We start from the raw sequence: 57,671 nt of genomic DNA, 5'->3' as shown, positions 1-57,671 counted from the left end.
CTCGCGGCGCTCTCCTTCTTGCCCGTGATGGCGGAGCAGTTGGAGTTCGCGGCGCGGCTGCGCGAGGTCTCGACGTAGTCGCTGAGGCACGTCAGGCTCGAGGTGCTGCGGCAGCTCGGATCCTTCGCCTTGAAGAAGGCCTTGATCGCCGAGGCGGACATCGTCGAGTCGTCGAAGAACACGTCGTCGCTGATGATGAAGCCCGGGTCGAAGCCCGAGTTGTCGACCGCCTGCGCGGACGGTGCGGCGGGCGTCGGCACGACGGCGAGCAGCAGTCCGCCGAGCAGCGCGGCGAGCACGGCGCCGACGAGCGGCACCCGTCCGATGCTCCGGCGTCGGCCCTCGCGTCTCAGGTCGATCCCCATGGCTGCGTCCCCCTTCATCAGCACCGTGCGCGCGCGGCTGAGCGCCTCCCGTCGGCGCACGGATGTCCCCAGTGTACGAAAAAGGTGTCAGTTCGCCGGGGATTCGCCGAGATCCGCGTCGACCATGGCGGCGACGGTCTCGTCGAAGCTGCGCGTCGGCGCCCAGCCGAGCACCTCGCGGGCCCGGCTCGCGTCGCCCACGAGCGCCGCGGCGTCGGCGGGTCGGGCGAAGGCGGGATCGAGGTGCACGAGGGGATGCCACGCCGGGATGCCGGCGGCGCGGAAGGCCGCGTCGACGAAGTCGCGCACGGTGTGCGCCTCGCCCGTCGCGACGACGAAGTCGCCCGGCGTGTCCGTCTCCGCGGCGCGCCGGAGCGCATCCGCGTAGTCGGGCGCCCAGCCCCAGTCGCGCACCGCGTCGAGGTTGCCGAGCGAGAGCGACTCCTGCTCGCCGCGCGCGATGCGGGCGGCGCCCGCCGTGATCTTGCGCGTCACGAAGGCCTCCGGACGACGCGGCGACTCGTGGTTGTAGAGGATGCACGCGGAGGCCGCGAGGCCGCGACCCCGGTACACCCCGACGAGGTGGTGCGCGAAGGCCTTCGCGGCGCCGTAGGGGTTGACCGGCCGCACGGGCGTCGACTCGCGCTGCGGCACCTCGGCCGCGTCGCCGAAGATCTCCGCGCTCGAGGCCTGCACGACCGCGACGCGGCGGCCGAGGCGGTCCTGGAGGGCGAGACCCGCATCCAGGATCGCGGCGACGCCGAGCCCCGTGATGCGCGCCGTCTCCTCCGGGTGCGCCCAGGAGTAGGCGACCGAGCTGATGCCGCCGAGGTTGAAGACCGCATCCGGCTCGGTCTCGTCGACGATCGCCCGCATGCGCGCCCCGTCGCCGAGGTCGCCCGAGTGCAGGAGGGCCTGCGGCGAGCGCGCGGCGAGCGAGGGCGCCGCCTCGTCGGCGTCGCGGACGACGCCGTGCACCGTCCAGCCCGCGCCGATCAGCTGCTCGGCGAGGTAGCCCCCGGTCTGCCCGGTGATGCCGGTGAGGAGCGCGACGGGCACGACGCGCGGGCTACTTCGTCTGCTCGCGCACGCGTGCGACGTCCGCGTCGACCATCATGCGCACGAGCTCGGGGAAGCTGACCTTCGGCTCCCAGCCGAGCTGCTCGCGAGCCTTCGTGGAGTCGCCGATGAGGAGGTCGACCTCCGCGGGGCGGAAGAACTGCGGGTCCTGGTAGACGTGCCGCTCCCAGTCCTCGATGCCGACGTGCGAGAAGGCGATGTCGAGGTACTCGCGCACCGAGTGCGTCTCGTTCGTCGACACGACGTAGTCGTCGCCCTCGGGCTGCTGCAGCATCCGCCACATGGCGTCGACGTAGTCGCCCGCGAAGCCCCAGTCGCGCTTCGCGTCGAGGTTGCCGAGCGAGATCTGATCCTGCAGGCCCGCCGCGATGCGGGCGACCGCGAGGCTGATCTTGCGGGTCACGAACTCCGGCCCGCGCATGGGCGACTCGTGGTTGAACAGGATGCCGCTCGAGGCGTGCATGCCGTAGGACTCGCGGTAGTTGATCGTCATGTAGTGCCCGAAGACCTTCGCGACGCCGTAGGGCGATCGGGGCCAGAGGAGGGTCTCCTCCGACTGGGGCACCTGCTGGACCTTGCCGAACATCTCGGAGCTCGACGCCTGGTAGAACTTCACCTTCGCGACGTCGTCGCCCGCGTGGAGGCGGACGGCCTCGAGCGCGTTGAGCACGCCCTTGCCCGTGACATCGCTCGTGAGCGAGGCGTTCTCCCACGAGTACGCGACGAAGCTGATGGCGCCGAGGTTGTAGAACTCGTCGGGCTGCGCGGCGCCGAGGGCGCGGATGAGGCTCGAGGTGTCGAGCAGGTCGCCCGTGAGGATCCTCACCTCGGGCAGCTCCCGCTTGAGGAACTCGATCTTGGGGTTGTTCTGGCCGCGCACGAGGCCGTACACCTCGTAGCCCTTCTCGAGCAGCAGCTTGCTGAGGTAGTAGCCGTCCTGGCCGGTGACACCGGTGATGAGCGCGCGAGTCATGATCTCCCTGACGTGGGTGGCGTGGTCCGCAGACGATTCTAGGGGGCCGCCGCGGTGCGGCCGCCCGCGAGGCCCAGGACCGCGCCCGCGTCGCCCGCGAGCGCGAGCCATGCGGCGGAGGAGCCGGGGGCGGTGATGCTGCCCGCGACACCCGCGGCGTCGGCGGGGAGGGCGAAGCCGTGGAGCTCGGGCCCGGGGCGGCCGACGGCGGAGAGCATCCGGCGCCAGCCCTCGTACTCGCGGGTGTCGCCGTCGCCGAGGACGACGAGCCGCTCGAGCGAGCGCTGCGCGGCGAGGTGCCAGGAGAAGCGCGCCTCGCCCTTCTGCGGGGGGTGCTCCTCCGCCCGCAGCAGCGGGCCGAGGCCGTAGCCGACCGAGCCGCTGCGGTTCGCGCTCGACTCGCCGAGTGCGATGATCCGCTCGGCGGAGCGGGGCAGCTGCACGGCTCCCACGAGCAGGTAGGCGGCGCGGTGCGGCACGAGCGCCGTCTCGGTCGCGCCGAGCAGGCGGCCGGCCGGCGCGGCGAGCCCGATGGCGCGCCGCTCCTCGTCCTCGAGCTCGCGGAGCCGCCGCCGCGAGCCGCCCCAGGCGACCGGCAGGATGCCGGCCTCGCGGCTCCAGGCGCGCGCGAGCTGGCGGGCGGCGCCGAGGCCGGGGGCGACGGAGTCGCCGGGGAGGAGGCCGGTGACGTCCATGAGGACGACGTCGCTGACGACGCGGACGGGGACGGGCGCACCGCGCTCGCCGCGGCGCCGCGGCGCGTCCTCGAGCAGCTGGTCGAGCGCGCCCCAGCCGCCGTCGAGCTCGCGCGAGCGGCGCAGGCGGCGCACCTGGCTCGGGGTCGGCAGCTCGGCGTGCAGCACCGCGAGCGCGAGCCAGAGCTCGGACTCGTCGAGCGCCTCGAGCGCCGAGAGCAGCGCGCCGAGGGCGGGTCGGCTCACGGGGCGGCCGACCGCCTCGAGCAGGAGCCGGCTGCGGGCGCCGAGCGCGCGGCGACGGCGGGGCGTCAGCGCCGCGAGCCGGGCGCGGGCGGGGAGCTCACGCGACATCCGGCACCAGCGCCCTCCAGAGCTCGTCGGCGTACTGCTCCCAGGTGCGCACCTCGATGCGGGAGGCCTCCGCGGAGAGGCGGCCGAGCTCCTCGTCGTCGAGGAGGAGGCGGCGCATGGCGTCGTGCAGCTCGTCATCCGAGCGCGGGTCGACGAGCAGGCAGCCGCCGCGCTCGGCGATCTCGCGGGTCGAGCCGTAGTCGGTGGTGATGACGGGGGTGCCGAAGGCGAGCGACTCGGCGACGGGCAGGCCGTAGCCCTCGTGGAGCGAGGGGAAGACCGTGAAGCGGGCGTCGCGGAGGGCCTCCCACAGGATGCGGTCCGAGACGGCGCGCTCGACGCGCACCCGCCGCCCGCGCTTCTTCGCGCGATCCACGAGCTCGTCGAAGTCGGTGCCCCAGCCGTGGCCGCCGAAGAACCAGAGCTCGAAGTCGGCCCCCTCGCGCCAGAGCCGCTCGGCCGCGTGGAGCACGGCGCCGTGGTTCTTGCGCGGCTCGTGGCTGCCGACGCAGAGCACGACGGCGGCCTCGGTGCGGGCCGCCTCCTCCGTCGGGGCGGCCGCCGGCAGCGCGGCCGGCAGCTCGCAGGTCACCAGCTCGGGGCCGTCCTCCGCACCGAGCGCGTCGACGTAGCCCGCGAACTCCTCGGTCGCGGAGCGGCTGATGCCCGCGATGGCGCTCGCACCGCGGACGACGCCGAGGTAGTCGAGGAAGTCGCGGCCCGTCTCGCGCGGCAGCAGCTCGGGGCTCGTGAGCGGGATGACGTCGTAGCCGATCATCGCGACGCGGGTGCCGGAGTAGCGGGCGAGCGCCTCGAGGCGCGAGGACTGCCGCGAGTCGGCGACCTCGGGCAGCACGAGGGTCGTGCGCCACGGCACGACGAGCTTGAGCCCCTCGTCGGCGCGCTCGTCGAGGTGGCTCGAGCCCCCTCCCCCGCCCGCCCACTCGAGGACGCGCTCGGTCTCCGCCTCGCGCAGCTCGCGGTAGATGCCCGAGCGCACCGTCCAGGCGACGAGCTCGACGCCGTGATCGCGCGACCAGAGCGGCAGCGTCTCGCGCTCGACGCGCTGGATGCCGGTGTGCCGATCCGAGCGGGCGCAGCTGTTCACGTCGACGAGCACGCGATCGGCGACGACCGAGAGCTCGCTGAAGGCCGTGCCGCCCCAGGTCGCGGGGAGCGCGCTCGCGGCGATGAACCAGTCGAAGAACTCGTCGCGCGACATGCGATCGCGCATGCGGATCGCGGCCTCCATGTCGCCGACGCCGGGGAAGCCGCCCGACATCGCGGCGAAGAGCAGCCAGAGGTGGGCGTCGTCGCGCTCCTCGCTCACCGCCGCGGCGAGCGGGCCGAGAGCCGCGATCGAGCGGTCGCGCGCGTCGCCGAGCCCGGGATCGACGTCGACGCCGATCGCGCCGGCCGCCGTCGCGAGTCGCTGCGCCTGGGCCGTGAGCAGCCGCTCGCGCTCGGCGAGGCGATCCGCGGTCGGCTCGCCGACGACGGACTCCATCGTCGCGCTCACGAGCGCAGCTGCCGCGTCCGCACCACCCGCAGGGGCGCCGTCACCCGCCAGGAGACGGTCGCGCGCATCGCCATGACCTCGTTCGACAGGTTCTGCGCCTCGAGGACGGCGTCCGCCCAGCGGCTCAGCTCGGTGCGGTGGTATTCGTGGATCCGCGTCTCGAGCTCCGCCACGCGTGCGGCGAGCTCCTCTGACGAGGGCTCCTGATCCTTCTCGGTCACGCCCGACATCCTAGGCCCGTCGTCACCGACCGCCCTGAGCGTCCTCCCGGCCCGTCGCCTCGAGCCGCTCGAGCAGCGGCCCCGGCAGCACCCAGAGGCCCGTGTCGAAGACGCCCTCGTCGAGGTCGATGCGCACGGCGCCGAGCCGCTCGCCCTCCGGCCACGTCTCGCGCGCGAGCACGAGCTCCGCGGGCGGCGGCGCCTCGGAGGAGTCGAAGACCTCGACGGCGCGCGGCGCGAGCAGCACCTGGAAGGCGTTCCGGCTCGCGCTGTCGCGCTCCTCGCGGAGGCCCTCCGTGTCGAAGGCGAGCGCCTGCCCCTCGAGCCGCGGGTCGTCGAGGATGCGCTGCGCGAGCGAGTAGGAGCCGTTCCAGCCCGAGAAGAAGGGGCGCACGATCCGCAGCTCCGCGATCGCGGTGGAGGCGAGCATGACCGCCATGAGCATCGCGAGCAGCACGGCCGGCCGGCGGCGGAGCAGGAGCACGACGACGAGCGCCGCGAGCACGGCCGCGCTCATGTAGAGCCAGGGCGCGGCCGGCAGCCAGGTCGTGCCGCGCCAGGGGAACTGCAGGGTCCCCATGATGTTGATCGGGAACCAGTGCTGGTTGCCGGTGCTCGGCAGCTGCGGCCAGACGAGCGCGAACCAGGCGAGCGCCGTGGCGGCCGTCGCGACGATCGCCGCCGCGATCCGCCGCCGGCTCGCGCCGCGGAGCACCAGCACGAGCCCGAGGAGCGCGAGCGGCACGACGACGGGGTCGAGGTAGCGGCCGTAGCTGTAGATGTCGATCCGCCCGACATCGCGGCGGATCGCATCGGCGATGTAGGTGACCGAGACGACCGCCGTCCCGAGCAGCGCGAGCGCGCCCCAGACCGCGATCCCCGGGCGCCGGACCGCGAGCTCCCGGCGCAGGCGGGCGAGGAGCGGGATCGCGCCGAGCACCGTGAGGCCGATCCAGGCGAACACGAGGTACCAGAGCTGGCCGAGGCCCGAGAGCAGCACGGCGTGGGGGTCGGCGCCGAGCAGGCGCGCGATGCCCGAGTCCTCGCGCGAGCTCGCCGAGACGTAGAGCTGGGCGACGACGGCGCGATACAGCGCGAACCCCGCGGCCGCGAGGCCGATCGAGCTCGCGAGCCCCGCCAGCGCGGCGCGAGGATGCCGGCGCAGCTCCCACAGCATCCAGAGCGCGGTCGCGATGAGCAGCGGCACCGCGCGGCCGTGCACGACGAAGGCGGCGGCGGCGAGCGCCCCGAGCAGCGCCGCACGGCCCGCGCTCGGCCGCGCCCGGTAGCGCAGCCCCGCGAGCAGCAGGAGCGCGACGAGGAGCGTGAGCAGGTTCTCGGGCGTCGCGAAGTCGGAGGCGATCGTGCGGGCGGGGGCGAGCGCGATCGCCGCGGCGGCCGGCACGGCCCACGGCCGCCGGAGGCCGAGCCGTCTGGCGATCGCGGCGAGCGGCAGCACCGTGAGCACCCCGCAGGCGGTCGAGACGGCGATCGCGCCGAGGTAGACCTCGCGGCCGGAGTCGACGATCCACCACAGCGGCGCGATGAGGAGCGCGAAGCCGATCGAGTACGGGCGGCCGCTCAGGCTCGGCGCCTCGCCGACGCCCGCGAGCACCTGCGAGGCGCCGAGGTAGCCGGCCTCGTCCTGCCAGTAGAGGGGGACGACCGCGCCCCAGGCGGTGAAGACGTTCGCGGCGACGACGAGCAGGACGGCGCCGAGCTCGAGGAGCGGCAGCCGCCTCGCGCGGATCACTCGAGCTCGCCCGCGGCCTCGAGCTCGTCCTGGAGGTCGCCCGGCATCACCCAGAGGGTGTTGTCGAACATCCCCGTGTCGCGCGCGACCACGCGCGCCCCGAGCTCCTCGCCGAGCGGCCAGTCGCCGCGGCTGATCACGAGCTCCGACTCGGGCGCCTCGTCGTCGCTGTCGAAGACGGGGAGTGCTCGGGGCGAGAGGAAGAACTGGTACGCGTTGCGGCTCACGGTGTCGACCCCGCCGAGCGTGTCGGAGAGGTTCCGCCGGTCGAAGCTGAGGCTCGCGTCGGGATGCGCCTCGAGCGTTCGCTCGACGTCGTGCCGGAGCGTGAAGGAGGTGTACCAGGGGTCGAAGCTCGGCCGGATCGTGCGGACCTCGGCCGCGATCCCGCTCGCGAGCATGACGAGCAGCATCCCGCTCGCGACGACCGCCGCACGGCGGCGCGCCGGCAGCAGGAGCCAGGAGAGGGCGATGAGCAGCACGGCGGCGAGCCCCGCGAGGCTCGCGACGATCCACGGCGGCTCCGACGCCCCATGGATGTTGGGCCAGCTCCACTGGATCAGGCCCGGCACGCTGTTGGGGCCCCACCAGCCCTCGCGCGGCACCTGCGGCCGCACCACGAGGAGGAACAGGGCCGTGATGCCGAGCGCGGCGGCGCCGAAGGCGAGCGCGGTCGCCCGCCGCGCCGAGCGGACGGCCGCGGCGATGCCCACCATGGCGAGCACCGCGAGCGCGACGTCGAGGTAGCGGCCGTAGGCGTAGAGGTCGAAGCGCGGGTCGTCGCGCGCGATCGGCGTCGCGACCCAGATCACGCTGAAGGCGAGCACCCCCGCGAAGGCGGCGAGCCCCCACGTCGCCGGCCCGATCCGCGGCCCGCGCCGACCGCGCCACTCCCCGATCGCGAGCGCGACGACCACGACGAGGCCGAGCAGACCCACGGCGTACCATGCCGCGAAGACGTACCAGCTCTGGCCGACGAACGCCGTGAGGGCCCCGAGCGGGTCGAGCTGCAGCAGACGGGTCAGCCCGCGCTCCTCGCGGTTGCTCGCGGCGCTGTACATCTGCGGCACGAGCGCGTTGTAGGCGAGGAAGCCCGGGACGGCGACGGCGGCGGCCGCCGCGACGCCCGCGAGCGACACCCGCCAGCGCCGCCGCGCCACGACGACGATCCAGAGCACCGTCACGAGGACGACGGGAGCGGTCCTCGCGTGCGTCACGACGAGGTAGGCGCCGGTGGCCGCGAGGAGCGCCGCCCGGATGGCGCTCGGCGACTCGGCGAAGCGGACGGCCAGGATCGCGGCCGTCGCCACGAGCAGGGTGATGAAGTTCTCCGCGAGGCCGAAGTTCGACATGACGAGGTGACCCGGCGCGACCGAGACCGCGGCCGCCGCGACGATCGCCCAGGGCATGGCCATCCCGAGGCGGCGGCCGAGTGCGGCGAGCGGCCAGATGACGAGCACGCCGCACGCCACGGAGCCGGCGACGGCGGCACGGTAGACGTGCTCGGGGTCCTGGAGGATCCACCAGAACGGGACGAGCAGCACCGACCAGCCGAGGTAGTACGAGCTCGCCGAGAAGTCGCGCGGGGCGCCGATGCCCGAGAGCAGCTGCGCGTTGGCGACGTAGCCGACCTCGTCCGTGTAGAACACGGGGATCGTCGATCCCCACGCCACCCAGATGTTGGCGGCCGTCGCGACGACGACGGCGACCGCCGCCGCCGCCCAGGCGGCACGGGTCGCGGGCGCGCCGCCCGTGATGCGCGTCGCGCGCACCGGCTCAGCCGAGACGGCCACGGGCATCCAGCTCGTCCTGGAGGGCGCCGGGCATGACCCAGAGCGCGTTGTCGAAGAGGCCCGTGTCGTCCGCGAGCTTGCGGGCGCCGGCGGCCTCGCCGTTCGCCCACTCCTTGCGGGCGATCACGAGCTCGACGTCGGGGATGCCCTCGTCGCTGTCGAAGACCTCCGAGGCGCGCGGCGAGGTCCAGTACTGGTAGGCGTTGCGACTGACCGCGTCGCGCACCATGCCCGGCTCGTTCATGCCGTCCGTGTCGAACGCGACGGTGTGGTCCACGAGCTCGTGCAGCTCCTCGCGCAGCCCGAAGGAGGCGCGGAAGCCGGCGAAGTAGGGGTCGAGCGTGCGGACGCCCGCGACGACCGAGCTCGCGGCGAAGAAGATCGCGGCGACCGCGACGACGATCTGGGGCCGCTTGCGCAGCAGCACGGTCGCCACGATGGCGGCCATCGCGAACCCGCCCGCCCACGGCCAGGGCGGCACGAGCCGGCTCGAGGTGTTCGGCCAGGGATACTGCAGCAGGCCGGGCACGCTCGTGGCGCCCCAGAACAGGATGCCGTCGAGCGGCGCCTGCGGCGCGATGAAGAGGAAGAAGACCGCCGAGATGACGACCGAGGCGGCGATCGCCGTGATGCCGGCACGCCAGGAGATCCCCTTCACGAGCAGGATGAGGCCGAAGAGCGCGAGCAGCACGCCGTAGGACTCGAGGTAGCGGCCGTAGCTGTAGATGTCGAGGCGGTCGCGCCCCGCCGCGACGACGCGCGAGACCCAGGTCGCGCTCACGACGAAGACGCCGATGAGGGCGACCGCGCTCACGATGGAGACCCCGACCTCGCGTGCCCGGAGCTCGCGGATCACCCCGCGGCCGAGCAGGATGCCGCCGAGCACGCAGAGCCCGCCCCAGGCCGCGAACTCGTACCAGACCTGGCCCGTGCCGCTCGTCACGACGGCGGCGGGCGGCGAGAAGAAGATGCGGTCGATGCCGGTGGCCTCGCGGTCCGCGCTCGGCGGGTAGAGGAAGGAGATCGTCCAGCGGTAGAGCAGGAAGCCGCCCGCGCTCATCGCCGCGAGCACGACGCCGCCCGCGAGCGCCGCCCGCCAGTGGCGCCGCAGCTCCCAGAGGAGCCAGAGGCCCACGGCGATCGCGATCGGCACGGCGCGGCCGTGCGTCACGAAGACGGCGGCGGCCGCCGCACCGAGCAGGACGCCGTCGCGCAGACTGCGGCTCGCGCCGAAGCGCATGGCCGCGAGCACCGTGAAGGCGATGAGCAGCGTGAGCAGGTTCTCGGCGAGGGCGAAGCTCGACATCGAGGTGCGCGCCGGCGCGAGCGAGACGACCGCGGCGAGCGCGACGCTCCAGCGCCAGCCGAGCCCCATGCGGCGCGCGATGAGCGCGGAGGGCAGCATGACCGCGATGCCGAGCACCGCCGAGATCCCGACCGCGATGCGGTACAGCAGCTCGAGATCGTTGGTGATCCACCAGAGCGGCACGAGCAGCAGCGCCCACCCCACGTAGTAGCCGCGCCCGGCGAGGTCGCGCGGCTCGCCGACCCCCGAGAGGATCTGCGCGTTCGCGAGGTAGCCGAGCTCGTCGGTCCACAGCACGGGGATGGACGCCGTCGACGCCATCCAGAGGTGGATCGCGGTCGCGGCGATCGCGAGGACCGCGGCGGCGGCGGTTCCGAGCCGCAGCGCGGTCCTGGAGGGTGTCGGCGTCTTTGAGTTCTCGGGCGCTGGCACCCGATAATGGTAGCCGTTCGGAAATCCAGGGAACTCGAGGCGCCGCGTTGACGAAAGCAGTCCGAGTCCTGCTCGACGCCACGGCGATCCCTCGCGATCTGGGCGGGGTGGGGCGGTACGTGCATCAGCTCGCGGGCGAGCTCGACGCGCGAGACGATGTCGAGCTCGTGATCGTGGGCCAGTCGCACGACCGCGAGCGGCTCCGGGCGGCGGCGCCCGCCTCCCGGATCCTCGCGCTCCGAGCCCGCTGGTCGGCCCGACCGCTGCGCCTGCTCTGGGAGCAGCTCGGCCTCCCCGGCCTCGCGCGCCGCGTCGGCGCCGAGGTCATCCACTCGCCGCACTACACGCTGCCGCTGCGCTCCCCCGTGCCCGTCGTCGTCACCCTGCACGACGCGACCTTCTTCTCCCACCCCGAGCTGCACTCGCCGCTCAAGCGGCGCTTCTTCCGGTCCTGGATTCGGCTCGCGGTGCGCCGCGCGGCCGTCGCGGTCGCACCGAGCGCCGCGACCGCCGAGGAGGTCGCCCGCCACGTCGGGCGCCGCCCCGCGCACGAGGTCGTCGCCTTCCACGGCGTCGACCTCGAGCGGTTCCGCCGGCCGAGCGCCGCCGAGACGGCCGCGCTGCGCGAGTCGCTCGGGCTCCCCGAGCGGTGGATCGCCTTCCTCGGCACGGTCGAGCCGCGCAAGAACGTCGCGGCCCTCGTGCGGGCGGTCGCCGCGCTGCCGGCGGCGCTGCGCCCCGCGCTCGTCATCGCGGGCGCGCCCGGCTGGGACGAGGAGACGGGGGCGCTCGTCGCCGCCCTGCCGGCCGACGTCGACGTCCGACTCCTCGGCTACCTGCCGATCGAGCAGCTGCCCCCGCTGCTCGGCGGCGCCACGGTGTTCGCCTACCCGAGCCTCGGCGAGGGCTTCGGCCTCCCCGTGCTCGAGGCCATGGCCTGCGGCGCCCCCGTGCTCACGACGCGCGAGCTCGCCCTCCCGGAGGTCGGCGGCGACGCGGTCGAGTACACGGGCACGGGGTCCGCGCAGATCGAGGGGGCACTGCGCCGTCTGCTCGAGGACCCCGCGCTGCGCGAGCGCCTCGCCGCCGCCGGGCCGCCGCGGGCCGCGGAGTTCACCTGGGCCGCGAGCGCGGAGGCGCACGCACGCGCCTTCCGGCTCGCGGCGGAGGGGGCGCGATGAGCGGGCGCGGCGAGGTGCTCGTCGTCACCGTCAGCTACTCCTCGGGCGACGTGCTCCCTGGCCTGCTGGCCGGCATCCCCGAGGCCGGGGCGGGCCCCGTGCGCGTCGTCGTCTCGGACAACGGCTCGACCGACGGCTCGATCGAGCGCACGCGCGCCGACTTCCCCGAGGTCGTGGTGCAGGAGAACGGCGCGAACCTCGGCTACGGCGGCGCCGTCAACGCGGCGGTCGCGGCGCACGCGGGCGACGCCGCCTGGATCATGGTCGTCAATCCCGACAGCCGCTTCGGCCCCGGCAGCCTCGACCGGCTGGTCGACGCCGCCGAGGCGGGCGAGCGGGTCGGCTCGGCCGGCCCGCTCATCGTCGACGAGGCCGGCACGCCCTACCCCTCGGCGCGCGAGCTGCCCTCCTTCCGCACCGGCATCGGCCATGCCCTCTTCGCCAACCTCTGGCGGGGCAACCCCTGGACGGCCCGCTACCGGCAGGACGACGTCGTCGCCCGCGGCGAGCAGGTGCCGACCGGCTGGCTCTCGGGCGCCTGCCTCCTCATCCGGCGCGAGGCCTACGACGCCGTCGGCGGGTTCGACGACAGCTACTTCATGTACTTCGAGGATGTGGATCTCGGTCGCAAGCTCGGCGAGGCCGGCTGGGTGAACCTCTACGTGCCCTCGGCGCGGGTCGTCCACATCGGCGCGACGACGGCGCGCAAGAGCCCCGGCCGCACGCTGCGCGCGCACCACGAGAGCGCCTACCGCTACATCGCGCGCAAGCATCCCGAATGGTGGCTCGCGCCCGTGCGGCTCGCGATCAGGGCCGGCCTGCGCCTGCGGCTCGCCTGGGAGCTGCGCGGCCGCCGCCGCCACGACCGCGGCCCGCTCTAGGCGAGCCGCCGGTCGCGACGGGCGGACGAGGAGCTCAGAGGCGGGACCTCACGAGCTCCGCGATCAGGTCGGCCTGCGCGAGCGAGCGGGCCTTGACCTCGGGCAGGTGCGCCGCGAGCTTCGCCGCATCCGCCTCCCGCTCGGCCGCGAGCTCCTCGAAGCGCTCGAGGAGGTAGGCCGGCTCGAGCTTGTCGTGGCCGAAGGCGCGGTCCTCGAGCTCGAACATCTCCAGGACCTCCTTGTACTTGTGGCTCCAGCCGATCACGAGGGTCGGCACCGACATGGCGAGCGAGGAGACCATGGCGTGGAAGCGGCTCGCGACGAAGAGGTCGCAGCGGCCGATGAGATAGCGCAGCACCTGCGAGTCGAGCTCGCGGTCGAGGAAGAGCACCTGGCTCTTGTCGGCGGCGCGGCGGAAGATCTCGCGGCAGAGCGGGAGGTCGTTGTTGTGCGTCTTGTCGGTGCCGGTGCGCACGCTGTGCGGCACGAGGAGCACCTTGCGGCCGGCCGCCGTCATGGCGTCGATGAAGGCGACCATCTGGCCGGTGTAGTCGCCGCCGCGCTCGTCGACCTTCTTCTGCAGGACGACGCTCGGCGACAGGCCGACGACGTCCTCCTCGCCCTCGAAGAAGCCCAGCTCGAAGTGCTTCGCCGCGGCCGCCTCCTCGGTGCCGTCGAGCTCGAGCGAGAAGGCGTAGTCGGCGCCGGCGTAGAGGTTCTTGAGCCCCAGCTTCTCCGCGAAGCCGTGCGTGATGCTGCCGCGCGTCACGAGCGTCGAGGCCTTCGGGAGGAAGGCCTTCGCCGCCCGGCGGTTGACGGGGTTCGTGAACGGCCCGACCGCCTGGGCGCACTTGAAGACGGGCGTGCCGACGTTGATCGCGGGCAGGATCGAGGCGACGTTGTAGAGCAGGAACTTCTCGCGGCCGTCCGTGAAGGTGATGCCGCCCTGGTCGAGCAGCGCCTGGCTCGAGGCGAGCGCCCTGATCGCCTTCGAGCTGCGGCGCAGCAGGGGGCGAAGCGGCGGCAGGATGCGGTAGAGCAGCGCGAGCGAGTTGATCGTGATGCCGAGCTGCTTCGGGTTCGCCGCGACGATCTCCAGGTTGGGGTACCTGTTCTGCTTGCGGTCCTCGCCCGGGTACATGCTCAGCAGCGTGAAGCGGACGCCGGGGAGGCGCTCGCCGAGCGTCTGGATGGAGCTCTCGAGCATCGCCGAGGCTCCCTTGTTGCCCGACAGGGCGGAGCCGATCACGGTGATGTGCGGGGTCTTGGTCATGCGGGTGCCTTCTCCTCGAGCGGATCTCTGGGCATGGTGTGGCGGAGCGCGACGTAGACGAGCGCGACGACGGCGTCCGCGATGGTGGACAGCAGGCGGGCGAGCAGCGAGGCGACGATCGCCTGGGCGAGCGGCATGTACTGCGCCGCGAAGAGCACGATGACGGCCTCGCGGACCCCGAGCCCGCTCGGCACGAGGATCGCGAGGATCCCAGCCGCGCCGGCGAGCATGTAGGCGGCCGCGAGCGGGATCCAGGCGCCCGGCTCGACGTCCGTGATCGAGGCGACGACGAGGACGAAGCCGAGGCCGTTGAGCAGGCGGGGTCCGACGAAGAGCAGCTGGTACCGGAGGGTCTGCGGGGTCGTGAGGAAGTACTCCGGCGGCAGCTCCTGCTTGAAGGCTCGGCGCGCGACGGGCGCGAGGAGGCGGCGGAACACCCAGCGGTTCGAGATGAGCAGCAGCGGCACGATCGCGACGAGCGGCAGGATGAGCGTGCCGATGTTCGCCCCGATGATCTCGGCGCCGAGGCTCACCATGAGGATCACGACGCTCGGCACGATCGCCGCGAGCACCATGAAGACGTTCTCGTAGATGAAGGTGATGCCGACGAGCGTGCGGCCGAGCCCCTTGCGCTGCCCCCAGAGCACCTTGTTGACGAGCGAGCCGACCTGGCCGGGGATGTACTTCAGCAGCCAGGAGGCGCAGTGCACCGCGATCGATTCGCCGACGTGCGCGCGGGGGCCGGGCGAGAGCCGGTTCACGATCGAGCCCCAGAGCAGGCCCGAGAGCGGCACCGCGACCGCGAAGGCGAGCACGGCGAGCACCATGAGCCAGGAGAAGCGGAGGCGCGCCTCCTGCACCTGCGCCCAGTTCTCGGCGAGCGCGCGGCCGAAGAGGATCCCGACCACCACGATGACGATCGCGGTCACGGAGTACCGCAGGACCTTGCGGGCGCGGGGCGAGAGTCGCTTCAAGTCGTCGGTGCTCCAGGTGGCGGGAGGACCGGAATGCCGGCCCTGGGGATTCTATGCCATCGCCTCGTCGACGAGCGGCGCGAGGAGCGGCGCGAGGGTCCGCGCGTACGCCTCGGTGAGGTGGTGCGAGTCGAGGTAGGCGACGAGCCCGCCCGCGACGACGTAGCAGCGCGCGGCGTCGCAGAAGCCGTCCGCGGGGTCGAAGGCGAGCACGCGGTCGGCCTGGAGCCCGGCGACGGACTCAAGCGCCGGGTCGGCTGCGAGCGCCGCCGCGCGCGCGAGCGAGCAGTCGTCGGCGGGGTCGCCCTCCGCGATGCAGCGCTGCACGCGGCCGGTCGCCGTGACGGGGGCGTCGCCGAGCACGACGACGCCCTTGCCGGCGGCCGCGAGGCCGCCCCAGGTGTCCGCGAGCGCGTCGACGAGCGCCCGCCGGTCGGCGGCATCGGCCGTCTTGCCCCAGCGGCGCGTGTAGCTCGCGACCGCGACGGCGCCGATCTCCTCGTCGGCGGCGACGAGCCCGAGCACCTCGTCGCGCCAGTCGCGGCAGGCGGGCGAGTTCTCCTTGTAGGTCACGTCGTCGGGCGCCGTCCAGCCCGCGTCGATGGCGGGGCAGGAGCGCTTCGTGTAGCTGCGGATCTGCCAGTTCCGCTCCGCGAGCAGGCCCGTGAGCGCGGGCAGGTACATCTCGGCGTGCGAGTCGCCGACGACCGCGAGCACGGCATCCGGCTCGGTGCTGCCGATCGTGCAGCGCGTCTCCTGATCGCCGAGCTCCTCGCACTCGTGCACCACGGGCGCGGCGCCCGCCACGTCGCCCCCGTCGAGGGGCGGCAGGACCAGGCCGTCGGGATCGGCGCCGATCGCGGGGTCGACCGCGAGCCGGTACTCGCAGTCCTCGGGCGCGGGCAGCGCGGCGGCGCCGAGACAGGAGCGCGGCGGCGCCTCGTGGTCGGCGCTCGGCGTCGGGGTCGCGGCCGCCTCGAGCTCCTCCTCGAGTTGCGCCTGCGCCGCGGCGGCGCGGCGATCGACGTCCGAGACGACCGCGACGCAGCCCGCGAGGAGCGCGAGCGAGGTGACGGCCGCGAGCCCGAAGCTCATGCGGCGCAGCGACCAGACGCGACCGCGGATGACCGGCCGCTCGACCGCCACGCGCGTGAGCCAGGCGAGCAGCACGGAGGCGAGCAGGAGGCCGAGCTTCTCGAGCAGGCCGGGCTCGCGGCCGAGCAGCGCGGGCGCGAAGACGATCAGCGGCCAGTGCCAGAGGTAGAGCGAGTACGAGACGTCGCCGAGGAACGCGACGGGGCGCAGGCGCATGAGCCGTGTCGGCGCGAGCCGCGAGTCGGGCGCCCCGGCCGCGATGACGAGCACGGCGCCGCCGACCGGCAGCAGCGCGACCCAGCCCGGGAAGGGCGTCTCGCCCGTGAAGAGCAGGAAGGCGGCGAGGATCGCGGCGAGCCCGATCCAGGAGAGCACGCCGCGCAGCCGTGGCCCGGCGCGGCCGAGCACGCGTCCGCCCGCGAGCGCGAGCAGCCCGCCGAGCGCGAACTCCCAGGCGTGGGTCGGCGTCGCGAAGTAGGCGAAGCTCGGGGAGGCCTCCGTCATGAGGACCGAGGCGACGAGCCCGCCCACCGCGACGAGGCCGATCGCGATGGCCCAGGCGGCGCGGCGGCGGCGCAGGGCCGCGCCGGCGAGCAGGGTCGCGAGCACGAGCAGCACCGGCCAGACCAGGTAGAACTGCTCCTCGACCGAGAGCGACCAGTAGTGCTGCACGGGCGAGGCGTCCTGCTCGACCGCGAAGTAGTCCACCGCGTTCGCCGCGAGCACCCAGTTCACGACGTAGACCGCGCTCGCGCCGATCTCGATCGCGAAATCCCGGCGCTGGCCCTCCGGGCTCAGCGCGAGCACGCCGACGAGGCTCACGGCGAGCACGAGCATGGCGGCGGGGAGGAGTCGCCGGATGCGGCGCGCGTAGAAGCGGCTCAGGGAGATCCGGCCGCTCGCCTCGAGCTCGCGCAGCAGGTGCGCCGTGATGAGGAAGCCGGAGATGGCGAAGAACACGTCGACGCCCGCGTAGCCGCCCGGGAGGCGCGCGGGCCAGAGGTGGAAGACGACGACGCCGAGCACGGCCGCCGCCCGGAGCGCCTGGATCTCGGGCCGCAGCTCGCGACCCGAGACGGGCGCCGTCGCGCTCGCGCCGCTCACGAGGGCCCCGCGAACCAGGCCGCGAGCGCGCCGCGGCGCCCGGCGGGCTCGGGCTCGGGCCGCACCGGGTCGGCGGGCCGCTCGATCGCCCGGGCGCGCCGGATCGCCCGCAGCGGCGCCGCGAGGTCGAAGAAGAGGAGGACGAGCACCATGTTCTCGGCGAAGGACACGTTCATGAGCACGAAGATCGACAGGTGGAAGACGAGGAAGCCGACCACGAGCGCGAGCTTGAGCCAGCCCGGCCGCAGGAAGAGCACGAGCACGGCGCCCACCTCGAGCAGCGTGCCGCCGAGGAAGAGCAGGTCGAGGGGCACCGCCCAGACCGGGTCGAGGAACAGCGTGCCGAGGTCGAAGCCGTAGGGATTCGGGCGGAGGTTGCGGTTCTCGATCCAGTTCTGGAGCGTGCCCCCGAGGAACACGCCCGGGGCGCCGATGGCGAGGCGCGCGATGCCGATGAAGAGGTACTGGATGACGACGACGAGCGAGACCGCGAGGAGCCCCGCCCGGTGGGCGCCGGCTCGTCGGGCCGGCGCGGGCCCCCGCCGGAGGGCGAGCGCATCCCAGGCCGGCGTGAGCGCGAGCACGCCCGTGACGTAGACGAGGGTGAGCTCGCGGTGATCCCAGTGCCCGCCGAAGCCCTTCTTCACCTCGAGGTAGAGCAGCCCGACGGCGACGAGCGCGAGGGCCGCGCCGCGGGCGCCGCGGAGGCCGAGCAGCGCCCAGGCCGCGAGCGCGATCGCGCCGCCCTTGAGCGACCAGAGCCCGGCCGGCGTGAGCAGCGCCGCCCAGACGCCGTCCGGCGCGAGCCGGAACACCCCGTAGGGCTGGAACAGCTCGATCGGCAGGTGCAGCAGCGAGAAGACGGGATCCTGCGCGAGGAACACGATCCAGATCGCGAGCACGAGGATGCGGCCGGCCGCGAGCGACTCGGCGGTCGCGGACTCGTGGAGTCGGATGGCGCCGAGGGCGGCGCGGAGGCGGGCGATCACGGTGCCGCCGCCTCGTCCTCGCGCGGCTCGGCCGCACCCGCGACGACGGCCCAGGACCGCACGAGCTCGACCTCGGGCGCGGCCGGCGTGCCGGTGACGCGCGAGAAGCCGATCTCCGCCGCGGACTCGCCGCGATCCTCGAGCGCCGCGGCGACGCCCGCCGCCCAGAGGTCGAGCTCGGCGGCGGCGCGCTCGCGCTCCCCCGCGTCCTCGCCCCTCGCCTCGTCGAGCAGCACCCGCATGCGCGTCGACATGGGCGGCAGGCCGATGGTCTCGAACTCGTCGGCGAAGTTCAGCGGCAGCTCCTCGCCTCCGGCGTCGCGCGCCGACCAGAGGTAGCTGTCCTCCACCGACTCCGGCAGCTGCGCCTGGTACATCGCGAAGCGCGTGAGCGGCACGAAGGAGGGCTGGCCGGGGTAGTCGTACTGCCAGCGGTCCACGGCCTGCACGGCGCCCCAGGCGAACACGAACACCCAGAGCACCGCGACGGCGCCCGCCCCCAGGGGGTACAGACGCCGCCGCAGATCGGTCGCGACGAGGAGGTGCGCAAGCACGGCGAGCAGCAGGCCGAGCTCGAGCACCGCGCGGACGATGAGCTCCGGGGTGACGGCGGACCCGTCCATCCCCCGCCTACTCCTTGGGCATGAACCAGGCGGTGACCATCGTGGTCGGCCGCGTCTTGGCGACGACCTTCCGCGAGCCGTTCGCCTGGGTCACGTTGCCCTCGAGCGTGTCGATGGTGCCGTTCGAGTTCACCTTGGTGACGATGCCGGCGTGGGTCGCGACGTTCCCGCCGCCGAAGGCGAGGAACACGACCGCTCCCGTCTTCGGCTTGCCCTTCGACAGCCCGCGCTGGCGCGCGAGCGCCTTGAACTGGTCGAAGTTCTTCGCGTTCGGGACCGCCTGCGACTCGCCTCCGGCGAAGCCGGCCCAGGTCTGGAACATGGCGCACCACGCGACGCGGTAGCCGCTCCAGCTCGTGTACTTGTTGATGCGGAATCCGGGCTCGACGTAGCCGAGCTGGGTGCGCTCGACGGCGATCATCTTCGTGCTCGCGACGTTGCCGGTCCAGAGGGTCGCGTTGGCGGTGGTCGTCGCCTTGCCCTTCGGGTTGCGGTACATCACGCCGCCGTCGAACTCCTGCATGCAGCCGGTGTCGAGCAGGCCGCACTGCGGGTCCTGCGTGGGCACCCCGAGCGTGCTGAGCGCCGAGCCCGCCTTGCGGTACGGCTCCGCGAACTTGGCCGAGATGTACCAGGTGCGCTCCTTGCCGCTGCCGGTGTTGCGCTCGAGGAGGTAGCCGCTCGAGTAGCGCTGCCAGCGGATCTTGACGCCCTTCTTGGAGGTCCCGGTCATGAGCTTCGAGGTCGCGGCGCCGAGCTGCGCGGCGAGGAGCTCCTGCTTCTGCTCGAGCGTCTGGGGCGCCTCCGTCAGCTCGACGGAGACGGGCTCCGAGGCGGCCGAGGCCCACTTCGAGCTCGCGCCGAGGTACGCGCGGATGTCGGCGCGCTTCACCCGCTGGACGTTCGTGACGAAGACGCCCTTCGAGTTCGTCTTCGCGGTGATCGCGGTGCTCCACTTCGTCGTGAGGCGGGTCTGGATCGTCACCGTGACGCCCGAGAGGGCCTTCCCGCTCAGCTTCACGGTGCCGGACAGCCGCGGCGCCTCGCCCTTGCGGATCTCGGTCTGCTGCGTCGTGATCGTGAGCTGGGGCGTCGGCGCCGCCTGCGCCGGGGCCGCGACCATGAGCGAGAGCCCGATCGCGAGCGCGCCGACTCCGCCGAGCAGCGCGTGCCGATGGCGGCGGCCGGCTCCCGTCGACGGCCTCGCGTCGGAGACGCTCGTCTCCACATCGGCCGCTGTCGACCCCGTCATCCTTCGATCGCGCATAGGACTCCCCCGTTCTGTCACCCGAACGAGGCAACTCTCTCAAACTTGCCAGCCGATTCCAACGGGCTTGACAACTTCGGCGCGTCGGATGAGGGCTTTCTCAGGCGAGGCGGTTGTAGCTGCGGAAGGTGCCGAGCTCCTTCTTCTGCGAGAACGGCACGAGGCCCTCGGGGTGCGCGTACCCGACCGCGATGAGCATGACGACGCGATCGGAGACGCCGAGCCCCAGGGTCTTCTGCATCTTCGCCTCGAGCGGCTCGAAGTCGGGCCAGTTGATGACGCTCGAGCTGAGGCCGAGCGTCTCGAGCGCGAACATGAACGACATCGCCGCGAGCGAGGAGTCGACGTAGATCGCGTGGCGGTCGCGCGGGCTGAAGTAGCTCTCGAGCTTGCCGACCACGACGACGATCGAGGGGATGTTGTGCGCATAGCCGGCCGAGCCGAAGGGCAGGCCCGCGACCGTCTTCACCATCTCCGGATCGTCGAAGACGCGGAACTCGTAGGGCAGTCGGTTGCAGGCGGTCGGCGCCTGGCGGCCGATGAGGAGCGCCTGATCCATGAGCTCGCGCGGGACGGGCTTCTGCTCGAACCAGCGCACCGAGCGGCGCTGCATCGCGAGCTCCTCGAACTGCGCGTACGAGATGTCGGAGAGCTGCTTCTTGACGTAGGGGATCTTGCCGGTCGACTCGGCGCCGTAGCCGAGCGCCTCGAAGCGGGCGCGGGCGGCATCCACCGCGGGGGCGGTCCCGGTGTTCACCCGGAAGTACTCGACGAGCACGTCGTGCGCCCAGTCCATCTCGCTCTGATCCATCGTGCCGGGCGCCACCTGGCACTGCTCGACCGCCTGTGCGTAGAACTCGATCGTCTCCGTGATGTAGTCGCGCGCGAACACGTCGCGGCGCGGGAGCATGATGATGCCCTTCTCGAGCCGGTGGATGTTGCGGCGCAGCTCGACGTGCGTGAGGCGGTGCTTCTTCTTGTTGCGGTAGTAGTCGCGGCGACCGCGGAGGACGCCGGCCTGCTCGCGGTTGAAGGTGACGAAGGAGAAGAAGTAGTAGATGTGCGCGAGGATGCGGCTCGAGCCGAAGCTCTCCAGGAACACCCGGTTGAACACCTCGTAGGCGTTCCGGATCCAGGTGATCGCGAGCAGGTTCTTGGCGATGCGCTTCAGTCGGCCGAGCAAGCTGGTCTCCGTCTACGAAGGTGTGGGTGGCGGGAGTCGTGGTCGACCGGAATCGGCGGCGCCGCTCGTCGGTCGGACCACGACAGCATACCCGGGCGGCCTCAGCGCTCGCCCGGCCCCGATCGGGGTGCGGATTCGAGCAGCCGGGCGGGCGCCGTGGCGCGGTGGAGCGCCGCGGCGACGACCGCGAGCGCGACGACCGCGAGCACCGCGAGGACGGGGAGCGTCTCGAGCGGCACGCCGTTCTTCTCGACCCGGTCGGCGACGCGGCGCAGGATGCTCAGCGGCGTCGCGTCCTCGACGAAGCGGCTGAGGAACCAGACCGAGTCCACGAAGGCGGCGCCGGCGAGCACCGCGATCACCGCCGTCGCGACCCAGCCTCGGGCGCGCTCGTATCCCAGCGACCCGACCGCGAGGACCATGCCGATGATGAGGAGCCCGGGGAGGAAGTACCGGATGTTGATGAGGCCCCAGCCCGTCGCGTGCTGCAGCTGCATCGCGTAGAGGCCGGCGAGCTGCACCGCGGCGAGCACGACGACGAGGATCACCGGCAGGCGTCCCGGCGCGGCAGCGCGGCGGGCGCGACGGGCGAGGATCACGAGGCCGGCGATGCAGATCGCCGAGAGGAGCAGCGAGAGCGGGAAGTTGATCGGGAGCAGGCCGTTCCAGTCTCGGAGGCCGAGAAGGCGCCCGGGGACGACGAGGTAGAAGTCCGGATCCGAGAGGTTGTCGAGGAGCGACTTCTTCTCCCGCCCGGCGACCGCCGTCTGGACACGCGAGCGGAACCAGGATCCCGAGCGCTCGAGGTTGAACAGGAAGTACCAGCCGATCGCCGCCACGCCCGCGACGAGCACCGCGGCGCCGTAGCCCACGCCGACGCCGATGCGGCGCCGCAGCCGCCACTCCGGACGGTGGACGACGAACGCGGCGATGACGGCGATGACGCCGAGCGCCGCGGTCACAACGATCGTCGAGCGGGTCGCGACGCCGAGCACCGCCGCGATGCCGAGCACGATCAGGAGCGTGCGTCGCGGACCCTCGAGCAGCGCGACGATCGCGCAGGCGAGCACGACAGAGGCCCAGAGGGTCGCGAAGGCGTCGTTGTAGCTGTCCCCCGCGACCTTCATGAACGCGGTCACGAGCACCGTCGTCGCCGGGAGCGCGATCGCGAGGGGCGCCCGCAGGCGGCCGCCGACGCGCCAGCCGAGCCAGGCCGCGACCCCGAGGATCGCGAGGCCGACGAGCGCGTTGAAGATCCGGGTGACGAGGACGGCGGACTCCCACGCGCCCGAGTCGAGGAGCGGGCCGACCAGGCCCGCCATGAGCAGGTAGTAGAGCGGAGGATGCGAGGCGGTCGCATGGCGGGTCGTCCCGCCGGGATCCGGCTCCTTCATGCCCGGCAGCTCGTGGCCGTACGGCGCCGGGAGATGCCCGTTCCACACCTGCCAGATGTAGTCCATGTGGTCGTAGCTGTCCGCGGCGCCTCGCCAGGGGAGCACGACGATGTTGAAGGCGACCGTCGCGAGATACAGCGCGACGACGCCGAGGAGACCCCAGCGCACCTCGCGCGGGAGCGCGCGCAGCGACGCGATCGGCGAGGGCATGGGCACTCCGAGAGCTCGACGGCGCCGTCTCTCGGCGCCGTCCCATGCTAGCCCGCGTCGAGGAGCGCTCGGATCCGCTCGTCGAGCTCCGGCGCGAGCGTGGCGGCGAAGGTCGACGTCATGTGGTTGTTGTCCTTGTGGGTGATGACGCCGCCGACGACGAAATGACACGTCTCGGCGTCGCAGAAGCGGTCGTAGAGCTCGATCGAGCCGATCCCGCGGTCGTCCGCCCGCGACGCGGCGATCATGATGCCGTCCTCCGCGACGATCTCGTCGCGCGGCATGGCGCAGGGATCCTCGTCGACGCCGCTCTCGACGATACAGTCGGGGATGTCGCGGCCCCGGGGCCGGGGGACGTCCGACACCGCCAGGACCGGGATCCCCGCGGAGCGCCACTGGGTCCAGAGCGCGCCGAAGGCGTCCGCGACCGCCTCGCCGCTCGGCCCGTCCGGCCGCACCGCGTAGCCCTGCACGGCTCCCGAGGTCACCACGAGGTCGATGTCGGGGCGATCGGCGACGAACTCGCCGATCTCCGACTTCCAGCGCGTGCAATCCGGGCGCTGCTCCTTCGGCACGTTGCTCGCGTAGTCGGGCGCGGTCGGCCGGCAGGAGCCCTTCATGTACTCGAGGACCTGCCAGTCGTGCGCCTTGGCGAGCTCCATGACCGGGCGGAGCAGGTGGTTGACGTGGGAGTCGCCGACGAGCGCGATCGTCGCGCTCGGCTGCGCCGATCCCCCGCGGCACTCCTCGATGTCCGGGGTCGCCATCTCGCAGTCCAGCCGGAAGAACGGATCCCGCTCGGCCTTCCATTCCAGCCAGGCCGTCTGGGAGTCGTCGACGGCCGCCGAGGGGCCGAGCTGCGGGTCCACGAGGTGGGAGTCGGGGCAGTCGGCGCCCTCCAGGGCGGCGGCGGCGCCGAAGCAGGGCGCGTCGCCGGCCCGCATCGCCGCGACGCGGTCCTCCGAGTAGGCGAGCGCGTTGGCGGTCGCCGCGCTCGCCATGGCCACCGGGACCGCCGCGATCCCGAGCACGAGCGCGCTCGCCGCCGCCCCCGCGACGAGCGAGCGGAGCCGACCGCGGGCGAGCAGCGGGAGTCCGCGGAGCGGATCCTCGACGATGCGCTTCGTCGCGCCCGCCAGCACGAGCACCGCGGCGAGGATGAGGAGCTTGTCGAGGGTGCCGAGGTCGCGACCGAGCGCGAACGGCAGCAGCACGATGGGCGGCCAGTGCCAGAGGTAGAGGGAGTAGGAGACGTCGCCGACCCACTGCACGGGCCGGAGGCGGAGCAGCGGGGCCGGGGAGAGCCGGGTCCCCGGCATCCCGGCGGCGATCACGAGCACCGCGGCGCCGATGGGAAGCACGGCGATCCAGCCCGGGAACGCGGTCGCCCCGTCGAAGACGAGCGCCGAGACGAGGATCGCGAGCAGCCCGGCCCAGGAGGCCGCGGCGGCGAGCCCGGGCATCCTCGCGGCGACGGCGGTCACCCGGGCGCCGGCGAGCGCGAGCAGCCCGCCGAGTGCGAACTCCCAGACGTGGGTCGGCGTCGCGAAGTACGCGAACTGCTGGTCGGCCGCCGTCATGACGATCGACACGGCGAAGGAGGCGGCCCCGAGGACGGCGAGCAGCGCGACGAGCACCGGGCGGAGCCGGCGGCCGGCACGGCGCGCGAGGATCGCCGCGAGGACGAGCAGCAGCGGCCAGATGAAGTAGAACTGCTCCTCCACGGACAGCGACCAGTAGTGCTGCACGGGTGAGACGAGGTTGCTCTCGGCGAAGTAGTCGACGGCGTTCGCGGCCAGGACCCAGTTCAGCGCGTAGACGGCCGCGGCGCCGATCTCGGTCGCGAACTGCGCGGCCCTGGTCGACGGCGCGAGCAGCAGCACCGCGGCGAGCGTGACGAGGAGCACGAGCAGCGCCGCGGGGAGCAGACGCCGCATGCGGCGTCCCCAGAATCGGATGACGTCGATCCTGCCCTCGCGCTCGAGCCCGTGCACGAGGTGGTCGGTGATGAGGTAGCCGGAGATGACGAAGAAGACGTCGACGCCGATGTAGCCGCCCGAGAGGCGCTCCGGCCAGAGATGGAAGCCCACCACCAGGAGCACGGCGAGCGCGCGAAGTGCCTGGATCTCCGGGCGGAAGCCGCGGGTCACGAGTCGAGCAGCCCGCGCAGGTAGTCGCCGTAGCCGCTCTTCGCGAGTGCATCGGCGTGCGCGAGCAGCCGCGCGTCGTCGATCCAGCCGCGCCGCCAGGCGATCTCCTCGATGCAGCCGATCTTGTGGCCCTGCCGCGCCTCGATGACCCGGACGTACTCGGTCGCGGCGACCATCGACTCCACCGTGCCCGTGTCGAGCCACGCGGTGCCGCGATCGAGCGGCTGCACGTGGAGGCGTCCCTGCGCGAGGTAGGTGGCGTTGACCTCGCTGATCTCGTACTCGCCGCGGGCGCTCGGACGGATGCCGCGCGCGATCTCGACGACGTCCGCGTCGTAGAAGTAGAGGCCCGGCACGACGTAGCGGCTGCGGGGGTGCTCGGGCTTCTCCTCGATGCTGAGCACCCGGCCCTCCGCGTCGAACTCGACGACGCCGTAGGCGCTCGGGTTCGAGACCGGGTAGGCGAAGATACGCGCGCCGTCGAGCGGCGCCTCGGCCGCGCCCTCGAGATCGAGGCCGTGGAAGACGTTGTCGCCCAGCACGAGCGCGACGTCGTCGCCGCCGATGAAGTCGGCGCCGATGAGGAAGGCCTGCGCGAGGCCCTCCGGCTCGGGCTGCACCGCGTAGGCCAGGCGGATGCCGAGCCCCGAGCCGTCGCCCAGCAGGCGCTCGAAGGCGGCGCGATCCCCGGGCGTCGTGATCACGAGGATCTCGCGGATGCCGGCCGACATGAGCGTCGCGAGCGGGTAGTAGATCATCGGCTTGTCATACACGGGCACGAGCTGCTTCGAGATGCCCTGCGTGATGGGGTGCAGGCGCGTGCCGGTGCCCCCGGCCAGGATGATCCCCTTCACACCCACACCCTATCGGCGGCGGGGAGCGCCGATGTGGTCGCCGGCCCGAGCGCGAGCGCCTTCAGCGCTCGCTGTCGAGGAGCGCCATGAGCGGCGCCGCGTAGCGGGTGCCGGCGATCGCGGAGGCCGGGACGAGGCGTTCGATCTCGGCGACCTCCTCCGCGCTGAGGACCAGGTGCGCGGCCTCGAGGGCCTGGGCGATGCGCTCCGGCCGCCGCGCGCCGACGAGGGGGACGATTCGCTCGCTCTTCGCCAGCTCCCACGCGATCGCGAGCTGCGCCACGCTGACTCCCCGTCGCTCGGCGACGACACGGAGCCCGTCGACGAGTGCGAGGTTCGCCGGCAGGTTCTCCGCGTCGAAACGCGGCAGGTGGCCCTTGAAGCGGGGGTCGACGGCGTCGCGCTGGAAGTCGCCGGTGAGCAGGCCGTGGCCGAGGACGGCGTACGCCGTGATCCCGATCCCCAGCTCGAGACAGGTGCCGAGGATGTCGCGCTCGATGCCGCGGCTGAAGACGGAGTACTCCAGCTGCACGTCGGCGACCGGATGCACGGCGTGGGCGCGGCGGATGGTCTCGGAGCCGACCTCGGAGAGGCCGAGGTGGCGAACGTAGCCGGCGTCGATGAGCTCCGAGATCGCGCCGACGGTGTCCTCGATCGGGACATCGGCGGCGAGGCGGGAGGGACGGTAGATGTCGACGTGGTCCGTGCCGAGTCGGCGCAGCGAGTACGTCAGGAAGTTCTTGACGTGCTCGGGGCGCCCCTCGATCCCGACGAAGCGGCCGGCCGGATCCTTGAGGCCGTTGAACTTCACGCTCAGGATCGTCCGCTCTCGGTCGCCGGGTCGCAGCGCCTCGCGGATCAGCTCCTCGTTGTCGCCCATGCCGTAGAAGTCGCCGGTGTCGATGAGGCTCATGCCGGCGTCGAGCGCGGCGCGGATCGTGGCGACGGAGGTCTCGCGGCTGAGCGGCTCGTTCGACATCATCTCGGCGCCGAGGCCGACGGCGCCGGTCGTGAGACCGGTCGAGCCCAATGCGCGGGTGGGGAAGGAGGTGCTGGTCATGGTGGGTTCCTCTGGTGGTGAGTCGATCAGATATCCGGGATGCACCGGGGCGGGCGGCGGAGCGCGAACCACGCGCCGGCCCGCACGCGCGCCGAGGGCGTGAGGACGGTGAACGGAGCGGGCTTCGACCCGCGGCTCGTCGCCGTCTCGACGAGGAAGTCCCGCAGCTCCCACACGTCGACCGGGTCGGAGGCGGGGTCGACGGCGAGCACGGACTCCACTCGCGCCTCGGACCAGCCCAGCTGCCGGGCGAGCCGCACGCGGTCCAGCCCGAGGGCGGAGAGGCCCTGTCGCAGTTCGCGGCTGGTGCGCTCACGCTCTTCGGCGTTCAGGGACATGCACCACCTCACTTTCTGTTGCGGATTCAACACTACGCGCAAGCTATTGAATGTGCAACAGTTGCGTGGTGACATTCCGCGAGAGGAGAGCATGACCGGGGACGAGGACTCGACGATGGACGTCGTGCAGCTCTGGCTGGCCTGGAAGCACGCCAACGAGCACCTCCGGGCCTCGATCATCCGCGATGTGAACGCGGCGTCCGACGTCGGCGAGCCGGAACGCACCGTCCTGATCCACCTGCACGCGGCGGGCGGCACGCTGAGGCAGAACGCCCTCGCCGCCGCCACCGGCTGGGACCGCGGGCGCCTCTCGCACCTCCTCACCCGCATGGAGGACCAGCGGCTCGTCGCGCGCACCCGCCTGAAGAACGGCGTCGAGATCTCGATCAGCTCGGCGGGAGAGCGCGCGTGGGCGGATGCGGAGGCATCGCTCCGGGACGCGCTCGGCCGTCACGTCCTGCACGTGCTCGACCCCGAGCAGGTCGAGGGGCTCCGCGACATCCTCCGACGCCTCACCGGCCCTCGGCCCTCGGACGGGCACCGCCGCTAGGATCGGCGGATGCGCGTCCTCGTGACCGGCGGTGCCGGATTCATCGGCTCGAACCTGGTTCGGCGCGCCCTCGCCGACGAGCTGCCCGGGCTCGAGGGCTCGGAGGTGACGGTGCTCGACGCCCTCACCTACTCGGGCAACCCGGCCAACCTCGCGAGCGTCGAGGACTCGCCGCGCTACCGCTTCGTGCACGGCGACATCCGCGACCGAGAGCTGCTCGCCGGCCTCCTCCCCGGGCACGACGCGATCCTGCACCTCGCCGCCGAGTCCCACGTCGACCGCTCCGTGCGGGATGCGGCGCCCTTCGTCGACACGAACGTCGGCGGCACCCAGCGGCTCCTCGACGCCGCCGTCGAGGCCGGCATCCCCCGGTTCGTGCACGTCTCGACCGACGAGGTGTACGGCTCGATCGACGAGGGCTCGTGGACGGAAGAGCAGCTGCTCGAGCCGAACTCCCCGTACTCGGCCTCGAAGGCGGGCAGCGACCTCCTCGCCCGCTCCTACCACCGCACGCACGGGCTCGACGTGTCGATCACCCGCTGCTCGAACAACTACGGGCCGTACCACTTCCCCGAGAAGCTCATCCCGCTGTTCGTGACGAACCTGCTCGACGGCCGGCCGGTGCCGCTCTACGGCGACGGCGGCAACGTGCGCGACTGGCTGCACGTCGACGACCACGTGCGCGGCATCGCGCTCGTGCTCCAGGGCGGGCGCGCGGGCGAGATCTACAACATCGGCGGCGGCACCGAGCTCTCGAACCGCGAGATCACCGAGCTGCTGCTCGAGGCGACCGGCCGCGACTGGTCCTCCGTGGAGCCCGTCGAGGACCGCAAGGGCCACGACCGCCGGTACAGCGTCGACATCGCGAAGATCCGGCGCGAACTCGGCTACGCGCCGCGCGTCGGGTTCCGCGAGGGGCTGGCCGCGGTCGTCGACTGGTATCGCGAGCGCCGCGACTGGTGGGAGCCGCTGAAGCAGCGCGCCGGGCTCGACTGATGCGCTGGCTCGTCACGGGCGGCACGGGCCTCCTCGGCCGCGCGCTCGCCGCAGCCCTCGCCGGGGCCGGCCACGAGGTCCGCGCCCCCGGCTCCCGCGAGCTCGACATCCGGTCACGCGGCGCGGTGCGGGATGCCGTGGCCGGCTTCCGCCCGGACATCGTCGTCAACTCGGCCGCCTGGACGGCGGTCGACGACGCCGAGGCCGCCGAGCCTGCGGCGCACGCCGTCAACGCCCTCGGCGCGGAGCACGTCGCGATGGCCGCGGCGTCGGCGGGAGCGCGCTTCGTGCAGGTCTCCACCGACTACGTCTTCGACGGCCGCGCCGCCTCGCCCTACCCCGAGGACGCCCCGCTCGCGCCGCTCGGCGCCTACGGGCGCACGAAGGCCGCGGGCGAGCGGCTCGCCCGCGCCGCCCACCCTGGGGCGCTCGTCGTCCGCACCGCCTGGCTGTACGGCGGCGACGCCGGGTTCCCCGCCCTCGTCCGCCGACTCGCGGCCCGCCACCCCGAGCTGAGCATGGTCGCCGACCAGGTCGGCCAGCCGAGCTGGGCGCCGGAGGTCGCGGACGGCATCCTGCGCCTCGTGGAGGCCGGTGCGCCCGCCGGCGTCCACCACGCGACCGCCTCGGGCGCGGCGAGCCGCGTCGAGCTCGCGCGCGCCGTCCTCGAGCTCGACGGGGAGGACCCCGACCGCGTCCGTCCCGTCGGCAGCGAGGCCTTCCCGACGCCCGCCCCGCGCCCCGCGTACTCCGTGCTCGGCCACGGCTCGTGGGCCGCGGCCGGCATCCCGCCGCTCCGCGACTGGCGCGAGGCGCTCGCGGAGGCCATGGTGGAATCCCCCGAGCAGGAAGCAGGCCGCGCATGACGACGCTGCGCGTCATCATCGACCAGATGATCTCCCCCGTGCCCGGCGGCGTCGGCCGCTACGCGGAGGAGCTCACCCGAGCCCTCATCGACACCGCGCCCGGCGACGCCGTCGTCGAGGGTTTCGTCTCCGCCTCCCCCGAGCCCGACTACGAGCGGATCGCGCGCCGACTCCCCGGGCTCGGCGCCCTCCACAAGAGCGCGCTCGCCCGGCGCGAGCTCTCGGCCGCGTGGCAGCTCGGCTTCACCGCCCTGCCCGGCCGCGGCTTCATCCACGCCATGAGCCCGCTCGCGCCGCTCGCCCGGCACGACCGCGTCGAGAACCCGGACACGCAGGTCGCCGTCACGATCCACGACGTCGTCCCGTGGACGCACCCCGAGACGCTCACGCCCCGCGGCGTCTCCTGGCACAAGTCGATGATCAGGCGCGCGCACCGCTACGCCGACGCCGTCGTCGTGCCGACCCACGCCGTCGCCGCGGAGCTCGACGAGCTGCTCGGCTTCGGCGACCGCATCCGCGTCATCGGCGGGGCCGTCGGTACCGCGCTCGTGCTGCCCGAGGACCCGGAGGCGCGCGCCGCCGAGCTCGACCTGCCGGAGCGCTACCTGCTCGCCGTCGGCACGCTCGAGCCGCGCAAGGGCCTCGAGCCGCTCATCCGCGCGCTCGGGACGGGGGCCGCGGGCGAGCTGCCGCTGCTCGTCGTCGGCCCCGCCGGCTGGGGGGACGTGGATGTCGCCTCTGTCGCGGAGGACGCCGGCCTGCCCGAGGGCCGGGTGCGCGCGCTCGGCCGCCTCGACGACGAGGACCTCGCGCTCGTCATGAGCCGCGCCGAGGTCTTCGTGTTCCCCTCCCTCGCGGAGGGCTTCGGCCTGCCCGTGCTCGAGGCGATGCACTTCGGGGTGCCCGTCATCCACTCCGACGCCCCCGCCGTCGCGGAGGTCGCCGCGGATGCCGGCCTCGCGGTCGCGCTGGAGCCGGGCGAGGGCTACCCGGGGCGCCTCGCGGCGGCGATCCGCGGCGTGCTCGAGGACGACGCGCTGCGGGCGCGCCTCGGGGTGCAGGGGCGCGACCGCGCGCGGGCCTTCAGCTGGCGCGACTCGGCCGAGCGCGTCTGGCAGCTGCACGCCGAGCTGTAGGCGCGACCCCGCTCATCGAGGAGCGCGCAGCCGGGGGTCCGAACCGCATCTCGGAGAATCCGCCCGGATCGCATCCCGCGGGCGCAGATCGGGCCGGACCTCCGAGAATCGGCACACCCGCGCCCGTCGAGGAGCGCACCCGGAGCGCACGAGGAGCGCGCTCAGTGGAAGAAGTGCCGCTCCCCCGTCACGTACATCGTGACGCCGGCCGCCTGGGCGGCCTGGATGGTCTCCTCGTCGCGGACCGAGCCGCCGGGCTGCACGATCGCGCGCACGCCCGCATCCAGCAGGATCTGCGGCCCGTCGCTGAACGGGAAGAACGCATCCGAGGCCGCGACGCTGCCCGCGGCGCGCTCGCCCGCCCGCTCGACCGCGAGGCGGCACGAGTCGACGCGGTTGACCTGGCCCATGCCGACGCCGACCGCCGCCCGGCCGTTCGCCAGGAGGATCGCGTTCGACTTCACGGCGCGGCAGGCGCGCCACGCGAACTCGAGGTCGGCGAGGGTCGCCTCGTCGGCGGGCTCGCCGGCGACGAGCGTCCAGCTCGAGACCGGCGCGAAGTGCGCGTCGACGTCCTGGGCGAGCAGGCCGCCCGAGATCTGCTTCACCTCGCGCGCCGGCCGCACGAAGTCGGCGGGCAGACGGAGGAGACGGATGTTCTTCTTCGACTGCAGGACGGCGAGCGCCTCCGGCTCGAAGTCGGGCGCGACCACGACCTCCGTGAAGATGTCCTTGATCGACTCCGCCGCGGCCAGCGTGATGGGCCGGTTCGCGGCGATGACGCCGCCGAAGGCGGAGACCGGGTCGCACTCGTGCGCCTTGCGATGCGCCCGCGCGATGTCGGAGGCGGTCGCGATGCCGCACGGGTTCGCGTGCTTGATGATCGCGACCGTCGGCTCCTCGTGGTCGTAGGCGGCCCGCAGCGCCGCATCCGCATCCACGTAGTTGTTGAAGGACATCTCCTTGCCGTGGAGCTGCTCCGCCTGGGCGATCCCCGCGGTCGTGTCGGTCGTGTACAGCGCGGCGGCCTGGTGCGCGTTCTCGCCATAGCGCAGCGACGACGCGAGCTCGCCGCGGAGCGTGAGGGTCGGGGCGAAGTCGCTCGTGTCGGGCGTGCCGCCGTCGACCCAGCCCTCGCTCGCGAACCAGCCCGCGACGGCCGTGTCGTAGGCGGCGGTGTGGCTGAAGGCGGCGGTCGCGAGGCGGCGGCGCTGCGCGAGCGTCGTGCCGCCGAGCTGCAGCGCCTTCACGATCTGCGGGTAGCTGTCGGGGCTCACGGCGATCGCGACGTTCGCGTGGTTCTTCGCGCTCGCGCGCACCATGGCGGGGCCGCCGATGTCGATCTGCTCGACCACGGCATCCCCCTGGGCGCCCGAGGCGACCGTCTCGACGAAGGGGTAGAGGTTCACGACGACGAGGTCGAAGGCGCGGATGCCGAGCTCCTCGAGCTGCGCCTCGTGGTGGGCGAGGCGGAGGTCGGCGAGGAGGCCGGCGTGCACGGCGGGGTGGAGCGTCTTGACGCGGCCGTCGAGCGACTCGGGGAACCCGGTGACGCTCGAGACCTCGGTGACCGGATGCCCGGCCTCCGCGATCGTCTTCGCGGTCGAGCCGGTCGAGACGATCTCGACGCCCGCCTGGGCGAGCGCCGCCGCGAGCTCGAGGAGCCCGGTCTTGTCGCTCACCGAGATGAGGGCGCGCCGGATGGGGACGACGTCGCGGGGGCGGTACAGGGCGGGGTCGTGCTGGGGGCCGCTCACGCGAGCTCCTTCAGGTCGATGGTTCCGTCGGCGATGTCGAGGACGGACTGCACGAGCAGCCGCCGCTCGACGAGCTTGATGCGGTCGTGGAGGGTCGACTCGGTGTCGCCCGGGAGGACGGCCACGCGCTCCTGCGCGATGATCGGCCCCGAGTCGACGCCCGAGTCCACGACGATGACGCTCGCGCCCGTCTGCGTCACGCCGGCCGCGATCGCGTCGCGGACGCCGTGCGCCCCCGGGAACTCCGGGAGGTAGGCGGGATGCGTGTTGATGAGCCCCGGCGAGAGCGCCTCGACCGCGGCGGGCGGGAGCAGGCGCATGAAGCCGGAGAGGACGACGAGGTCCGGCTCCCACACGCCGAGCTGCTCGACGAGCTCCGCACCCCAGGACTCGCGGTCGGGGTAGGCGGTGAAGGGCACCGTGAAGGCGGGGATGCCGAACTCCTCGGCGTGGGCGAGGCCCTCCGCGTCGCGGTCGGCGCCGATGGCGACGACGCGGGCCGGGAAGGCGGCGTCCTCGGAGGCCTCGAGGAGGGCCCGGAGGTTGGAGCCGCCCCCGGAGATGAGGACGACCAGCCGGAGCACCGCCCCAGCCTAGCGGCTCGCGTCGGGGCCGCCGAGCGGCGCAGCCGGCTCGCCCCGGCGCTCGGCGTCGTGGCTCGGCATCTCGGCCGCATCGCCGTCGTCGGCGCCGATGAAGCGCCGCCCGACCCCCGCCGCCGCGACCCCCGCGCCGAGGCCCAGGGCGAACTCCCCCGCCGCGATCGCGCCGACGAGCAGCGGGTCCGGCCCCACCTCGACCAGCCGGCCCGGGCCGGCCGAGCCTCCCGACCACCAGGCGAGGAGCCCCATGATGGCGCCGCCGACGAGCGCGCCGCCCACTGCCGTCCCGACCAGCCAGCCGGCCGCGCCCGGCCGCGAGTCGATGCGGCGGACGAGCCCGCTCCGCAGCCAGGCGCCCGCGAGGAAGGCGGCCGCGACCGGCACGAGGACGGCCGCGAAGCCGTAGTCGAGCTCGCCTGCGGGCAGGGCGCCGAGGATCGGCACCGCGGGGACGGGCCCGACGGCCGTGCCGAGCGGCGAGATCGTGGAGCCCGTGCCGAGCGCGAAGCCCGGCCCGACGGCCCACGACGCCGCCCAGATGACGAGGTTGGGCACGACCGCGAGCTGCCCGAGCGTCAGCGCGATCCCGCCCGCGACCTCGCTGTGGAGCGACTCGTACAGCCGGATGATCTCCGCGTAGGAGGCGAAGACGAGCACCGCGACGCCCACCGCCGACACGAGCACGACGATCGCGGCGGAGGCGGCGCCCGCACGCAGCGCGCCCGCGACGGCGACGCGCAGGCGCGGCGGCCAGTCGGCGATCCAGTCGCGGAGCGAGCTGCCGGGGGCATCGGGGCCGACCTCGGGGCCCGCCCGGAGGACCGCGATGAGGATGCCGGCGCCGAAGATCGCAGCCGGCAGCAGGCCCGCCTGCACGAGCGAGGGCCTGGCCGCCTCGTGGACCGCCGTCCACGCGAGCGCGAGCCCGAGCACGCCGACGGCCGCCGTCGCGACGGCGCCCCCGAGGAGCCGGTGGCCCGTCTCGGCGACGCGGCCGCCGGCGCGGACGCCGAGCAGGAGCGTCAGGACGGCGAAGCCGAGCGCCGCCAGCGTCACGACGACCGGCTCGGTCGCCGCCCCGCCCAGCCCCCCGGCGAGCGCCGGGTCGAGGCGCAGCGTCACATCGACCCCGTGCCCGATGAGCCACGTGTCGACGGCGGCGCGCCAGAACACCGCCCAGTCGGGGCCGAAGCCGTACTCCGCCGCCCACAGCACGGTGAGCGGCACGAGAGGGATGGCGACGCCGATGCCGACCGCGAGCAGCGCCTCGAGGGCGGCGTAGAGCACGGTGAGTCGGCGGGTCACGGTTGCGACCCTAACCGCGCGGACGACGCACACCGGCCCGGCACGCCCTCGCCCGGCGCCCGCCCAGGCAGAATGCCCTCATGGCCGAGTCGGTGACCCAGCGGGTGCTCGGGGCGCGCTTCGCGCAGCTCGACCCCCGCCTCCTCGCCTACTTCTCGGCGCCGCCGGAGGGCTGCGTCGGGCACGGCACGGGCGTGTACGAGGAGGCCGGCTCGCGGGTGCGCTGGCTGCGGCCGCTGTGGTCGTGGCTCGCGTGGCGGGGCGTGCTGTTCCCGGAGCTCGGCCGCGACATCCCCTTCACGACGACGAACACGCCGGACGGCGACGGGCTGCGCGCCCGTCGCACCTTCGAGTTCCCGGGACGCTCGCGGGTCATGCTCGACCGCATGTCGGTCGTCGACGGCGAGCTCCACGACCGGCTGGGCCGCCGCGGCGGCCTCGAGGTGCGGCTCGCGCTCCACGTCGTCGACGGCGGCATGCGGATGCGCTCGGAGCGGCTCTGGCTGCGGCTCGGCCCGCTGCGCCTGCCCCTCCCGCCGCTCGCCGTCGTCGAGCTCGACGAGCGCATCGGTCCGGCGGGTCGACAGCGCGTCGACCTGCGGATGCGCGCGCCGCTCCTCGGCGAGGTGTTCCGCTACACCGGCTCCTTCGACTACCGGATCGCGCCCCGGCAGCACGCGATCCCCTAGGGTCTGACCCTGGGAGGATGCAGGCGCACCCCCAGTCCTGGAGGTCCCGTGGTCCAGCGTCCGGTCGAGGAGTCGCGGCTCGCCGCCGCGCTGGAGCGCGCCCGCGGCGCCGAGCCGCAGGTCATCGTGATCGAGGGCGAGCTCGGCAGCGGCAAGACCTGGCTGCTGGACCGACTCGCCGGGCGCGCCGTCGAGACGCGCATCGTCGAGCTCTCGGCCCGGGAGGTCGGCGGCGACCCCAACGCGGGCGTCGACGCGCTGCTCGCGGCGCTCGGCGCGAGGCGGCGCCGCGCGGGGGCGGACACCGCGGCCACGGCGGCCGGCCTCCTCGCCGCCTGCGCCGCCGCCGCCGAGGAGCACCCACTCCTGATCGCGATCGACGACGCGCAGGAGCTCGACGCGGCGAGCGCCGACACGATCTGGCGGGCGCTCCGCCGGCTGCGTCACGGGCGCGTGCTCGTCGTCGTCGCGAGCCGGCCGCAGGGGCGGATGCACGCCCTCCTCACGCGCGGCACATCCGGCGAGCGAGCCCGCGTCCTCCGGCTCGACGGGCTCGGCAGGGCGGCCGTCGCGCGGCTCGCGCTCGAGCGCGGCGTCGAGGGGCTGCGACCCGCGGATGCGGCCCGCCTGACGGAGCTCACCGACGGCAACCCGCTGCACCTCGTGACGGCCATCGACGGGCTCGGCCCGCGGCTGCGCGTGCGCGTGCCGGACTCGCTGCCCGTCCCGAGCGCCTTCGCCGAGGAGCTCGAGGTCCGCCTCGCCGGCTGCGGCGACACGGGGCGCGCCCTCCTCGCGATCGCCGCGGTCGCGGGGGATGCGGTGCCGCTGTCGACCGTCCTCGCCATCTCCGAGCTGACCGGCCTCGAGGTGTCCCTCGACGACGCCATGCGCACGGGCCTCCTCGACCTCGCCGACGACATCGGGCAGCGGGAGGTGCGGATCGCCTCCGCCCGCATTCGCGAGGGCATCCGGCACGCGCTCCCCGACGCCCGCCGTCGGGCACTCCACGCGGCGGTGGCCGAGCAGTTCGAGGGTGAGCGGCGCGCGACCCACCTCCTCGCCGCGACGGAGCTGACGGACGAGGCCGTCGCCGACGAGCTCGCGGACGCGGCGGCGGAGGCCGCGCGGGCGGGGCGGCTCGCGCTCGCCGCGCGACACGCCGCCCGGGCGGCCGGCGTGCGACGGGACGCGGCCGCCCGCGCGCTGCTGCTCCTCCAGGCGGCCGAGCTCGCGACGCTCGCCGACGAGCAGACGCTCGCCCGGTCGCTCGCCCCCGCCCTCGAGGGGCTGCCGGCCTCGCCGCGACGGGAGCTCGCACTCGCCGGGCTCGACTTCGTGGCCGGCGACTTCGACCTGGCCCGCCGCCGCGTCCGCGCCCTCGGCGAGGAGGCGGGACGCGGCTCCGCCTTCCGCGCGGTCGTGGAGGGCGGGCTCGCCTGGGCCGCGGGCGATCCGGACGCCGTGCTGGCCGCCGCACGCGAGCCGGACGCCGCGCCGGCCACGGCATCCCCCCTCGAGGCGGCCGCCGAGTCCGCGCACGAGCAGCGGCGCCGACTGCTGCTCGCGGGCGCGCAGTGGATCGGGGGCCTCGGCGACCCGCGTCCCGCGATCGGCGAGCTCCTCCATCCCGGCGACGACCGCCCCGTCGCCATGGGGAACGCGGAGGCGCGCATCATGCTCGGCCAGGTGGCGCTCTACGGCGGGCAGCACCGGGAGTCCTCCGCCGTGTTCGCGCAGGCGGTCGCGGAGGCACGCGCGAGCGGCTCGACGCCGGTGCTCCAGCTCGCGCTCGCCATGACCGCGTTCTCGGGGTACGCGACGGGCGACTGGCCGGGCGCCGAACGGGATGCGGAGGAGATCCTGGGGCTCTCCCTCACGAGCGGCGAGTCGCTCAGCGACGGGATGGCGCACACCGTCCTCGCGATGCTCGACGCCCAGCGGGGCGAGCTGCAGTCGGCCGCGCGCCGCATCCGCGCCGCCCGCGAGCACGAGCGGCGCCGCCCGGTGCCGCAGACGACGGGGATCATCACGGTGGCGACGGCGCTCCTCGAGCGCGGGCGCGGCGACCCCGAGGGGGTGCTGCTCGCCTTCGAGGGGCTCGAGGGCTCCGCGGTCGGCGCGACGGTCGATGCGGCCGGCGCGGGCGGCTGGCGGGTGCTCCGCGCGGAGGCGCTCGTGCGGCTCGGACGGGAGGCGGAGGCGCGGGCGCAGCTCGCCCGGGTCCCGGAGGGCGCCTCGGCGCTGTTCGGCCACCCGCAGTGGGTGCTGGGCCTCGCGGCGGAGCTGCGCGGGGATGCCGCGGGCGCGGTGACGGCATACCGCGAGGCGGCCGCGGCGAGCGACCTCGCCGAGACCCCCTGGGCGCGGGCGGTCGCCCTCGAGTCGCTCGGCGGCGCACTCGGACGGGCGGGTGCCGGCGACGAGGCGGCGACGACGCTCCGCCTGGCCCGCGCGGCCGCCGTGCGCCTCGGTCTCGCGGGGACCACGCCGAGCACGCCGCGCGAGGGCTCGGCGAGGCCGGCGCCGGCCGCATCCTGGTCGGCGCTGACCCCCCGTGAGCGGGAGGTCGCGGAGCTCGCCGCGGCGGGCCGGCTCAACCGGGAGATCGCCGACGAGCTCCACGTCGCGGTCAAGACGGTCGAGTACCACCTCGCCAGGGCCCTCGCGAAGCTGGGCCTGCGCTCGCGCCGCCAGCTGCGCTGAGCACCGGGCTCAGGAGACCCCGGCGCGCCGGCCGCGGCGGAGCAGGCTCGCGCCGAGGGCGAGCAGGAGGAGCGCGGCGAGCCCGAGGGGTGCCGCGTCGCCGCCCGTGGCGGCGAGCACCGCCGCCACGGAGCCGTCCGACGACTCGGCCGCGGACCCGGCCGCGGTGACCCGGAGCGGGATGCGGGCCTCGCTGACTCCGGCGCCCGGCACCTCCACCCGGAGGACGACGGTGTGGCGTCCCGGCTCGGTCGTCGCGGGGACGCGGGCCTCGATCCGGAGACGGCCGTCGGCACCGACCCTCGCCTCCCCGAGCTCCACCGGTGTCGAGTGCAGCTCGGCCGTGGCCCGGGTGCCCTCCGGGAGCCCGGTGTCGGCGACGACGATCGTGCCGCCGGCCGCGACCGACGCGAGCTCGCTCCCGCCGGCGCCGAGGAGGACCGGCGAGAGGATGAAGGGCGTCGCGACGACGGAGGCGGCCTCGCCCCGGCCCGCGGCCGTGACCGCCGACACCCGGACGGTGACCGGCGTGCCGTTGGCGAGGCCCTCGATCCTCGCGCTCGTGCCCGTCACCGTCTGCACCTCGGATCGCGGCAGACCCGGGGCCGTCCAGGCGATCTCGTAGCCCGTGACCGGCGAGCCGCCGTCCTGGGCGGGTGCCTCCCAGCTCAGGGCGAGGGCGCCGTCGAGCGGCCGGGCCGCGAGCGCGGCGGGCGCGCCGGCGGCCGCCGCGACCCGCGCCTCGACCGCCTCGGAGGCCGCGCCGGCGCCCGCCTCGTTCACGGCCCGCAGCCGGAGGAGGTAGTCCGTGCCGGCACGCAGGCCCTGCACCGTCGCGGTCCGCGCCGCGGACCCGTAGGCGGCATGGGCGCGCCAGCTCGCCTCGTCCGCCGCGCGCACCTCGAGCGTCCAGCCGGTCACCGGGCTGCCGCCGTCGAGGGCCGGCGCCCGCCAGCGCAGCTCGATCGTGCCGTCGCCCTGGCCCGCGAGCTCGAGCCGGGGCGCTCCGGGGGCGCTCAGGGGCTTCGTCGACCAGATGCCCGAGGGCCGCCCGTCGCCGGCCCCGTTGCGCGCGAGCACACGGATCTCGTACCGCACGCCGTTCTCGAGACCCGTCACCCGGGCGCTCCGCGCCGAGGCCGGGCTCGGTGCGGAGGCCGTCCACCGCGACTCGCCCATCGCGCGGTGCTCGACGACGTAGCCCGTGATCGCCGCGCCGCCGTCCGAGGCGGGCGCCGACCACTCGAGCTCCATCGCGCCGTCCTGCGGCACGAGGTCCCGCACCTCGGGCGCGCCGGGGACGGTGCGCGGGGTGCCGGAGACGGCGAGCGACGACCCGTGCCGTGCGCGGTTGCGGGCGCGCACGAGCACCTCGATCGGCTCCCCGTTCACGCCGTCGACGACGAGCGGCGAGGTGACCTGCCGCCAGTCGCCGCCGCGGATGCTGGCCTCGTAGCCGAGGATCGGCGAGCCGCCGTCCGAGGCGGGCGCGCCCCAGCTGACCGCGATGGCCCCGTCGGACCCCTCGACGACCGGCTCCCGCGGTGCCGATGGCGCGGCCGGCGGGTCCACGACCAGGGACTCAGGGGGCCCGAAGCCGCCGCCCTGCGCATTCATCGCGACGATCTCGACGCGGTAGCGCTTCGCGTTGTCGAGCGAGTCGATCAGGGCCTGGCGGCCACCGGTCCAGTACGTGGCGATCGGATCGCCGCCCACCTCGGCGACGACGATCCGGTAGGTGATCATCCCGCCGTTCCCCGCATCCTGCGGGGCGTCCCAGCTCAGGCCGACGGCGCCATCGAGCCCCGTGCCCCGAAGCCCCCTGACCGCACTCGGCACGCCGCGCACGGCGAGCGTCACGTCCGCGTCCGCGACGATGCCGTCGTTCGTGGCGCGGACCCTGACGGTGCGGGTCACCGACTCCGTCGGCGTGCCGCTGATCGTGTGCCCCGAGATGCGGAGACCGGCGGGGAGCGGGTCGCTGCCCGGGGCGAGTGCGAGCACGGCGGTCGACGGCGTGACGCCCAGGTCGATGCCGGAGACCGCCACGTCGCGTCGGGCCTCGAAGCTGCCGCCGGCGACGGTCGGCGGCGTCGCGTCGACGAAGGTCCGGAAACGGAAGTCGTACCACCCCTCGAATGACCGCCACGCTCCCTCGTGGTGGACCACGGCCGCGCCGCGCGGGTACTGCTCGCGCGTCATCACCGTCGCGGAGAGCCCGCCCGAGGGGACGACGAGCGCGTAGCGGGTCCCCGCCGTGACCGGCGGCGCGGGATCGAAGGTCCAGCTCGTGAGGCCGTCCGCCGAGCCCGCGGACACCGCCGTCGCGAGGAGCGCATCCGGATTCCCGTCGCGGACCGTCATGAGCTGGAGCGCCCCGGTCGCATCGTCAACGACGGAGAACTGCGCCTCGACGAGCCGCCCGCTGAGCCCGGCGGTGAAGGTCTGCGCGTACATCACGCTGTTCGTCGCCGTCGCCTCCCTGGGGCCCAGGTTCTCCTGGTCGAGCGTCGAGGCCGCGTGCGCGGCGCCGGCCGGCACGAGGAGCAATCCGGTCGTCAGCGTGAGGACCGCCGCGAGCGCGACGAGCGCACGCCGGGAGAGGGAGAGGGGCATGGGCGTCGCTTTCGGGTCGCGCGGGACGGAGGCGCGGCGCCACGAGGCCCCACGCCGTCCCGACGCTAGACGCCGGAACGCGCGGACGGCCCCGGGGTTTCCCCGGGGCCGTCCGCCTGCACCTCCCCCACTTCGGGGGGGGGGGCGGATGCCGCCCCGTCGGGGGAGGCGGCATCCGCTCCCGGTGCGTCCGGCTGGATCAGGAGCCGAGCGCACCCCGGGTGCGGCGAGTCAGCACCGCGCCCAGTCCGAGCAGGAGGAGCGCGGCGAGCCCGATGGGCGCCGCATCTCCCCCGGTGAGGGCGAGACCCGCCGCGGCGGTCGCGTTTTCCGGCGCCGCCGTGATGCGCACCGGGACGCGCGCCGTCTGCACGCCGACGCCGGGCACGTCGAGCTCGACGACGACCGTGTGGCGGCCGAGCTCGGCGCCGGCCGGGATCGCCGTGTCGATGGCGAGCGCGCCGTCGGCGCCGACGGTCGCCGAGCCGAGCGCGACGGGCGTCGAGTGGAGCTCTGCGCTCACCTCGGTGCCCGCGGGCAGCTGCGAGTCGGCGATCGTGAACTCGTCGCCCGGGTGGAGCTCGGCGAGCTCCTCGCCCTCCGCATCCCGCAGCTCGATCGAGACCCCGAACGGCGTCGCCGTCACGGTCGCGTCATCGCCCGTGCCCGCCGCGGTGATCGCGTGCACCCGGAAGATGACGGGCGTCCCATTGCGCAGGCCCTCCACCGTCGCGGTGGTGCCGACGACGATCATCTCGTTCGAGCGCTGCACGCCCTCCCACGACCAGACGATCTCGTAGCGGGTCGCATCCGAGCCGCCGAGCTCGGCCGGAGCCCGCCAGCTCAGCTCGACCGCGCCGTCCTGCGGCACCGCCGTGAGCTCGGTCGGAGCGTCCGAGGCGACCGCGAAGCGGGCGTCGACCGGCGCCGAGCCCTCCCCGGCGCCGGCCTCGTTGACCGCGCGCACCCGGAACGCGTAGTCGGTGCCGGGCACGAGGCCCTCGACCGTCGCCGTCGTGGTGCCGAGCGGGGGCTCGCTGTAGCCCGTCCAGCCCGCGTCGCCCTCAGCCCGGTACTCGAGCAACCAGCCCTCGATCGCGCGACCGCCGTCGAACTCCGGTGCTGACCACGCGAAGTCGAGCGTGCCGTCTCCCTGCGCGGTGAGCTTCAGGCTCGGCGCGTCCGGGGCGCGGAACGGGATCTCGGTCTCGGCGTCCGAGGCCTCGCTCTCGCCCGCCTCGTTGAGCGCGATCACCCGGAACTCGTACGTCACGCCATTCTGGAGGCCGGTCACGGGCGCCTCGCGCTCGCTCGCCGGCGACCGCCCGGAGCCCGACCACGTGAGGGTGTCGACCTCGCGGTGCTGCACGAGGTAGCCCGTGATGGCCGAGCCGCCGTTCCAGTCGGGAGCCGACCAGGCGACATCCACGGCGCCGTCACGCGGCGAGACCGCGCTGATCGCGGGGGCGTCGGGGACGGTCCGCGGGGTGCCGGCCGTCGAGACGGCCTCGCTCTGGCGCGAGCGGTTGTGTGCACGCACCGACGCCTGGATCTCCTCGCCGTTCGCACCCGAGAGCACGAGCGGGGAGGTCTGCGGAGTCCAGCTGGCGCCGCCGTCGAGGGTGACCTCGTAGCGGACGATCGGCGAGCCGCCGTCGCTCGCGGGGGCGTCCCAGCGCAGGGTGATCCGCTCGTCGTCCTCCTCGACCGCGAGCTTCCGGGGCGCAGAGGGTGCAGCGGGCGGCGCGACGACCGCGGTGACGGAAGGGCTCCAGCCCTCGACGTCAGCGTTGTGCGCGTCGACCTCGAAGCGGTAGTCCTTCGCGTTGTCGAGGTCGACGAACATGATGGCGCGGCCCCTCGTGGTGATCGTCGCGACCGCGGCGCCACTCTCGGCCTCCGTCACGCGCACCCGGTAGGTGAGCGCACCGCCGTTGCCCGCATCCGCCGGCGCGTTCCAGGTGAGGAGGACGGCGCCGTCGTGCCCCTCGCCCGCGACGCCCGTGATCGCAGACGGGATGCCCTTGACCGTGAGCGTCACCTGCGCGTCGCGGGTGATGCCGTCGTTCGTTGCGCGGACCGTCACGGTGCGCGTCACCGACTCCCGCGGGGTGCCGACGATCGAGTGCCCCGAGAAGCCGAGACCCGCTGGAAGGGCGGCGCTGCCCGGTGCGAGCGAGAGGGTTGCCGTGGACGGGGTGACCGCGAGATCGACGCCCGAGGCGACGGCGCCGCGGCGGAGTTCGAAGGAGCCGCCCGTGATCGTCGGGGGCGTGCCCAGGTAGGTGCGGAACGAGGTGTCGTACTCAGGGTAGGAGTTCCAGCGCGAGCTCGATTCCTGGTAGACCAGATTGCCGTCCGGGTACGAGTCCCCCGTCACCGAGAGCGCCCCGTTCGCGACGAAGACGATCGCGTACTGCGCGCCTGCGGTGACCTGAGCCGGCGAGGCGAAGGTGGCGCTGGCCCAGCCGTCGGCCGCGGGAGCGCCGATCGTCCCGCTCGACAGCACGGTGCCGGTCGGCGAGCCGTTCGAGACGCTCTGCAGCGAGACGGCGGACACGCCAGGGGCCATGATGTCGACGCGGGTGAGCGAGCTCGACCACGTCGGCTGGAATGTCTGCGCCCAGGTGATCTGTGCCGTGATCGAGGTCGCCGCCGTCGGCCCGGAGTTCGAGGCGTCGAGGACGCCGTCGGCGGCGGATGCAGCGGCAGCCGGCAGGAGGGTGAGCCCTCCGACGAGCAGTCCGACCGCGGCGATCGCGGCGAGAGCGCGCTGGGGCAGGGCAAGAGGCATCGAACTTCGCTTTCGGGTCGCGAGTGTGGACGCGCGGAGCCTCGACGCCCCGCGCGTCTCCGACGCTAGACCCCGGGAGACGGCGACGACCCCGGGGAAGACCCGGGGTCGTCGTGTTCCCTCGCCCCCAGTTCGGGGGCGCGGATGCCGCTAGCGCTGCTCGAGGATCTCGCGCATGAGCTGCGCGGTCTCGCTCGGCGTCTTGCCGACCTTCACGCCGGCGGCCTCGAGGGCCTCCTTCTTCGCCTGCGCGGTGCCCGCGGAGCCGGAGACGATCGCGCCCGCGTGGCCCATCGTCTTGCCCTCGGGGGCGGTGAAGCCGGCGACATAGCCGACGACCGGCTTCGTCACGTTCGCCTTGATGAACTCGGCCGCGCGCTCCTCGGCGTCGCCGCCGATCTCGCCGATCATGACGATCGCCTCGGTCTCGGGGTCCGCCTCGAAGGCGGCGAGCGCGTCGATGTGGGTCGTGCCGACGATGGGGTCGCCGCCGATGCCGATCGCGGTCGAGAAGCCGAAGTCGCGGAGCTCGAACATCATCTGGTAGGTCAGCGTGCCCGACTTCGAGACGAGGCCGATCGGGCCCGTGCCCGTGATCGTGGCGGGCGTGATGCCGACGAGCGACTCCCCGGGCGTGATGATGCCGGGGCAGTTCGGGCCGATGATGCGCGTCGTGCCCTTCGCCTTCGCGTGAGCCCAGGCCTCCGCCGTGTCCTGCACGGGGATGCCCTCCGTGATGACGACGAGGAGCGGGATGCCGGCATCCACGGCCTCGATCATCGCGTCCTTCGCGAAGGCCGGGGGCACGAAGGCGATCGAGACGTCGGCGCCGGTCTCGGCCATCGCCTCCGCGACGGTGCCGTACACGGGCAGCTCGACCGAGGAGCCGTCCTGCGCGGTGTGGCTGACGGTCGTGCCGGCCTTGCGGGCGTTCACGCCGCCGACGACCTGGGTCCCGGCCTTGAGCATGAGCGCCGTGTGCTTGGTGCCCTCGCCGCCGGTGATGCCCTGGACGATGACCTTGGAGTCCTTGTTGAGGAAGATCGACATGTTCTGTTCAGTCCTTGATCGGTGATCCGGCGGGGCTCAGGCGGCCGCGTTCGCGAGCTCGGCGGCCTTCGCGGCGCCGTCGTCCATGGTGGTCGCGAGCGAGATGAGCGGGTGGTTCGCGTCGGCGAGGATCTGACGGCCCTCCTCGACCTTGTTGCCGTCGAGGCGCACCACGAGCGGCTTCGTCGCGGCGTCGCCGAGGATCTCGAGCGCCTTCACGATGCCGTTCGCGACGGCGTCGCAGGCGGTGATGCCGCCGAAGACGTTGACGAAGACGCTCTTGACCTGCGCGTCGCCGAGGATGACGTCGAGGCCGTTCGCCATGACCTCCGCCGAGGCGCCGCCGCCGATGTCGAGGAAGTTCGCCGGCTTCACGCCGCCGTGCGCCTCGCCCGCGTAGCTGACGACGTCGAGCGTCGACATGACGAGGCCCGCGCCGTTGCCGATGATGCCGACCTGGCCGTCGAGCTTCACGTAGTTGAGGTCGTTCGCCTTCGCCTTCGCCTCGAGCGGGTCGGCGGCGTCCTTGTCCTCGAGCGCCTCGTGCTCCGCGTGGCGGAAGCCGGCGTTCTCGTCGAGCGTGATCTTGCCGTCGAGGGCGACGATGTCGCCGGCACCCGTGAGCACGAGCGGGTTGACCTCGACGAGCGTCGCGTCCTCGCCCGTGTAGACCTCGTAGAGCTTCACGAGCACGGGCGCGACCTTCTCGACGAGCTCGGCCGGGAAGCGGGCCGCGGTCGCGATCTCGGTCGCCTTCTCGAGGGTGATGCCCTCGCCCGGCACGACCTCGATGCGCGCGAGTGCCTCGGGGCGCTCCTCCGCGAGCTGCTCGATCTCCATGCCGCCCTCGAAGGAGGCGAGGGAGAGGTAGGAGCGCTCGGCCCGGTCGAGTAGCACGGAGAAGTAGTACTCCTCCGCGATGTCGGCGCCCGCGGCGACCATGACGCGCTTGACCACGTGGCCCTTGATGTCGAGGCCGAGGATGTCGCGCGCGGCGGCCTCCGCATCCTCGGGGGTCTTCGCGACCTTGACGCCGCCGGCCTTGCCGCGGCCGCCGGTCTTCACCTGCGCCTTGACGACGGTCACGCCGCCGAGCTGCTCGGAGGCCGCGCGCACCGCCTCCGGGGTGTCGGCGACGATGCCCGGGAGCACCGGCACACCGTACTTCTCGAACAGATCACGGGCCTGGTACTCGTAGAGATCCACGCTGAATTCATCCCAATCGCGTCGGATGGTCGGGGGTGGGCAGCCGCAGTCTCGACGCCGAGATATGTCGATGTCGAGAGAAATCGGCCATCGGCCACTCTACCGGCTCGCGCGGGGGCCGATCAGCCGGGCGGCCGGATCGCGGAGGAAACTTCCCGGGTTCTTCTCCCGGCCGGGTGCGACCATGGGGCATGCCCGGCTCTCCCGCCTTCGAGCGCTACACCCGTGACGGGGCGCTCGTGCTCGGCGGTCCCGCGGCGATCCTGCTGCAGGTCGCCGACCCCGTGGTCGCGGCCGGCGTCGCCGCGCACAGCGCTTTCGCGCGCGAGCCGATGCGCCGCCTCCGACACACGCTCGGCTACGTCTACGCCGTCGCGCTCGGCGGCGCCGAGCTGCGCGCGCTCGCGGCGTCAATGGTCGACCGCGCGCACGAAGGCGTGCCAGGCGGCAGGGACCCCGGGCGCCAGCTCTGGGTTGCCGCGACGCTCGCGCAGACCGGGATCGAGGTGCACGAGCTGCTGCACGGCCGGATGGAGCCGGCGCTTCGGGCTGAGATCCTCGAGCGGGCCGCCGCAATCGGGACCCTGCTCCAGGTGCCCCCGGGCGAGTGGCCGGACGGACCCGAGGCCTTCGACGCCTACTGGGCCGACGCGCGCTCGCGGCTGGCGGTCGGCGAGGACGCGCAGCGCATCGCGGACGACATCCTGCATCCCATCGCGGTGCCCTGGTGGGGGCGCCTCGCCATGCCCTGGGTACGCGTGCTCACGACGGGGCTGCTGCCGCCCTCGCTGCGCTCGGCCTACGGGCTGCGGTACGACGCGGCGCGCTTCTCGCGCGTCGTGCGGATCGTGCGCGCACTGCACCGGCTGGCGCCTCGCGCCCTCCGCGAGCTGCCCTCGCGCCAGGCGCTCGCGCGGCTCAGCGAAGCGAGTAGGTCGTCGTCGTGATCGTGTAGCTCGTCGCCATCGCGTCGGCCTTGCCCCGCAGCAGCACGGCCCAGTTGAGGCGCGTCGACCGGGGCGACAGCGTCACGGTCGGGGACGAGAGGGTCCCGCTGGTCGTCCGCATGGATCCGGTGCCGCTGTCGCCGCAGCCGCTGAGCGAGCGCGAGGCTCGACAGGCCGCGATCGCGGTGCCACCCTCGATCTCCATCGAGCTGCTCACCCTGAATTTCGCCGGTACGACGCTCGAGCGGACGGCGGCGGGAAGGGCGAGGCCGTGAACGGCGCGAGTCGCCCAGGATCCCGATCCGCCTCGACCGCCCGAGTAATTGATGCCGCCGCTGTTCCTCGGGAACAGAACCTCGAAGCACCGAGCCGTGAAATCGTCCTCGATATCGGTGCAGCGTCGGAGCGATGCGAGCGCGGACACCCTCTGCGTCGTCGTCTTCTTCACGAGGCGCTTCGTGCTCACCTTGACGGAGGTCGAATCCTGCAGCACGTCGCCGTCCGCGTTCGTGATGCTCGCCGTCGCGATGAACGTGCCGGCCTTCGTGACCCCGCCGACCCGGCCGCCCCACCTGAACTCGGCCCGCGCGCTCGAGCGGATCGGCCAGCTCGCGACCGTCCTGGAGCCGAGGCGCACGCGGAGGGTGCCCTCCACCGCCTCGTCGACGAGCTCGCCCGTGTCCGCGAAGCCCGCGAAGGTGAGGACGACCGTGTCGTCGTAGCCGTCGCGGATCGGATAGATCATGTTGTCGCTGCGCTCGAGCGCGACGCCGGCGAGCTGGCTGGCCGGCGCCGCAGCGGCGGGCGCGACGGCGACAGGAGCTGAGAGGAGCGCGGCGGCGGCGAGGAGCGCGATGGCGGCGCGGGGCGCGAGACGGGGCAACGGAACTCCGGAAATCGAGGATCGCGCGGATCCGCGCCCGATGATGCTACGTCCGCCCGCGCCAGGCAGGTACCACCCGAACGGGGGTTAGGCGATCGTGCGGTGCTCGACGAGCACGCCCGCGCGGCGGGCCGCCGCCGCGACCGCCTCGACCGCCGAGACGTAGGCCTTGTCGGTGCGGACCGCGCCGATCGCGCCGCCCTTGACGGCGCCCGTCGCGAGGTCGCGATCGATGCGGAACGAGGCGCGGCCCTGCTCGTCGACGCGCTCGCCCACGAGGAAGCCGACGTGGAAGTTCTTGCCGGCGAGGCCGCCGAGCAGCAGCGTCAGCGGCATGCTGCCGCGGGTCGCCTTCGACCAGCCGGGGGTGGACGGCGAGAGCGTGTAGCCCTCCGCCTCGAGGGCGCCGATCACGACGGCGCGGGCCGCGGCGACATCGACGCTGAAGGTGATCTCGGTGTTCGAGGGCATGAGGGTCTCCGGCTCCATCGGGGAAGGGATGCCCGAAGCCTAGCGGAGTCGAGCCCCGCTCAGCCCTCGACTCACAGCTTCTCGATCGGGGCGATCTTGATGAGCAGGCGCTTGCGCCCCGACTGCTCGAACTGCACCTCCGCGACCCGCTTCGGGCCGACGCCCGTGACATCCGTCACCCGGCCCTCGCCGAAGTCGGCGTGCCGGATGCGGTCGCCCGGCTCGAGGGCGAGGTCGCCGTTGTCGCGCACCGCGTTCGTGACCGCGCTCGTCCACTCGCGCTTCTCCCGCGGCGGGCGGGATGCGGCGGCCGGGAGCGAGTCGCGGAGGCTGAAGCGGCCGCCCGCCGCGCCGCCCTCGCCGGGCCCGCGTCGCGCGTTGAGCGCCCGCGGCTGGGTCCCGCCGCGCGAGGTCGCCATGCCGGGCGACTGCCGCCACTCCACGAGCTCCATCGGGATCTCCTGCAGGTAGCGGCTCGGCATCGCGACGCTCGTCTCGCCGAACTGGGCGCGCGTCATCGCGAGCGAGAGGAAGAGGCGCTTGCGGGCCCGCGTCACGCCCACGTAGAACAGCCGTCGCTCCTCCTGCACGCCGCCGGGCTCGCCCGCCGACATCTGGTGGGGCAGGAGCCCCTCCTCGACACCCGTCAGGAAGACGGTGTCGTACTCGAGGCCCTTCGCCGTGTGGAGGGTCATGATCGAGACGGAGCCGTCGCTGTCGTCGATCTCGTCCGCCGCCGCGAGCAGCGCCACGTTCGTGAGGAAGTCGATGAGCGTGCCCTCGGGGTTCTGCTTGCGGAACTCCTTCGTCTGCGCGAGGAGCTCCTCGAGGTTCTCCGCCCGCGCCTCGTCCTGCGCGTCCCGGCTGGCCCGGAGCGACTCGATGAAGGCGGTGCGGCGCAGCAGCAGCTCGAGGATCTCCGACGGCGGCGCCGGGGATGCCGTGTTCGAGCCGGCCGCGAGCGCCGCCGCCTCGTCGAGCACGGTCGACAGCTCGCGGATCGCGCCCGTGACCTTGGGACCGAGGCCGACCTCCCCCACCTCGCGGAGGGCCTCGCGGAGCGGCACGCCGAGCCGATCGGCATGCGCCTGCAGCGCGGCCTCCGTCGCCGGGCCGATGCCGCGGCGCGGGGTGTTCATGATGCGGCGGAGCGCCAGGTCGTCGTCCGGGTTCGCGACCTGGATGAGGTACGCCATGGCGTCCTTGATCTCGGCGCGGTCGTAGAACTTCGTGCCGCCGGGGATCCGGTACGGGATCGCCGAGCGGATGAAGATCTCCTCCAGCGGGCGGGTCTGCGCGTTCGTGCGCACGAACACCGCCATGTCGTCGTAGCCCTCGCCCTTCTGGCGGAGCGCCTCGACCTCGTCCGCCACGAACTGCGCCTCGTCGTGGCCCGAGTAGCCGGTGTAGCCGGTGATCTGCTCGCCGCGGCCGCTCGTCGTGAACAGGTTCTTCGCCTTGCGGTCGAAGTTGTTCGAGATGACGGCGTTCGCGGCATCGAGGATCACCTGCGTCGAGCGGTAGTTCTGCTCGAGGAGGATGACCTTCGTGTCCGGGAAGTCGCGCTCGAACTCCACGATGTTGCGGATGTCGGCGCCGCGGAAGGCGTAGATCGACTGATCCGAGTCGCCGACGACCGTGAGGCTCGCGCCCGCGATCGAGCCGTCGGGCTCGCGGCGCGTGCGGGTGTCGGCGGGGACGTGCTGCGGCTCGACCGGCTGCACGAGCTCGCGGACGAGCGCGTACTGCGCGTGGTTCGTGTCCTGGTACTCGTCGACGAGCACGTGCCGGAAGCGCCGCCTGTACAGCGCCGCGACCTCCGGGAAGTTGCGGAACAGGTGCACGGTCTCGCCGATGAGATCGTCGAAGTCGAGTGCGTTCGCGCGGCGCAGCCCCTGCGTGTAGCGACGGAAGATCTCGACGAAGCCCGCCTCCTTGGGGTCGTCGTAGTTCGCGTTCCGGGCGAAGTCCTCGACATCCCCCAGCTCGTTCTTGATCTTCGAGATGCGGCCCGCGACCCCCGCGACCGTGAACCCGAGCGTGTCCGCATCCAGCTCCTTCACGATCCGCTTGATGAGGGCGCGGCTGTCGGCGGAGTCGTAGATCGTGAAGCCCGACTTCATGCCGAACACCTCGGCCTGACGGCGCAGGATGCGGACGCACGCCGAGTGGAAGGTCGAGATCCACATCCCCTCGGCGGCCTGCCCCACGAGCTGATGCACGCGCTCGCGCATCTCGGCGGCGGCCTTGTTCGTGAAGGTGATCGCGAGGATCTGGCTCGGCCACGCCTCGCGGTTGTCGAGCAGCCCCGCGATGCGGCGGGTGAGGACGCTCGTCTTGCCGGAGCCGGCCCCCGCGACGATGAGGAGGGCCTTGCCGCGCGAGACCACCGCCTCCCGCTGCTGGGGGTTGAGCCCCTCGAGCAGGCGCTCGTCGACGCCGGGGGACGCGCCGCCGGCGCCGGGTTCTGGGTCGGGGTCGAACCCCTCGAGGACCATGCTCATCGCGTACCCGAGTCTAGGCGGGCCCGCCGACGCCGCCCGCCCGGCGCGGAGCTACGGACATCCGACCTCGGCACCGATTCCGCGCCCGCGCAAGGCGCTGGCGTCCGCAGCGGTGCACTCGCCCCTCCTTCACACCCCGTACCCATCCACCGATTCGCCGCTGCGCCCCGTGGCCGGCTGCACCGCGCGACAGTGGCCGGATGCTCGAGCGCCTTCAGCCGGATCGCCTCCACTCCGCCGCGGAGCTCATGCGCGGCGGGCTCACCAGAAGAGCGCTCGAATCCTTCGTCGACGGCGGCCGGCTGATCCGCGTCCGCCGCGGTGTCTTCGCCGCACCCGGACTCCCGCCGGATCTGCTCGCGAGCGCGCGCGTGGGAGGACCCGCGACCTGCGCGACCGCACTGCGGGCGCTCGGCGCATGGACCTGGCCAGATGACCGACTCCACGTCGCGCTGCCGCGGGGAGCTCACCGCACCGGCCCGGCGTCCCCCTCGACGCGGATCCACTGGCGGCGCCGCGACGCCGACCGCATGTGCCTGGTCGTCGAACCCGCACGCGCGATCCTCGACCTCATCGCGTGCCACGGGCCCGTCGCCGGAGCGGCAGCAGCGGACTCGCTGCTGCGCAGTCGGCCCGGCTTCGCGATCGATCTGGAAGAGCTCCGGCTCCTCGCGCCCGCATCGGCGAAGACGGTGCTCGCGCGCGTGGACGGCGTCTGCGAATCCGGCATCGAGACGGTCTTGTGGCATCGCCTGACCGAGATGCGTCTGCCGGTGCAACGCCAGGTCGTCATCGACGGCGTAGGGCGGGTCGACTTCCTCGTCGGCGACCGACTCGTCATCGAGGTCGACGGACGTTCGCACCACCTCGGTGCCGAATTCGAGTCCGATCGAGACCGCGACGCGGAGCTCGGCCGTCGCGGGCGCCGGGTGCTCCGATTCAGCTATCTGCAGATCATGACGCGCCTCGATCAGGTCGAGGCGGCGGTCCGGGCCGCGGTTCGTCGCCGCGATCACCGCTGAGGCATGTACGTCCGCGCGGACATCCGGGGCGTCTCGGACGGCGGAAACCAATCCGGCCGCGCACGTCCGTCACTCCGCACGCTCGGCGAGGGCGGCGCGCGCCGCGACGCCGAGATCCGGGTGGTCGAGGAAGACGCCGTCGAGACCCGTGCGCATGACGAGCTGGAACTCGCCCATCCAGTCGCCGTGCTCGCGCGGCGAGCGCCCGCGGCGGAAGGACGGCAGCAGGAAGCGGTTCTCGGGGCGGAGCGTCCAGAGGTACGCCTCGAGGCCGGCCCGGTGGATGCGGTCGACGAGATCGCCGGTGCGGACGCCGTCCGGGCCCTCGGAGACGAGGAGCGGCTTCGCGACCGAGACGCCGTCGAGCGTCGCCGCGAGCCGCGCGAGACCCGCATCCGTGAGGTGGGCCGCATAGGGGAGGGCCGCGCGCCCGTGCCGGGCGCGGAGGTCGGCGGGCGAGCCCGAGTCCTCGACGAGGTAGACGCGGCGCCCGGGGAGGCCGCGCTCGCGGAGCCGCTCGAGCACCGTCTGCTCGAAGGACTCGACGATGAGCCGTGCGGGGTCGGCGGCGGCCCAGGCGCCGAGGATCGGCGCGGCGAGCTCGTCGAGCGGGAGGCCGATGGAGTCGAAGTAGTCGGCGTGCTTGATCTCGGCGACGACCCCGATCGGGCGATCCTGCCGCGCGCTCCACTCGTCGACGAGCGCGAGCAGCTCCTCGAGCCGCAGGATCGGGCTGCGCCCGTCGAAGGCGGTGGATGCCGGGCGCAGCCTCGGCAGCCGCTCGACCGCTCGCAGCGTCTGCAGCTGAGCCCAGCTGAGGTCCTCCGTGAACCAGCCCTCCTGCCGCCGGCCCTCGATCTCCTTCGCCGTGCGGAGGTGCGCGAGCTCGGGATGCGAGGCGACGTCCGTCGTGCCCGAGATCTCGTTCTCGTGGCGGATCACGAGCACCCCGTCGCGCGTCGCGACGAGGTCGGGCTCGACGAGATCGGCCCCGAGCGCGAAGGCCAGCTCGTAGGCCTCCCGGGTGTGCTCCGGCCGCCAGCCGCTCGCGCCCCGGTGGCCGATGATCTGTGGACGCGCAGCTCGGGTCACGGAGCCAACGCTAGTCTGAGCGCATCATGGCGGGGTGCTCGGGGTGCGGCGGCGAGCTCGAGCCGGGCTGGAAGTTCTGCATCCGCTGCGGCGCCCGCATCCAGGTGCTCGAGCCGACGCGCGAGTCGGTGCCCGAGCCGGCGCCCGAGCCCGGGCCTGCCGTCGAGGCCCGCGAGTCGCCGATGCGCACCGCCCTCCTCATCGGCGGCGGGCTCGTCGTCGTCGCGGGCGCGATCTGGCTCATGGCGGCCATGGTCCTCCGCGCGATCGGCTGAGCGCGTGCGGCCGCCGATCCTGCCGCCGCCCCGCTGGGGGACCGTCCGAGAGCGCGCGCTCCTCGGCCTCGGCCTCCTCGTGGCGGGCGCGGCCTCCATCGCCGGCGCCGTCGAGTGGATGCTGTGGATGCTGTACCTGGGCTCCGCGCTCCACGCGGCCGGCTGGGCGATCCTGCCGGGCGCGGGCTGGCGGCGCGTCCTCGCCGCCGCGGTCTCGACGCCGGCGATCTGGCTGCTCATCTCCGGCAATCCGCGCTTCCTGGTGGTGCTCGTCGTGCCCGTCGCCTGCTGGCTGCTCGTCCGCCACCGGCACCCGCTCGCCTGGCTCGCGCTCCCCATCCCCCTCGCGGCGGCGCTCGCGGTCGGCGAGACGATCCCGGGCTCGGGCGGGCGGTACCCGGTCGCCCTCGCGCTCGTCGCGGCCTCCGCGGTCGCCGGGGCGTGGATCGCGGCGCTGATCGACGCGCGCGTCCGCTCCCGGCGAAGTCCCCGGCCCGGACCCAGCCTCGCTCCGTAGAATCGCAGCATCGCCGTATCGCACGGCGGTCATCCGACGACGACGAGGAATCACGACCACCATGGCCAGCAGCAATCCCGCCTTCGCCAATCCCGCCTTCTCGCAGAACGGTGTGCCGCCGGTGCCGCGCGCGGCCGACGTCTCCGCCGAGCAGCTCTCCGCGCAGTACGGCCGCCCCTCCGCGCAGCCGGACGAGATGGGCCGCATGACCTACGAGGACACGATCGTCAAGACGGTCCTCAGCTTCGGCGTCCTGCTCATCGGCGCCGTGATCGGCTGGATGTTCCCGGTCCTCGCCCTCCCCGGCGCGATCATCGGCTTCGTCCTCGCGCTCGTCAACATCTTCAAGAAGCAGCCCTCGCCGGCGCTCGTGCTCGCCTACGCGGGATTCGAGGGCCTCTTCGTGGGCGGCATTTCCGGCATCTTCGCGAAGATGTGGGACGGCATCGTCCCGATGGCCGTCTTCGGCACCCTGGGCGTCGTGGGCGTGACCCTGGCGCTGTTCGCGAGCGGCAAGGTCCGCGCCTCGAAGCGGGCCACCAAGATCTTCCTGGTCGCGATGGTCGGCTACGCGGCCTTCTCGCTCGTCAACATGGGCCTCATGCTCTTCGGCGTGACGGACTCGATGTTCGGCCTGCGCGACGTGACCTTCCTCGGCATCCCGCTCGGCGTCATCCTGGGCGTCGTGGTCGTGATCCTCGCGGCGTACTCGCTCGTGCTCGACTTCGACTCGATCCAGCAGGGCGTCCGCAACGGCGCGCCCCGCGTCTTCGCCTGGCGCGGCGCCTTCGGCATCATGGTGACGGTCGTCTGGCTCTACCTCGAGATCCTGCGCCTGCTCACGTACTTCCTCCCGCGCAACTAGCGCGGCGCCGGGCTGCACGGCCCGCACACGGCCGAGGGCCGGCATCCCGCGGGATGCCGGCCCTCTGCTCGTGCGGGGCGCGGGAGCGTCACTCCCACTCGATGGTCCCGGGCGGCTTCGACGTGACGTCGAGCACGACCCGGTTCACCTCGCGGACCTCGTTCGTGATGCGGTTCGAGATGCGGGCGAGCACCTCGTAGGGCAGGCGCGTCCAGTCGGCCGTCATCGCATCCTCCGAGGAGACGGGGCGGAGGACGATGGGGTGGCCGTAGGTGCGGCCGTCGCCCTGCACGCCCACCGAGCGCACGTCCGCGAGGAGCACGACGGGGCACTGCCAGATCTCGCCGTCGAGGCCGGCGAGGCTCAGCTCGGCGCGCGCGATGGCGTCGGCCTGACGCAGGATCTCGAGGCGATCACGGGTGACCTCGCCCACGATGCGGATGCCGAGGCCGGGCCCCGGAAACGGCTGCCGGCCGACGATGACCTCGGGGAGGCCGAGCTCGCGGCCGATCGCGCGGACCTCGTCCTTGAAGAGGGTCCGCAGCGGCTCGACGAGCTCGAACTGGAGGTCCTCGGGGAGCCCGCCGACGTTGTGGTGGCTCTTGATGTTCGCGGTGCCGGAGCCGCCGCCCGACTCGACGACGTCGGGGTAGAGGGTGCCCTGCACGAGGAACTTCACGGCCTCGCCGCCCTCGGCCCTCGCCTCGAGCACGAGCGCCTCGGCGGCGCGCTCGAAGGTGCGGATGAACTCGCGCCCGATGATCTTGCGCTTCTCCTCGGGGTCGCTGACCCCGGCGAGCGCGTCCAGGAACTGGTCGACGGCATCCACCGTCACGAGCCGCACGCCGGTGGAGGCGACGAAGTCGTTCTCGACCTGCTCGCGCTCGCCCTGGCGGAGGAGGCCGTGGTCGACGAAGATGCAGGTCAGCTGGTCGCCGACCGCCTCGTGGACGATCGCCGCGGCGACCGCCGAGTCGACGCCGCCGGAGAGCCCGCAGATGACGCGGCCCGCGCCGACCTGCTCGCGGATGCGCGCGACCTGCTCGGCGATCACGTTGCCGCTGTTCCAGTCGGCGGGGATCCCGGCGGCGCGGTGGAGGAAGTTCTCGAGCACCTGCTGCCCGTGCTCGGAGTGCTTCACCTCGGGGTGCCACTGCACGCCGTAGAGCTTCCGCTCGTCGCTCGCGAAGGCGGCGACCGGGGTCCCCTCGCTCGAGGCGAGGACCTCGAAGCCCTCGGGCGCGCGGACCACCGAGTCGCCGTGGCTCATCCACGTCGTCTGCGCCGCGGGCTGGCCGCCGAGCAGCGAGGAGTCGCCCTCGGCGAGGGTCACGGCGGTCGAGCCGTACTCGCGGTTGCCGGTCTTCGCGACCTCGCCGCCGAGCTGCTGCGCCATCACCTGGAAGCCGTAGCAGATGCCGAAGACGGGGAGCCCGAGCTGGAGGATGCCGGGGTCGAGGTCCGGGGAGCCCGGCTCGTACACGGAGGACGGGCCGCCAGAGAGGACGATGCCGAGCGGGTCCTTCGCGCGCACCTCCTCCGCCGTGATCGTGTGCGGCACGATCTCGGAGTAGACGCTCGCCTCGCGCACGCGGCGCGCGATCAGCTGGGCGTACTGCGCGCCGAAGTCGACGACGAGGACGGGTCGGGCATCGGTCGCGGTCATGCGCTCGCTTCCACTTCGGGGGCGTACGGGGCGTCCGCGGCCTCCACGGCCGCGATGCGGTCCTCGACCTGCCGCGGGACGCGGCGCTCGAGGAAGAAGGAGAGCAGCGGGATGATCCCGCCGAGGGCGATGAAGAGGAAGCGCCCGAAGGAGAAGCGGACGAGGCGCCAGAGCACGAAGTCGCAGCCGAGGTAGAGGACGTAGAGCCAGCCGTGCACCGTGAGGATCACGAGCGAGAGGTTGACGCCCGTGATCGCCTCCTTCGGCGTGAGCGCGAGGAGCCCGAAGGGGCCGCCGAGCTCGATGTCGACGTTGAAGCCGTAGCGCAGCACCATCATGACGACGAGCAGCAGGAGGAAGCTGCCGGTGATGATCGACGAGACCTTGTAGACGCGCAGCGCGGTCCGGATGCGGGGGATGTCGGTGGGCCGGGGGCCGAAGGGCATGCGTCTAGTCTACGGTCGTCCGGCGCGCCCTCCCGGCCCCGGCCCGTCGCTCAGATGACGCCCTGCGCGAGCATCGCGTCGGCGACGCGCACGAAGCCGGCCGCGTTCGCACCGAGCACGTAGTCGCCGGGGCGGCCGTAGCGCTCTGAGGCCTCCAGGGTCGCCTGGTGGATGCCGAGCATGATGGCCCGCAGCCGGTCCTCGCTCTCCTCGAACGACCAGCGCTGCCGCGCGGCGTTCTGGCTCATCTCGAGCGCGGAGGTCGCGACGCCGCCGGCGTTCGCCGCCTTGCCGGGGCCGAAGAGCACGCCCGCCTCGTGGAACACCCGGACGGCGCCCGGTGCGCACGGCATGTTGGCGCCCTCGGCGACCGCCTCGACGCCGCCGGCGACGAGCGCGCGGGCGTCCGCCTCCGCGAGCTCGTTCTGGGTGGCGCTGGGGAAGGCGAGCTGGCCGGGGACCTCCCAGACGCGCCCGCCCGGCACGAAGCGCGAGCCGGGGCGGCGCTCGGCGTACTCGGAGATGCGCCTCCGCTCGACCTCCTTGACCTGCCGGAGCAGCTCGACGTCGATCCCGCGCTCGTCGACGACGTAGCCGGACGAGTCGGATGCCGTGATGGCACGCCCGCCGAGCTGGTGCAGCTTCTCGATGACGTAGGTGGCCACGTTCCCGGAGCCCGAGACGATGCCGGTGCGGCCCTCGACGGCGCGGCCGTCGACGGCGAGCATGTCCTGCGCGAAGTAGACGGCGCCGTAGCCGGTCGCCTGGGTGCGCACGTTCGCCCCGCCCCACTCGACGCCCTTGCCGGTGAACATGCCGGACTCGTGGCGGTTCGTGATGCGCCGGTACTGGCCGAAGAGGAAGCCGATCTCACGGGCGCCGACGCCGATGTCGCCGGCCGGCACGTCCGTGTGCTCGCCGAGGTGGCGGTAGAGCTCGGTCATGAAGCTCTGGCAGAAGCGCTCCACCTCGCGGGCCGAGAGCGCGTGCGGGTCGACGTCGCTGCCGCCCTTCGCGCCCCCGATGCCCTGCGCGGTGAGCGCGTTCTTGAAGATCTGCTCGAAGCCGAGGAACTTCACGATGGAGAGGTCGACGCTCGGGTGGAAGCGGAGCCCGCCCTTGTAGGGGCCGAGGGCGGAGTTGAACTGGACGCGGTACCCGCGGTTCACGCGCACGCGCCCCGCGTCGTCGACCCACGGCACCCGGAACATGACCTGGCGCTCCGGCTCGACGAGCCGCTCGACGATGCCCGCCTCGAGGTACTCGGGATGCTCGCGGACGACGGGTCCGATGGAGTCGAGGACCTCGTGGAGCGCCTGCTGGAACTCCGGCTCGTGCGGGTTGCGTCGGACGGAGGCCTCGAAGATCGGGTGGAGGGCGGGGTCGAGGGCAGGGGTGGTGATGGTCATGCGGTGCTTTCGGATCGGGAGCACCACCAGTGTGTCAGCGCCCTGCGGCTCTCGTCCACGCACGCGGACGGTGCGGCGAGCGCTCAGACCGTCGCGGTCGGCGACGACGCCGCCTCGACCTCCTTCTCCCACTCGTCCTTCACGAGCCGGTACCAGAGGTAGAACCCGAAGCCGGCGAAGATGATCCACTCCGCGGCATAGAACACGTTGAGCCAGTTGAGCACGACCTGCTGC

General features: G+C 73.6%; 49 protein-coding genes (2 of these 49 only partly in view). 13 read left to right on the top strand and 36 right to left on the bottom strand.

Annotated features, from left to right (window positions below):
- The 9 genes in view from OF852_RS12800 to OF852_RS12760 are tightly spaced (at most 38 nt apart) and all read right to left on the bottom strand, a layout consistent with a single transcriptional unit that may run on beyond the window.
- Positions 1–425 carry the beginning of a carbohydrate binding domain-containing protein gene (locus tag OF852_RS12800; RefSeq protein ID WP_271119544.1) on the bottom strand. Its footprint begins 1,810 nt before the window's first position, so only the first 425 of its 2,235 coding nucleotides appear in the window; the start codon lies at positions 423–425; the stop codon falls past the left edge of the window.
- Positions 426–452: 27 nt separating this feature from the next.
- Entirely contained in the window at positions 453–1,424 is a 972-nt protein-coding gene (locus tag OF852_RS12795) for a GDP-mannose 4,6-dehydratase (RefSeq protein WP_271119543.1), read from the bottom strand.
- Between the two features lie 10 nt (positions 1,425–1,434).
- The gene (locus OF852_RS12790) at positions 1,435–2,418 is read right to left on the bottom strand and encodes a GDP-mannose 4,6-dehydratase (protein WP_271119542.1); all 984 of its coding nucleotides are present in this window, start codon (positions 2,416–2,418) and stop codon (positions 1,435–1,437) included.
- A gap of 38 nt (positions 2,419–2,456) precedes the next feature.
- A complete protein-coding gene (locus tag OF852_RS12785; protein WP_271119541.1) occupies positions 2,457–3,467 on the bottom strand; it encodes a hypothetical protein in 1,011 nt (336 codons plus the stop codon).
- Positions 3,457–4,986, bottom strand: a complete 1,530-nt coding sequence (locus tag OF852_RS12780; RefSeq protein WP_271119540.1) for a glycosyltransferase family 4 protein — start codon at positions 4,984–4,986, stop codon at positions 3,457–3,459. The genes OF852_RS12785 and OF852_RS12780 overlap by 11 nt, the downstream gene beginning before the upstream one ends.
- Complete coding sequence (locus OF852_RS12775) at positions 4,983–5,207, bottom strand: hypothetical protein (protein WP_271119539.1); 225 nt, start codon at positions 5,205–5,207, stop codon at positions 4,983–4,985. Before OF852_RS12775 ends, OF852_RS12780 begins: the two co-directional genes overlap by 4 nt.
- Positions 5,208–5,229: 22 nt before the next feature.
- The gene (locus OF852_RS12770; protein WP_271119538.1) at positions 5,230–6,960 is read right to left on the bottom strand and encodes a glycosyltransferase family 39 protein; all 1,731 of its coding nucleotides are present in this window, start codon (positions 6,958–6,960) and stop codon (positions 5,230–5,232) included.
- Positions 6,957–8,759, bottom strand: a complete 1,803-nt coding sequence (locus tag OF852_RS12765; protein WP_271119537.1) for a hypothetical protein — start codon at positions 8,757–8,759, stop codon at positions 6,957–6,959. Before OF852_RS12765 ends, OF852_RS12770 begins: the two co-directional genes overlap by 4 nt.
- On the bottom strand, positions 8,737–10,491 hold the full coding sequence (locus OF852_RS12760) for a hypothetical protein (RefSeq protein WP_271119536.1): 1,755 nt from the start codon (positions 10,489–10,491) through the stop codon (positions 8,737–8,739). Before OF852_RS12760 ends, OF852_RS12765 begins: the two co-directional genes overlap by 23 nt.
- 47 nt (positions 10,492–10,538) lie before the next feature.
- Between OF852_RS12760 and OF852_RS12755 the strand changes: the two genes are divergently transcribed.
- The gene (locus OF852_RS12755; RefSeq protein WP_271119535.1) at positions 10,539–11,672 is read left to right on the top strand and encodes a glycosyltransferase family 4 protein; all 1,134 of its coding nucleotides are present in this window, start codon (positions 10,539–10,541) and stop codon (positions 11,670–11,672) included.
- A complete protein-coding gene (locus tag OF852_RS12750; protein ID WP_271119534.1) occupies positions 11,669–12,553 on the top strand; it encodes a glycosyltransferase family 2 protein in 885 nt (294 codons plus the stop codon). Before OF852_RS12755 ends, OF852_RS12750 begins: the two co-directional genes overlap by 4 nt.
- 34 nt (positions 12,554–12,587) lie before the next feature.
- On the opposite strand, the gene OF852_RS12745 is transcribed toward OF852_RS12750, so the two are convergent.
- The 12 genes from OF852_RS12745 to OF852_RS12690 all read right to left on the bottom strand — a co-directional run bounded on the left by OF852_RS12745 (position 12,588) and on the right by OF852_RS12690 (position 27,067).
- Complete coding sequence (locus tag OF852_RS12745; protein WP_271119533.1) at positions 12,588–13,826, bottom strand: polysaccharide pyruvyl transferase family protein; 1,239 nt, start codon at positions 13,824–13,826, stop codon at positions 12,588–12,590.
- On the bottom strand, positions 13,823–14,800 hold the full coding sequence (locus tag OF852_RS12740; protein WP_271119532.1) for a lysylphosphatidylglycerol synthase domain-containing protein: 978 nt from the start codon (positions 14,798–14,800) through the stop codon (positions 13,823–13,825). Before OF852_RS12740 ends, OF852_RS12745 begins: the two co-directional genes overlap by 4 nt.
- 51 nt (positions 14,801–14,851) lie before the next feature.
- Positions 14,852–16,999, bottom strand: coding sequence for an acyltransferase family protein (locus OF852_RS12735; protein WP_271119531.1), 2,148 nt, complete (start codon positions 16,997–16,999; stop codon positions 14,852–14,854).
- Positions 16,996–17,988 (bottom strand): hypothetical protein, encoded by a 993-nt coding sequence (locus tag OF852_RS12730; RefSeq protein WP_271119530.1) that lies wholly within the window; start codon positions 17,986–17,988, stop codon positions 16,996–16,998. Before OF852_RS12730 ends, OF852_RS12735 begins: the two co-directional genes overlap by 4 nt.
- A complete protein-coding gene (locus OF852_RS12725) occupies positions 17,985–18,611 on the bottom strand; it encodes a hypothetical protein (protein ID WP_271119529.1) in 627 nt (208 codons plus the stop codon). Before OF852_RS12725 ends, OF852_RS12730 begins: the two co-directional genes overlap by 4 nt.
- Before the next feature lie 7 nt (positions 18,612–18,618).
- Positions 18,619–19,863 (bottom strand): CHAP domain-containing protein, encoded by a 1,245-nt coding sequence (locus OF852_RS12720; protein ID WP_271119528.1) that lies wholly within the window; start codon positions 19,861–19,863, stop codon positions 18,619–18,621.
- Between the two features lie 115 nt (positions 19,864–19,978).
- On the bottom strand, positions 19,979–21,061 hold the full coding sequence (locus OF852_RS12715; protein ID WP_271119527.1) for a nitroreductase family protein: 1,083 nt from the start codon (positions 21,059–21,061) through the stop codon (positions 19,979–19,981).
- A gap of 101 nt (positions 21,062–21,162) precedes the next feature.
- Positions 21,163–22,665 (bottom strand): ArnT family glycosyltransferase, encoded by a 1,503-nt coding sequence (locus tag OF852_RS12710; RefSeq protein WP_271119526.1) that lies wholly within the window; start codon positions 22,663–22,665, stop codon positions 21,163–21,165.
- Positions 22,666–22,712: 47 nt separating this feature from the next.
- A complete protein-coding gene (locus OF852_RS12705; protein WP_271119525.1) occupies positions 22,713–24,815 on the bottom strand; it encodes an acyltransferase family protein in 2,103 nt (700 codons plus the stop codon).
- Complete coding sequence (rfbA, locus tag OF852_RS12700; RefSeq protein WP_271119524.1) at positions 24,812–25,669, bottom strand: glucose-1-phosphate thymidylyltransferase RfbA; 858 nt, start codon at positions 25,667–25,669, stop codon at positions 24,812–24,814. The genes OF852_RS12705 and rfbA overlap by 4 nt, the downstream gene beginning before the upstream one ends.
- A 61-nt stretch (positions 25,670–25,730) precedes the next feature.
- Positions 25,731–26,729 carry an aldo/keto reductase gene (locus OF852_RS12695; protein ID WP_271119523.1) on the bottom strand — a complete coding sequence of 333 codons (999 nt, stop codon included), beginning with the start codon at positions 26,727–26,729 and terminating at the stop codon, positions 25,731–25,733.
- 26 nt (positions 26,730–26,755) lie between these two features.
- On the bottom strand, positions 26,756–27,067 hold the full coding sequence (locus tag OF852_RS12690) for a DUF2316 family protein (RefSeq protein ID WP_271119522.1): 312 nt from the start codon (positions 27,065–27,067) through the stop codon (positions 26,756–26,758).
- Positions 27,068–27,158: 91 nt separating this feature from the next.
- Between OF852_RS12690 and OF852_RS12685 the strand changes: the two genes are divergently transcribed.
- Genes OF852_RS12685 through OF852_RS12670 form a run of 4 tightly spaced genes read left to right on the top strand, consistent with a single transcriptional unit; the run spans position 27,159 to position 30,615 of the window.
- Entirely contained in the window at positions 27,159–27,617 is a 459-nt protein-coding gene (locus OF852_RS12685) for a MarR family winged helix-turn-helix transcriptional regulator (RefSeq protein WP_271119521.1), read from the top strand.
- Positions 27,618–27,626: 9 nt separating this feature from the next.
- The gene (gene rfbB, locus OF852_RS12680) at positions 27,627–28,613 is read left to right on the top strand and encodes a dTDP-glucose 4,6-dehydratase (protein ID WP_271119520.1); all 987 of its coding nucleotides are present in this window, start codon (positions 27,627–27,629) and stop codon (positions 28,611–28,613) included.
- On the top strand, positions 28,613–29,479 hold the full coding sequence (gene rfbD / locus OF852_RS12675) for a dTDP-4-dehydrorhamnose reductase (RefSeq protein WP_271119519.1): 867 nt from the start codon (positions 28,613–28,615) through the stop codon (positions 29,477–29,479). The genes rfbB and rfbD overlap by 1 nt, the downstream gene beginning before the upstream one ends.
- Positions 29,476–30,615 (top strand): glycosyltransferase family 4 protein, encoded by a 1,140-nt coding sequence (locus OF852_RS12670; protein WP_271119518.1) that lies wholly within the window; start codon positions 29,476–29,478, stop codon positions 30,613–30,615. Before rfbD ends, OF852_RS12670 begins: the two co-directional genes overlap by 4 nt.
- 161 nt (positions 30,616–30,776) lie before the next feature.
- Here the strand turns inward: OF852_RS12670 and purH are convergent, their stop codons facing one another.
- The 3 genes from purH to OF852_RS12655 are packed head-to-tail and all read right to left on the bottom strand — an operon-like array spanning position 30,777 to position 34,279.
- A complete protein-coding gene (gene purH, locus OF852_RS12665; RefSeq protein ID WP_271119517.1) occupies positions 30,777–32,372 on the bottom strand; it encodes a bifunctional phosphoribosylaminoimidazolecarboxamide formyltransferase/IMP cyclohydrolase in 1,596 nt (531 codons plus the stop codon).
- Positions 32,369–32,956, bottom strand: coding sequence for a phosphoribosylglycinamide formyltransferase (purN, locus tag OF852_RS12660; RefSeq protein WP_271119516.1), 588 nt, complete (start codon positions 32,954–32,956; stop codon positions 32,369–32,371). Before purN ends, purH begins: the two co-directional genes overlap by 4 nt.
- Before the next feature lie 9 nt (positions 32,957–32,965).
- Complete coding sequence (locus OF852_RS12655; protein WP_271119515.1) at positions 32,966–34,279, bottom strand: cell division protein PerM; 1,314 nt, start codon at positions 34,277–34,279, stop codon at positions 32,966–32,968.
- An 80-nt stretch (positions 34,280–34,359) separates the two neighbouring features.
- Between OF852_RS12655 and OF852_RS12650 the strand changes: the two genes are divergently transcribed.
- Together OF852_RS12650 and OF852_RS12645 are read left to right on the top strand one after the other, a co-directional pair.
- Positions 34,360–34,968: a DUF4166 domain-containing protein gene (locus tag OF852_RS12650; RefSeq protein WP_271119514.1), complete on the top strand. Its 609-nt coding sequence runs from the start codon at positions 34,360–34,362 to the stop codon at positions 34,966–34,968.
- A gap of 48 nt (positions 34,969–35,016) precedes the next feature.
- On the top strand, positions 35,017–37,674 hold the full coding sequence (locus tag OF852_RS12645; protein ID WP_271119513.1) for a LuxR C-terminal-related transcriptional regulator: 2,658 nt from the start codon (positions 35,017–35,019) through the stop codon (positions 37,672–37,674).
- A 9-nt stretch (positions 37,675–37,683) separates the two neighbouring features.
- Here OF852_RS12645 and OF852_RS12640 read toward each other — a convergent pair whose 3' ends face one another.
- From OF852_RS12640 to sucC, 4 genes are all read right to left on the bottom strand, one after another.
- Complete coding sequence (locus OF852_RS12640) at positions 37,684–40,290, bottom strand: fibronectin type III domain-containing protein (RefSeq protein WP_271119512.1); 2,607 nt, start codon at positions 40,288–40,290, stop codon at positions 37,684–37,686.
- Positions 40,291–40,489: 199 nt separating this feature from the next.
- The gene (locus tag OF852_RS12635) at positions 40,490–43,084 is read right to left on the bottom strand and encodes a fibronectin type III domain-containing protein (RefSeq protein ID WP_271119511.1); all 2,595 of its coding nucleotides are present in this window, start codon (positions 43,082–43,084) and stop codon (positions 40,490–40,492) included.
- 150 nt (positions 43,085–43,234) lie between these two features.
- Positions 43,235–44,134 (bottom strand): succinate--CoA ligase subunit alpha, encoded by a 900-nt coding sequence (gene sucD / locus OF852_RS12630; protein WP_271119510.1) that lies wholly within the window; start codon positions 44,132–44,134, stop codon positions 43,235–43,237.
- A gap of 36 nt (positions 44,135–44,170) precedes the next feature.
- Positions 44,171–45,340 carry an ADP-forming succinate--CoA ligase subunit beta gene (sucC, locus tag OF852_RS12625; protein ID WP_271119509.1) on the bottom strand — a complete coding sequence of 390 codons (1,170 nt, stop codon included), beginning with the start codon at positions 45,338–45,340 and terminating at the stop codon, positions 44,171–44,173.
- Positions 45,341–45,531: 191 nt separating this feature from the next.
- Between sucC and OF852_RS12620 the strand changes: the two genes are divergently transcribed.
- Positions 45,532–46,287: an oxygenase MpaB family protein gene (locus OF852_RS12620; RefSeq protein ID WP_271119508.1), complete on the top strand. Its 756-nt coding sequence runs from the start codon at positions 45,532–45,534 to the stop codon at positions 46,285–46,287.
- Here OF852_RS12620 and OF852_RS12615 read toward each other — a convergent pair.
- From OF852_RS12615 to OF852_RS12605, 3 genes are all read right to left on the bottom strand, one after another.
- Positions 46,259–47,170, bottom strand: coding sequence for a hypothetical protein (locus OF852_RS12615; RefSeq protein WP_271119507.1), 912 nt, complete (start codon positions 47,168–47,170; stop codon positions 46,259–46,261). The two genes, OF852_RS12620 and OF852_RS12615, sit on opposite strands and share 29 nt — an antisense overlap.
- Positions 47,171–47,257: 87 nt before the next feature.
- Positions 47,258–47,641, bottom strand: coding sequence for a hypothetical protein (locus OF852_RS12610; protein WP_271119506.1), 384 nt, complete (start codon positions 47,639–47,641; stop codon positions 47,258–47,260).
- A gap of 71 nt (positions 47,642–47,712) precedes the next feature.
- Complete coding sequence (locus OF852_RS12605; protein ID WP_271119505.1) at positions 47,713–50,145, bottom strand: ATP-dependent helicase; 2,433 nt, start codon at positions 50,143–50,145, stop codon at positions 47,713–47,715.
- 200 nt (positions 50,146–50,345) lie between these two features.
- Here OF852_RS12605 and OF852_RS12600 point away from each other — a divergent pair, with 200 nt between their 5' ends.
- Positions 50,346–51,167 carry a DUF559 domain-containing protein gene (locus tag OF852_RS12600; protein WP_271119504.1) on the top strand — a complete coding sequence of 274 codons (822 nt, stop codon included), beginning with the start codon at positions 50,346–50,348 and terminating at the stop codon, positions 51,165–51,167.
- Positions 51,168–51,236: 69 nt separating this feature from the next.
- Here OF852_RS12600 and OF852_RS12595 read toward each other — a convergent pair whose 3' ends face one another.
- Entirely contained in the window at positions 51,237–52,259 is a 1,023-nt protein-coding gene (locus OF852_RS12595) for a glycerophosphodiester phosphodiesterase family protein (RefSeq protein ID WP_271119503.1), read from the bottom strand.
- 26 nt (positions 52,260–52,285) lie between these two features.
- On the opposite strand from OF852_RS12595, the gene OF852_RS12590 reads away from it, so the two are divergent.
- From OF852_RS12590 to OF852_RS12580, 3 genes are all read left to right on the top strand, one after another.
- Positions 52,286–52,534 carry a hypothetical protein gene (locus tag OF852_RS12590; protein WP_271119502.1) on the top strand — a complete coding sequence of 83 codons (249 nt, stop codon included), beginning with the start codon at positions 52,286–52,288 and terminating at the stop codon, positions 52,532–52,534.
- A gap of 4 nt (positions 52,535–52,538) precedes the next feature.
- Positions 52,539–53,051 carry a hypothetical protein gene (locus tag OF852_RS12585; protein ID WP_271119501.1) on the top strand — a complete coding sequence of 171 codons (513 nt, stop codon included), beginning with the start codon at positions 52,539–52,541 and terminating at the stop codon, positions 53,049–53,051.
- Between the two features lie 61 nt (positions 53,052–53,112).
- Positions 53,113–53,916: a Bax inhibitor-1/YccA family protein gene (locus OF852_RS12580; RefSeq protein ID WP_271119500.1), complete on the top strand. Its 804-nt coding sequence runs from the start codon at positions 53,113–53,115 to the stop codon at positions 53,914–53,916.
- A gap of 88 nt (positions 53,917–54,004) precedes the next feature.
- Here the strand turns inward: OF852_RS12580 and guaA are convergent, their stop codons facing one another.
- The 4 genes from guaA to OF852_RS12560 all read right to left on the bottom strand — a co-directional run.
- The gene (gene guaA / locus OF852_RS12575; RefSeq protein ID WP_271119499.1) at positions 54,005–55,582 is read right to left on the bottom strand and encodes a glutamine-hydrolyzing GMP synthase; all 1,578 of its coding nucleotides are present in this window, start codon (positions 55,580–55,582) and stop codon (positions 54,005–54,007) included.
- On the bottom strand, positions 55,579–56,028 hold the full coding sequence (locus OF852_RS12570) for a DUF3817 domain-containing protein (RefSeq protein WP_271119498.1): 450 nt from the start codon (positions 56,026–56,028) through the stop codon (positions 55,579–55,581). The genes guaA and OF852_RS12570 overlap by 4 nt, the downstream gene beginning before the upstream one ends.
- A gap of 50 nt (positions 56,029–56,078) precedes the next feature.
- Positions 56,079–57,437, bottom strand: a complete 1,359-nt coding sequence (gene gdhA / locus OF852_RS12565; RefSeq protein WP_271119497.1) for an NADP-specific glutamate dehydrogenase — start codon at positions 57,435–57,437, stop codon at positions 56,079–56,081.
- Between the two features lie 83 nt (positions 57,438–57,520).
- On the bottom strand, positions 57,521–57,671 hold the end of the coding sequence (locus tag OF852_RS12560; RefSeq protein ID WP_271119496.1) for an SURF1 family protein. 695 nt of this gene lie beyond the right edge of the window; only the last 151 of its 846 coding nucleotides appear in the window; its start codon lies beyond the right edge, outside the window; its stop codon occupies positions 57,521–57,523.

This window comes from Homoserinibacter sp. YIM 151385 (assembly GCF_027912415.1).
In the GTDB taxonomy this organism is placed as follows: domain Bacteria; phylum Actinomycetota; class Actinomycetes; order Actinomycetales; family Microbacteriaceae; genus Schumannella.
The sequence above is the reverse complement of the archived record's forward strand: the minus strand, read 5'-3'. Positions and strand labels throughout refer to the sequence as shown.

Coding starts and splice junctions, on each gene's coding strand:
- OF852_RS12635 (WP_271119511.1), bottom strand. CDS start 43,084: ATGCCTCTTGCCCTGCCCCAGCGCGCTCTCGCCGCGATCGCCGCGGTC.
- OF852_RS12650 (WP_271119514.1), top strand. CDS start 34,360: ATGGCCGAGTCGGTGACCCAGCGGGTGCTCGGGGCGCGCTTCGCGCAG.
- OF852_RS12640 (WP_271119512.1), bottom strand. CDS start 40,290: ATGCCCCTCTCCCTCTCCCGGCGTGCGCTCGTCGCGCTCGCGGCGGTC.
- rfbD (WP_271119519.1), top strand. CDS start 28,613: ATGCGCTGGCTCGTCACGGGCGGCACGGGCCTCCTCGGCCGCGCGCTC.
- OF852_RS12570 (WP_271119498.1), bottom strand. CDS start 56,028: ATGCCCTTCGGCCCCCGGCCCACCGACATCCCCCGCATCCGGACCGCG.
- OF852_RS12695 (WP_271119523.1), bottom strand. CDS start 26,729: ATGACCAGCACCTCCTTCCCCACCCGCGCATTGGGCTCGACCGGTCTC.
- OF852_RS12620 (WP_271119508.1), top strand. CDS start 45,532: ATGCCCGGCTCTCCCGCCTTCGAGCGCTACACCCGTGACGGGGCGCTC.
- OF852_RS12685 (WP_271119521.1), top strand. CDS start 27,159: ATGACCGGGGACGAGGACTCGACGATGGACGTCGTGCAGCTCTGGCTG.
- guaA (WP_271119499.1), bottom strand. CDS start 55,582: ATGACCGCGACCGATGCCCGACCCGTCCTCGTCGTCGACTTCGGCGCG.
- OF852_RS12690 (WP_271119522.1), bottom strand. CDS start 27,067: ATGTCCCTGAACGCCGAAGAGCGTGAGCGCACCAGCCGCGAACTGCGA.
- OF852_RS12765 (WP_271119537.1), bottom strand. CDS start 8,759: ATGCCCGTGGCCGTCTCGGCTGAGCCGGTGCGCGCGACGCGCATCACG.
- OF852_RS12790 (WP_271119542.1), bottom strand. CDS start 2,418: ATGACTCGCGCGCTCATCACCGGTGTCACCGGCCAGGACGGCTACTAC.
- rfbB (WP_271119520.1), top strand. CDS start 27,627: ATGCGCGTCCTCGTGACCGGCGGTGCCGGATTCATCGGCTCGAACCTG.
- OF852_RS12710 (WP_271119526.1), bottom strand. CDS start 22,665: ATGCCCTCGCCGATCGCGTCGCTGCGCGCGCTCCCGCGCGAGGTGCGC.
- OF852_RS12605 (WP_271119505.1), bottom strand. CDS start 50,145: ATGAGCATGGTCCTCGAGGGGTTCGACCCCGACCCAGAACCCGGCGCC.
- OF852_RS12745 (WP_271119533.1), bottom strand. CDS start 13,826: ATGACCAAGACCCCGCACATCACCGTGATCGGCTCCGCCCTGTCGGGC.
- gdhA (WP_271119497.1), bottom strand. CDS start 57,437: ATGACCATCACCACCCCTGCCCTCGACCCCGCCCTCCACCCGATCTTC.
- OF852_RS12590 (WP_271119502.1), top strand. CDS start 52,286: ATGGCGGGGTGCTCGGGGTGCGGCGGCGAGCTCGAGCCGGGCTGGAAG.
- OF852_RS12580 (WP_271119500.1), top strand. CDS start 53,113: ATGGCCAGCAGCAATCCCGCCTTCGCCAATCCCGCCTTCTCGCAGAAC.
- OF852_RS12785 (WP_271119541.1), bottom strand. CDS start 3,467: ATGTCGCGTGAGCTCCCCGCCCGCGCCCGGCTCGCGGCGCTGACGCCC.
- OF852_RS12725 (WP_271119529.1), bottom strand. CDS start 18,611: ATGGACGGGTCCGCCGTCACCCCGGAGCTCATCGTCCGCGCGGTGCTC.
- OF852_RS12600 (WP_271119504.1), top strand. CDS start 50,346: ATGCTCGAGCGCCTTCAGCCGGATCGCCTCCACTCCGCCGCGGAGCTC.
- sucD (WP_271119510.1), bottom strand. CDS start 44,134: ATGTCGATCTTCCTCAACAAGGACTCCAAGGTCATCGTCCAGGGCATC.
- OF852_RS12750 (WP_271119534.1), top strand. CDS start 11,669: ATGAGCGGGCGCGGCGAGGTGCTCGTCGTCACCGTCAGCTACTCCTCG.
- OF852_RS12720 (WP_271119528.1), bottom strand. CDS start 19,863: ATGACGGGGTCGACAGCGGCCGATGTGGAGACGAGCGTCTCCGACGCG.
- OF852_RS12610 (WP_271119506.1), bottom strand. CDS start 47,641: ATGCCCTCGAACACCGAGATCACCTTCAGCGTCGATGTCGCCGCGGCC.
- OF852_RS12670 (WP_271119518.1), top strand. CDS start 29,476: ATGACGACGCTGCGCGTCATCATCGACCAGATGATCTCCCCCGTGCCC.